51 protein-coding genes and 1 tRNA gene (2 of these 52 running past the window's edge) are annotated in these 55,302 nt (G+C 72.2%); 33 read left to right on the forward strand and 19 right to left on the reverse strand.

The annotated features are described in order from the left end of the window. On the reverse strand, positions 1 to 149 hold the 5' portion of the coding sequence (locus PKE85_RS09345; RefSeq protein ID WP_428981338.1) for an N-formylglutamate amidohydrolase. 745 nt of this gene lie to the left of the window's left edge; only the first 149 of its 894 coding nucleotides appear in the window; the start codon lies at positions 147 to 149; its stop codon lies off the left edge, out of view. A 127-nt stretch (positions 150 to 276) separates the two neighbouring features. Between PKE85_RS09345 and cpdR the strand changes: the two genes are divergently transcribed. The 3 genes from cpdR (at position 277) to PKE85_RS09360 (ending at position 1,062) form a co-directional block, all read left to right on the forward strand. After that, positions 277 to 687, forward strand: a complete 411-nt coding sequence (gene cpdR / locus PKE85_RS09350; protein ID WP_271204467.1) for a cell cycle two-component system response regulator CpdR — start codon at positions 277 to 279, stop codon at positions 685 to 687. Next, positions 684 to 872, forward strand: coding sequence for a hypothetical protein (locus PKE85_RS09355; protein ID WP_271204468.1), 189 nt, complete (start codon positions 684 to 686; stop codon positions 870 to 872). The genes cpdR and PKE85_RS09355 overlap by 4 nt, the downstream gene beginning before the upstream one ends. 115 nt (positions 873 to 987) lie before the next feature. Continuing rightward, positions 988 to 1,062 (forward strand) — tRNA-Val (locus tag PKE85_RS09360). A gap of 84 nt (positions 1,063 to 1,146) precedes the next feature. Here PKE85_RS09360 and PKE85_RS09365 read toward each other — a convergent pair. From PKE85_RS09365 to PKE85_RS09385, 5 genes are all read right to left on the reverse strand, one after another. Beyond that, positions 1,147 to 1,758 carry a PilZ domain-containing protein gene (locus tag PKE85_RS09365; protein ID WP_271204469.1) on the reverse strand — a complete coding sequence of 204 codons (612 nt, stop codon included), beginning with the start codon at positions 1,756 to 1,758 and terminating at the stop codon, positions 1,147 to 1,149. A gap of 304 nt (positions 1,759 to 2,062) precedes the next feature. After that, a complete protein-coding gene (locus PKE85_RS09370) occupies positions 2,063 to 3,364 on the reverse strand; it encodes an alpha-hydroxy acid oxidase (RefSeq protein WP_271204470.1) in 1,302 nt (433 codons plus the stop codon). Positions 3,365 to 3,654: 290 nt separating this feature from the next. Then, positions 3,655 to 4,182 (reverse strand): DUF1523 family protein, encoded by a 528-nt coding sequence (locus PKE85_RS09375; protein WP_271204471.1) that lies wholly within the window; start codon positions 4,180 to 4,182, stop codon positions 3,655 to 3,657. Between the two features lie 75 nt (positions 4,183 to 4,257). After that, positions 4,258 to 4,713, reverse strand: coding sequence for a GtrA family protein (locus tag PKE85_RS09380; RefSeq protein WP_271204472.1), 456 nt, complete (start codon positions 4,711 to 4,713; stop codon positions 4,258 to 4,260). Between the two features lie 7 nt (positions 4,714 to 4,720). Further along, positions 4,721 to 6,214 carry a UbiA family prenyltransferase gene (locus PKE85_RS09385; RefSeq protein WP_271204473.1) on the reverse strand — a complete coding sequence of 498 codons (1,494 nt, stop codon included), beginning with the start codon at positions 6,212 to 6,214 and terminating at the stop codon, positions 4,721 to 4,723. A gap of 190 nt (positions 6,215 to 6,404) precedes the next feature. Between PKE85_RS09385 and mprF the strand changes: the two genes are divergently transcribed. From mprF to PKE85_RS09415, 6 genes are all read left to right on the forward strand, one after another. Continuing rightward, positions 6,405 to 9,137 (forward strand): bifunctional lysylphosphatidylglycerol flippase/synthetase MprF, encoded by a 2,733-nt coding sequence (gene mprF / locus PKE85_RS09390; protein ID WP_271204474.1) that lies wholly within the window; start codon positions 6,405 to 6,407, stop codon positions 9,135 to 9,137. Then, complete coding sequence (locus PKE85_RS09395; protein WP_271204475.1) at positions 9,134 to 10,513, forward strand: AcvB/VirJ family lysyl-phosphatidylglycerol hydrolase; 1,380 nt, start codon at positions 9,134 to 9,136, stop codon at positions 10,511 to 10,513. Before mprF ends, PKE85_RS09395 begins: the two co-directional genes overlap by 4 nt. Before the next feature lie 158 nt (positions 10,514 to 10,671). Beyond that, positions 10,672 to 11,757 carry an alpha/beta hydrolase gene (locus PKE85_RS09400; RefSeq protein WP_271204476.1) on the forward strand — a complete coding sequence of 362 codons (1,086 nt, stop codon included), beginning with the start codon at positions 10,672 to 10,674 and terminating at the stop codon, positions 11,755 to 11,757. A 116-nt stretch (positions 11,758 to 11,873) separates the two neighbouring features. Further along, complete coding sequence (locus tag PKE85_RS09405) at positions 11,874 to 12,644, forward strand: chorismate mutase (protein WP_271204477.1); 771 nt, start codon at positions 11,874 to 11,876, stop codon at positions 12,642 to 12,644. Between the two features lie 86 nt (positions 12,645 to 12,730). After that, positions 12,731 to 13,849 carry a pyridoxal phosphate-dependent aminotransferase gene (locus PKE85_RS09410; protein ID WP_271204478.1) on the forward strand — a complete coding sequence of 373 codons (1,119 nt, stop codon included), beginning with the start codon at positions 12,731 to 12,733 and terminating at the stop codon, positions 13,847 to 13,849. After that, positions 13,842 to 14,783: a prephenate/arogenate dehydrogenase family protein gene (locus tag PKE85_RS09415; protein WP_271204479.1), complete on the forward strand. Its 942-nt coding sequence runs from the start codon at positions 13,842 to 13,844 to the stop codon at positions 14,781 to 14,783. Before PKE85_RS09410 ends, PKE85_RS09415 begins: the two co-directional genes overlap by 8 nt. 7 nt (positions 14,784 to 14,790) lie before the next feature. Here PKE85_RS09415 and PKE85_RS09420 read toward each other — a convergent pair whose 3' ends face one another. Together PKE85_RS09420 and trhO are read right to left on the reverse strand one after the other, a co-directional pair. Beyond that, positions 14,791 to 15,006, reverse strand: coding sequence for a SlyX family protein (locus PKE85_RS09420; protein WP_271204480.1), 216 nt, complete (start codon positions 15,004 to 15,006; stop codon positions 14,791 to 14,793). Next, positions 14,999 to 15,748, reverse strand: a complete 750-nt coding sequence (gene trhO, locus PKE85_RS09425; protein WP_271204481.1) for an oxygen-dependent tRNA uridine(34) hydroxylase TrhO — start codon at positions 15,746 to 15,748, stop codon at positions 14,999 to 15,001. Before trhO ends, PKE85_RS09420 begins: the two co-directional genes overlap by 8 nt. A gap of 235 nt (positions 15,749 to 15,983) precedes the next feature. Here trhO and PKE85_RS09430 point away from each other — a divergent pair, with 235 nt between their 5' ends. From PKE85_RS09430 to PKE85_RS09440, 3 genes are read left to right on the forward strand one after another with little or no spacing between them, the layout of a single operon-like run. After that, positions 15,984 to 18,062, forward strand: a complete 2,079-nt coding sequence (locus PKE85_RS09430; RefSeq protein ID WP_271204482.1) for a tetratricopeptide repeat protein — start codon at positions 15,984 to 15,986, stop codon at positions 18,060 to 18,062. Positions 18,063 to 18,066: 4 nt separating this feature from the next. Further along, a complete protein-coding gene (locus PKE85_RS09435; RefSeq protein WP_271204483.1) occupies positions 18,067 to 18,927 on the forward strand; it encodes a 4-(cytidine 5'-diphospho)-2-C-methyl-D-erythritol kinase in 861 nt (286 codons plus the stop codon). 8 nt (positions 18,928 to 18,935) lie between these two features. Beyond that, on the forward strand, positions 18,936 to 19,256 hold the full coding sequence (locus PKE85_RS09440; protein ID WP_271204484.1) for a YnfA family protein: 321 nt from the start codon (positions 18,936 to 18,938) through the stop codon (positions 19,254 to 19,256). 7 nt (positions 19,257 to 19,263) lie between these two features. Here PKE85_RS09440 and PKE85_RS09445 read toward each other — a convergent pair whose 3' ends face one another. Then, positions 19,264 to 20,286, reverse strand: coding sequence for a polyprenyl synthetase family protein (locus PKE85_RS09445; RefSeq protein ID WP_271204485.1), 1,023 nt, complete (start codon positions 20,284 to 20,286; stop codon positions 19,264 to 19,266). A 376-nt stretch (positions 20,287 to 20,662) separates the two neighbouring features. Here PKE85_RS09445 and PKE85_RS09450 point away from each other — a divergent pair, with 376 nt between their 5' ends. Both PKE85_RS09450 and PKE85_RS09455 read left to right on the forward strand, forming a co-directional pair. Beyond that, on the forward strand, positions 20,663 to 20,893 hold the full coding sequence (locus PKE85_RS09450; RefSeq protein ID WP_271204486.1) for a putative signal transducing protein: 231 nt from the start codon (positions 20,663 to 20,665) through the stop codon (positions 20,891 to 20,893). Then, positions 20,890 to 21,660 (forward strand): tRNA1(Val) (adenine(37)-N6)-methyltransferase, encoded by a 771-nt coding sequence (locus PKE85_RS09455; protein ID WP_271204487.1) that lies wholly within the window; start codon positions 20,890 to 20,892, stop codon positions 21,658 to 21,660. The genes PKE85_RS09450 and PKE85_RS09455 overlap by 4 nt, the downstream gene beginning before the upstream one ends. Before the next feature lie 20 nt (positions 21,661 to 21,680). Here the strand turns inward: PKE85_RS09455 and PKE85_RS09460 are convergent, their stop codons facing one another. Further along, positions 21,681 to 22,016, reverse strand: coding sequence for a hypothetical protein (locus tag PKE85_RS09460; RefSeq protein ID WP_271204488.1), 336 nt, complete (start codon positions 22,014 to 22,016; stop codon positions 21,681 to 21,683). A gap of 201 nt (positions 22,017 to 22,217) precedes the next feature. Between PKE85_RS09460 and PKE85_RS09465 the strand changes: the two genes are divergently transcribed. From PKE85_RS09465 to PKE85_RS09475, 3 genes are all read left to right on the forward strand, one after another. Next, complete coding sequence (locus PKE85_RS09465) at positions 22,218 to 23,084, forward strand: S49 family peptidase (protein WP_271204489.1); 867 nt, start codon at positions 22,218 to 22,220, stop codon at positions 23,082 to 23,084. Positions 23,085 to 23,188: 104 nt separating this feature from the next. Beyond that, the gene (locus PKE85_RS09470; RefSeq protein ID WP_271204490.1) at positions 23,189 to 23,422 is read left to right on the forward strand and encodes a hypothetical protein; all 234 of its coding nucleotides are present in this window, start codon (positions 23,189 to 23,191) and stop codon (positions 23,420 to 23,422) included. Between the two features lie 100 nt (positions 23,423 to 23,522). Beyond that, entirely contained in the window at positions 23,523 to 24,446 is a 924-nt protein-coding gene (locus tag PKE85_RS09475; protein WP_271204491.1) for a glycine--tRNA ligase subunit alpha, read from the forward strand. Between the two features lie 84 nt (positions 24,447 to 24,530). On the opposite strand, the gene PKE85_RS09480 is transcribed toward PKE85_RS09475, so the two are convergent. The 3 genes from PKE85_RS09480 to PKE85_RS09490 form a co-directional block, all read right to left on the reverse strand. Next, complete coding sequence (locus PKE85_RS09480) at positions 24,531 to 26,087, reverse strand: hypothetical protein (RefSeq protein WP_271204492.1); 1,557 nt, start codon at positions 26,085 to 26,087, stop codon at positions 24,531 to 24,533. A 14-nt stretch (positions 26,088 to 26,101) separates the two neighbouring features. Continuing rightward, complete coding sequence (gene flgK, locus PKE85_RS09485) at positions 26,102 to 27,922, reverse strand: flagellar hook-associated protein FlgK (RefSeq protein WP_271204493.1); 1,821 nt, start codon at positions 27,920 to 27,922, stop codon at positions 26,102 to 26,104. Between the two features lie 101 nt (positions 27,923 to 28,023). Next, the gene (locus tag PKE85_RS09490) at positions 28,024 to 29,406 is read right to left on the reverse strand and encodes a flagellar hook protein FlgE (protein ID WP_271204494.1); all 1,383 of its coding nucleotides are present in this window, start codon (positions 29,404 to 29,406) and stop codon (positions 28,024 to 28,026) included. A gap of 234 nt (positions 29,407 to 29,640) precedes the next feature. On the opposite strand from PKE85_RS09490, the gene pip reads away from it, so the two are divergent. Together pip and PKE85_RS09500 are read left to right on the forward strand one after the other, a co-directional pair. Beyond that, the gene (gene pip / locus PKE85_RS09495; RefSeq protein ID WP_271204495.1) at positions 29,641 to 30,621 is read left to right on the forward strand and encodes a prolyl aminopeptidase; all 981 of its coding nucleotides are present in this window, start codon (positions 29,641 to 29,643) and stop codon (positions 30,619 to 30,621) included. 75 nt (positions 30,622 to 30,696) lie between these two features. Beyond that, a complete protein-coding gene (locus tag PKE85_RS09500) occupies positions 30,697 to 31,875 on the forward strand; it encodes a PQQ-dependent sugar dehydrogenase (protein WP_271204496.1) in 1,179 nt (392 codons plus the stop codon). Positions 31,876 to 32,072: 197 nt separating this feature from the next. On the opposite strand, the gene galE is transcribed toward PKE85_RS09500, so the two are convergent. Continuing rightward, positions 32,073 to 33,095, reverse strand: a complete 1,023-nt coding sequence (galE, locus tag PKE85_RS09505; protein ID WP_271204497.1) for a UDP-glucose 4-epimerase GalE — start codon at positions 33,093 to 33,095, stop codon at positions 32,073 to 32,075. Positions 33,096 to 33,285: 190 nt separating this feature from the next. On the opposite strand from galE, the gene PKE85_RS09510 reads away from it, so the two are divergent. The 6 genes from PKE85_RS09510 (at position 33,286) to PKE85_RS09535 (ending at position 41,497) form a co-directional block, all read left to right on the forward strand. Then, entirely contained in the window at positions 33,286 to 35,346 is a 2,061-nt protein-coding gene (locus PKE85_RS09510; RefSeq protein WP_271204498.1) for a putative bifunctional diguanylate cyclase/phosphodiesterase, read from the forward strand. Between the two features lie 92 nt (positions 35,347 to 35,438). Further along, complete coding sequence (gene argB, locus PKE85_RS09515) at positions 35,439 to 36,335, forward strand: acetylglutamate kinase (protein ID WP_271204499.1); 897 nt, start codon at positions 35,439 to 35,441, stop codon at positions 36,333 to 36,335. Continuing rightward, a complete protein-coding gene (locus PKE85_RS09520; RefSeq protein WP_271204500.1) occupies positions 36,332 to 36,667 on the forward strand; it encodes a hypothetical protein in 336 nt (111 codons plus the stop codon). Before argB ends, PKE85_RS09520 begins: the two co-directional genes overlap by 4 nt. Positions 36,668 to 36,778: 111 nt before the next feature. Further along, positions 36,779 to 37,531, forward strand: coding sequence for a pyrimidine 5'-nucleotidase (locus tag PKE85_RS09525; protein ID WP_271204535.1), 753 nt, complete (start codon positions 36,779 to 36,781; stop codon positions 37,529 to 37,531). Between the two features lie 109 nt (positions 37,532 to 37,640). After that, positions 37,641 to 41,030, forward strand: coding sequence for a hypothetical protein (locus tag PKE85_RS09530; protein WP_271204501.1), 3,390 nt, complete (start codon positions 37,641 to 37,643; stop codon positions 41,028 to 41,030). Positions 41,031 to 41,101: 71 nt separating this feature from the next. Beyond that, positions 41,102 to 41,497, forward strand: a complete 396-nt coding sequence (locus PKE85_RS09535) for a VOC family protein (protein WP_271204502.1) — start codon at positions 41,102 to 41,104, stop codon at positions 41,495 to 41,497. A 22-nt stretch (positions 41,498 to 41,519) separates the two neighbouring features. Here the strand turns inward: PKE85_RS09535 and PKE85_RS09540 are convergent, their stop codons facing one another. Then, on the reverse strand, positions 41,520 to 44,123 hold the full coding sequence (locus tag PKE85_RS09540; RefSeq protein ID WP_271204503.1) for a sensor histidine kinase: 2,604 nt from the start codon (positions 44,121 to 44,123) through the stop codon (positions 41,520 to 41,522). 250 nt (positions 44,124 to 44,373) lie between these two features. On the opposite strand from PKE85_RS09540, the gene PKE85_RS09545 reads away from it, so the two are divergent. The 4 genes from PKE85_RS09545 to argE all read left to right on the forward strand — a co-directional run bounded on the left by PKE85_RS09545 (position 44,374) and on the right by argE (position 47,175). Continuing rightward, positions 44,374 to 44,721, forward strand: a complete 348-nt coding sequence (locus tag PKE85_RS09545; protein WP_271204504.1) for a phasin family protein — start codon at positions 44,374 to 44,376, stop codon at positions 44,719 to 44,721. A gap of 205 nt (positions 44,722 to 44,926) precedes the next feature. Then, on the forward strand, positions 44,927 to 45,406 hold the full coding sequence (locus PKE85_RS09550; RefSeq protein ID WP_271204505.1) for a phasin: 480 nt from the start codon (positions 44,927 to 44,929) through the stop codon (positions 45,404 to 45,406). 148 nt (positions 45,407 to 45,554) lie between these two features. After that, the gene (gene apaG / locus PKE85_RS09555) at positions 45,555 to 45,992 is read left to right on the forward strand and encodes a Co2+/Mg2+ efflux protein ApaG (RefSeq protein WP_271204506.1); all 438 of its coding nucleotides are present in this window, start codon (positions 45,555 to 45,557) and stop codon (positions 45,990 to 45,992) included. A gap of 10 nt (positions 45,993 to 46,002) precedes the next feature. Next, complete coding sequence (gene argE / locus PKE85_RS09560) at positions 46,003 to 47,175, forward strand: acetylornithine deacetylase (protein ID WP_271204507.1); 1,173 nt, start codon at positions 46,003 to 46,005, stop codon at positions 47,173 to 47,175. 19 nt (positions 47,176 to 47,194) lie between these two features. Here the strand turns inward: argE and PKE85_RS09565 are convergent, their stop codons facing one another. Further along, a complete protein-coding gene (locus tag PKE85_RS09565; protein ID WP_271204508.1) occupies positions 47,195 to 47,365 on the reverse strand; it encodes a hypothetical protein in 171 nt (56 codons plus the stop codon). Positions 47,366 to 47,802: 437 nt separating this feature from the next. Between PKE85_RS09565 and PKE85_RS09570 the strand changes: the two genes are divergently transcribed. Continuing rightward, on the forward strand, positions 47,803 to 48,966 hold the full coding sequence (locus PKE85_RS09570) for a GGDEF domain-containing protein (protein ID WP_271204509.1): 1,164 nt from the start codon (positions 47,803 to 47,805) through the stop codon (positions 48,964 to 48,966). Positions 48,967 to 48,970: 4 nt separating this feature from the next. Here PKE85_RS09570 and PKE85_RS09575 read toward each other — a convergent pair whose 3' ends face one another. The 3 genes from PKE85_RS09575 to PKE85_RS09585 all read right to left on the reverse strand — a co-directional run bounded on the left by PKE85_RS09575 (position 48,971) and on the right by PKE85_RS09585 (position 52,528). Then, positions 48,971 to 49,324, reverse strand: a complete 354-nt coding sequence (locus PKE85_RS09575) for an MliC family protein (RefSeq protein WP_271204510.1) — start codon at positions 49,322 to 49,324, stop codon at positions 48,971 to 48,973. Positions 49,325 to 49,353: 29 nt separating this feature from the next. Then, the gene (locus tag PKE85_RS09580; RefSeq protein ID WP_271204511.1) at positions 49,354 to 49,959 is read right to left on the reverse strand and encodes a CAP domain-containing protein; all 606 of its coding nucleotides are present in this window, start codon (positions 49,957 to 49,959) and stop codon (positions 49,354 to 49,356) included. A 64-nt stretch (positions 49,960 to 50,023) separates the two neighbouring features. Next, on the reverse strand, positions 50,024 to 52,528 hold the full coding sequence (locus PKE85_RS09585) for a DUF3772 domain-containing protein (protein ID WP_271204512.1): 2,505 nt from the start codon (positions 52,526 to 52,528) through the stop codon (positions 50,024 to 50,026). Between the two features lie 288 nt (positions 52,529 to 52,816). Here PKE85_RS09585 and PKE85_RS09590 point away from each other — a divergent pair, with 288 nt between their 5' ends. The 3 genes from PKE85_RS09590 to PKE85_RS09600 form a co-directional block, all read left to right on the forward strand. Then, positions 52,817 to 54,706 (forward strand): sensor histidine kinase, encoded by a 1,890-nt coding sequence (locus PKE85_RS09590; protein ID WP_271204513.1) that lies wholly within the window; start codon positions 52,817 to 52,819, stop codon positions 54,704 to 54,706. After that, positions 54,703 to 55,074, forward strand: a complete 372-nt coding sequence (locus tag PKE85_RS09595; RefSeq protein WP_271204514.1) for a response regulator — start codon at positions 54,703 to 54,705, stop codon at positions 55,072 to 55,074. The genes PKE85_RS09590 and PKE85_RS09595 overlap by 4 nt, the downstream gene beginning before the upstream one ends. Before the next feature lie 84 nt (positions 55,075 to 55,158). Beyond that, positions 55,159 to 55,302 carry the start of an acyl-CoA dehydrogenase C-terminal domain-containing protein gene (locus PKE85_RS09600; protein ID WP_271204515.1) on the forward strand. 1,650 nt of this gene lie beyond the right edge of the window, so 144 of the gene's 1,794 nt are visible here — the first part of the coding sequence; it begins with the start codon at positions 55,159 to 55,161; its stop codon lies beyond the right edge, outside the window.

Raw genomic sequence — 55,302 nt, forward strand, 5'->3', positions numbered from 1 at the left:
CGCGAATCGAGCCGGGAGGCGGCGAGGAAGCTCGGCGGATAGACCGCGCCCGAATGCGGCGAGTTGAACACCGTCGGCGACGTCGGGCGCTCCGGCGACGCGATGTCGTAGGCGGGGTCGGGCGCGTCGGGGAGGGCGGACGGCGTCACGGAACGGAGCGGCCTCGAAAGCGGCGGGGGGAGAGGGCTCGGGGCGTCATGTTGCCGATCCGTGACGCCGCTGTCCATGGCGGGGCGCGCGCGAAACGGTCTGTTTACCAGAGCCCGCGCTTATGGGATGACTCGTGACGATCGTCCGATACGCAGGATTTCTTCTCCCGTGCAACCGAACTCCAAGATCCTTCTGGCGGAAGACGACGACGACATGCGCCGTTTCCTGGTCAAGGCGCTCGAGAACGCCGGTCATGCGGTGGTCTCGTTCGACAATGGTCTCTCCGCCTATCACCGGCTGCGCGAAGAGCCGTTCGAGCTGCTGCTGACCGACATCGTGATGCCCGAGATGGACGGCATCGAGCTCGCGCGGCGCGCGACCCAGCTCGACCCCGACATCAAGGTGATGTTCATCACCGGCTTCGCGGCGGTGGCGCTCAACCCGGACTCGCAGACGCCCAAGGACGCCAAGATCCTCTCGAAGCCGTTCCACCTGCGCGAGCTGGTGAGCGAGGTCGACAAGCTGCTGGCGGCGTGACGCCGCCGCGCGGCCTGCTGCCGCCGCTGATGCTGGCGGCGGCGCTGGGGCTCGGCCTGTCCGGCGTTCTGGACCGCCCGGGCTTCGAGGGCGTCGGGCAGGGGCTGGTGATCGGGGCGCTGGTCTGCGCGCCGATCTGGGTGTTCGGCCAGTTGCGCAAGCGACGCGACGACCGCCGCGATTGAACGCGAGCGACGACTTGCCAGCCAGAGGGCGATCCGATATAGCCCCCGTCACTCCGGGCCGCCCCGCAGCGGTTCGCGAACTGGTTTCCGGCTCCGCCGATTCGTCGGCGGGTCAGGGCGTGTAGCTCAGCGGGAGAGCACTACGTTGACATCGTAGGGGTCACAGGTTCGATCCCTGTCACGCCCACCATTTGAATGAGGCGGTTCCGGCATGGCCGGGGCCGCCTCATTGCTTTTGAAATCCAGATATGATCCGCGCCGCGCGGCCCGGTGGTCACAGCTCGACGTGCTCGCTGAAGGCCGCCGAGGGAATCGGCTCGTGGAACTGCACGCCGACGCCCTTGTCGAAGGCGCGCACCACGGTGGCGGGGCGCCGGCCCGCCCGCACCACGGCGCCGACGAAAGGGATGTGCGCGGGTTTCATGAGGATCGCGGCGCCGGACACCGACAGGTCCAGAATCAGGCCCGGAAACACCAGCTCCTCGCCGAGCCGCATCTCCACCTTGCGGTTGATGGGCACGATGCGCGGCGCCGCCCGTTGCGCCGCGGCCAGCGCCACGCGGTTGGAGTGCCATTCCAGACAGGCGGCGAGGCGGGCCTTGCGGTCTTCGCGCACATCGAGCCGCAGCGCGAAGCCGTGGGGGATGAGCCGGTCGACCCAGCCGCGCAGGATGCCGATGTTGTTGAGGTAGCAGATCACCCGCGCTTCGACGTTCACGGGATGGGGCGCGATGATGATGGCCGAATCGAGCGAGACGCGCAGCGCCTCGCAGGCGAACTCCTGTCCGTTCATCAGCATGCAGCGGCCGGCGATGACGTCGTCGCCTGTTCCGGCCACGGACGACGGCGCGGCGTTCAGCGGATGGTTCAGGTCGAGCGGCTGCATGCGGGCGCCTGGGGAGAGCGTGGCCAACGGGCGACGCCGCCGGGCCGGTGGGGACGGAAGGGGCGTCTTCGCCGCCGGACCAGGGCGCCGGTGGGGCCGTCGCGCGCTGATGTCCGGGGCTTCAGGTCCAGTGTCTGCGAGGTAATTGAAGACCGCATTAAAAACTTCGGATGACGAGAGCGGTCCCCCTGACGCTCTAGACGTCGCCGCAGGCCGCGGGACAGCGATCTTACGATGAAGGGCGCGCGGCGGATCGCCGCGCGCCCTTCATTTAAAGACGAAAGACGGGCGCCCAAGGCGCCCGTCAGGCGCGGACCATCACCGAGTCCTTGGTGATCTCGGCGATCCTGGTCGCGCCCACCTGCTTCATGATGGTCTCGAACTCGCGCTGGAGGATGGCGAGCACGGCGGCGACGCCCGGCTCGCCGAAGGCGGCGAGGCCCCAGCAGTAGGGCCGCCCGATGCAGATTGCGGTCGCGCCAAGGGCCAGCGCCTTCAGCACGTCGGTGCCGCGGCGGATGCCGCCGTCGATCAGCACCGGGATCTTGCCGTCCACGGCCGCAACCACCTCCGGCAGGGCGCGGATGGTGGGCTCGAGGCTCTCCTCGGCGCGGCCGCCGTGGTTGGAGACGATGATGGCGTCCACGCCGTGCTTCAGCGCGATCTCGGCGTCCTCGCGGGTCACGATGCCCTTGAGCACCAGCTTGCCCTTCACGATCTTGCGCAGCCGGTCCACGAACTCCCAGGTCATGCCGGTGCCGTAGAGGTTCGTGACCTTGGAGACGTCGAGATCGTCGAACATCGGCTTGCGGGAGACCTCGTTGGCGAAGCCGCCGGCGTGGCAGCCCTTGCAGTCGCGGGTGTCGTCGCGGCGGAAGCGGAACAGGGTCTCGGTGTTGCGGCCGCCCTGGCGGTCGACGGTGAGCACGATGGCGGGGGCGCCCGCGGCCTCGGCGCGCTTCACCAGCGCTTCCGTGACCGACCAGTCGTCGGTCGGGTAGAGCATGTACCAGCACGGGCCGCCGCGCTCCGCGATCACGTCCTCGATCGAGGTTGAGCCCACCGTGGAGAGGATGAAGTTGTTGCCCTTCACCTTGGCGGCGCGGGCCACGGCGGCTTCGGCCTCGGCGTGGAAGGCGCCCTGGCTGGAGACCGGCGCCAGCATGATCGGCGTGCTGAAGGTCTCGCCGAACAGGGTGACGCTGGTGTCGATCTTGCGCACGTCGATCAGGCGGCGGACGCGGATCGCGATGTCGTCATAGGCCTCGTGGTTGAGGCGCAGCGTCTCGTCGCCGTCGACGCCGCTCGCCAGATAGCCGTAATGGGCCGGCGGCAGCGCCTTCTTGGCTGCGGGCTCGAAGTCGAACACGTTCAGCGCCTGCTCCGGCGCGGTGATGACGCCGTCCACGGCCTTCTGCTGGGGCGCGCGCAGCACGTCGTAGCTCTGGGCCAGGGCCCCGCTCGAGGCGCCGGCGGAGAGCGCGCCCACCAGCGCGCTGACGGCGCTCGGCGTGAGGACGGGGCTCGCTGCGAGAAAGCGGATGAAATTGCGGCGGTCGGTCAGCGCGGCGTCGGACGGCGTCCGGGCGTCGGGTGCGGTCGTCAAGTTCGCCTCCATGTCGGTTCCCTGCGGCCCTCGCTTCTCCGCGGGCTGCGGAAAAGCGCGGTTCACCCGGAACGCGGCCCGAGAACCAGGGACAGGCAAGCGACCGGACGCATCGGTCTTATACGACTAAAGTCTAGTATGAAAGGTTGGGCTTTGAAAAATTCCAATCTTTCCGGACCGACCGTAAGCCGGATTTTTTGAGCTGTCATGACATGCGATCGCGGTCGCTCCGCGTCGTTCGACGGCGGAGCGGCCGGTTCATCAACTCGCGGCGAGGAAAGCGGTGGGCGTCAGCCCCGGCGGGCGCGGCGGATGACCAGCAGCGCGACCACGCCCCAGAAGGTGAAGAAGATGATGTTGAACCAGGGCACGATGGTCGCGTCCGGCTCGGCGCGCCGGATGTTGATGGCGTTGGGGAACATGGAGAACATGTTGATGCGCCAGCCGTAATAGGTGACGACCGCCGTGCCGCGGTCGTTGGCGATGGCGGCGGCGATGGCCTGCTCGTCGGCGCTGTCGAACTTGAAGTAGAACGGGAAGCCCCAGCCGGTGTCCTCGTTGCGGTAGACGCGGGGACGGTCGGTCTTGACCGTGGGGTCTTTGCTCACGCGCTCGGCGTAGATGTAGTAGACGTCCCGCCCGACCTGGGGCCGGTCGCCGCCCTGCAGCGGCTTGCCGGACATGTCCACGCGCCGGTTCTCGACGCCCACGATCCGCACCACGTCGTGCCGCGGCAGATAGAAGTGCAGGAAGGCCGCGCCCGGCAGCACCGCGCACAGGGCGATGACGGCGACGATCAGGCGGGTGCGGTCGAACATCGGGCGGGAACTCCAGCGGGTGCGCGTGGATTATCTGGGACCGCGGCCCGGGATTGCAATCGCCGGGCGAAGGGCTCAGACGCCGCGGAAGGTCAGCAGGCGGTGGCCCACATAGCTGGTGGCGGCGCCGATGCCGATGGCGGCGGCGTGGGAGATCGGCTCCACCCACAGCGTCCAGCCCATGGCCGGCGCCACGACCCGCACGAACAGGATGGTGAGCAGCCACACCTCCACCGCGCCGACGGCGTTCACCACCAGGAACTTCCAGAGCTGGGAGCGGGCGTCGCCGGTCTTCGCCTCGAACACGAACAGGCGGTAGAGGAAGAAGCCCACCACCATGCCGACGCCGTAGGCCACCAGCACCGAGGCCTCGAACGGCATCACCATGTTGAGCGGGAACCGCGCCGCCCAGTTGACGAAGGCGGCGAAGCCTCCGGCGAGCAGGAAGCGGCCGATGCGCCGCATCTCGGCGGGGGTCATGCGGGCGCGCAAAGCGGGCGGCAGCGCGGCGACGAGGGCGGAGGCGGGCATGGCGGCCTCACCAGAACCGGCCGACCGGCGCGACCGCCGCCACGAAGGCGAGCGCCATGATCCCGCCCAGAGCGATCGAGGCCCGGTCCCGCACCGCGAAGGCTACGGGATCGTCGTGAAGCTCGTCGCGGCCCGACAGCACCCACACCCGGCCGAGCCACAGGAACAGCACGCAGGGGAAGACCCACAGCGCCTGCGGCGTCCGGTACATGTCGGCCGGGAACGCCTCGTTGAAGATGTAGAGCACCATGACCAGCACCGCGGACATGCCGGTGGCGGTGCCCATGCAGATCAGGAACGGCACGTCGGCGGCGACGTAGCCGCGTCCGCCCGCCTTGGTGGCGCCGGATTGCGCCACCCGCGCCATCTCGGTGTGGCGCTTGGCGAAGGACAGCGACGAGAAGATGAACATCGAGAACACCAGCAGCCAGGGCGAGCCCACGACACCCGCCAGCGCCACGCCGATGACGAGCCGCAGCGTGAACAGCGCGGCGAGGGTGAACACGTCGAGCACAGCCACGCGCTTCAGGCGGAACGAGTAGGCGAGCGTCACCACCAGATAGGCGGCGAGCGCCGCGAACACGCCCCAGGAGATCAGCGCGCCGCCGATCAGCGCCACGGCGATCCCGAGCGGCGCGGCGATCAGGCCGGCGGCGATGGGCAGCCGGCCGCTGGCGAAGGCGCGCTCGCGCTTCGACCAGTGGCGGCGGTCGTCGTTCAGGTCCCAGAGGTCGTTGAGCACGTAGGTGGAGGAGGCGAGGATCCCGAGCAGCAGGAAGCCCAGCGCCACCACGCCCCAGGTGTGGGGGTGGAGCGCCTCGCCGCCGAGGATCATGGGCACGAACACCAGCGCGTTCTTGGCCCACTGGTGGACGCGGGCCGCCTTCAGCACGGTCTTCAGGCCCGCCTTGGGCCGGGGGATGACGGCGAGCGGCGTGCGGATCGCCTCCGCCGCCTTCAGGGTGGACGCGGAGGCGCCCACCACCACGCTCTCGGTGGCCGCCCGCCACACGGGCAGATCGGCGGAGGAGTCGCCCGCATAGGCGAAGCCGCCGGGGAAGCGCGCCGTCAGCGCCGCGGCCTTGGTCTCGCCCTTGAGGTTGGAGACGCCGTCGCTCGCGATCAGCCCGTCCACGAAGCTGAAGCGGCGGACGAGCGCGGCCGCGGCCATGGCGTCCGAGGCGGTGGCGATGTGGACCTCGCGGCCTTTGGCGCGCTCCGCCTCGATGAAGCCGACCAGATCCTCGTTGATGGGCAGCGCCTCGGCGTCGAGCTCCACCCGCTCGGCCAGCCTGCGCTTCAGCGCCGCGCGCCCGCCCAGGAGCCAGACCAGCAGCAGCACGATGCGGAACGGGTTGCCCCGCAGGAAGGCGAGCGCCTGTTCGGCGAGCAGGTCGCCGCGCAGCAGGGTGCCGTCCACGTCCACGGCGAGGGGGGAGAGCGGCTTCTCGGGCATGGGGCGGGAGGCTCCTGTCACGAGACTGATGGGTGCGGTCGCCATGGTGTCTCCCGTCCGCCGTGCGGCCCCGCGGGGCCGTGCGCGTGGCGCGAAAGCGGCGCACGCGACGTTCGTCCACGGTCGTAATCGCGCGCCGGTTAAAATACGCCCTATGTCCGCCGTGATTTTCCGTGCCATGTCTGCGCGCGCCCGGCGCACCAGTTGGATTTCGTTCGCGAAGGCATTGGCTGACATGTCCCGACCCACCGAGACGGACCTCGAGCCCGCAGCTCAGACGCCCCCGCCGCCCGAAGGCGGCGATGGCGGCGGCGCGCCGGCCGCCCTCGGGCTCGCGACCAATGAGCCGCCGGCCCAGAGCTTCCCGCGGCTGAGGGCCTTCGCCGCGCGGGCGCCCTGGCGCACCATAGGCGCGCTGGCCTCGCTCGGCCTGTTCGTGGTCGTGCTGGTGGTGCTCCACAAGCTGGTGGAGGAGGTGAAGCTCGACGACGTCAAGCTCGCCATCGCCTCCACGCCCTGGAGCACGCTCGGGATCGCGCTCGCCGCCACCGCCGCGAGCTATGTGGCGCTGACCGGCTACGACTGGTTCGGCATCCGCCACATCAAGCGCAGGGACGTGGGCTATCCCATCGCCGCGCTCGCCTCCTTCACCGGCTACGCGCTGAGCTACACCATCGGGTTCCAGCTTCTTGTCGCGGGCGCGGTGCGCTACCGCATCTACGCCGGCGCCGGCCTCGGCGCGGCGGAAGTGGCGGCGATCACCGCGATCTCGGCGCTCACGCTGTGGCTCGGCATCTTCTTCACGCTGGCGCTCGGGCTCGTGACCGAGGCGCCGGACGTGTCCCGGCTCGACGGCCTGCCGGTCTCGGTCAACATGGCGCTCGGCCTCGCGATCCTCGCGGCGCTCGCGGCCTATCTCCTGTGGATTTCGCGCAAGGAGCGCGCCGTCACGGTGGAGGGCTACCGGCTGGCGCTGCCGGGGGTGAAGTCCACCGGCGCGCAGATCGTCATCGGCCTCGTGGACCTGCTCGGCGCCTCCTTCGCGCTGTGGGTGCTGCTGCCCCCGAGCGCCATCATCGCCTTCCCCACCTTCGCCGCCCTGTTCGTGGTGGCGATGACGCTCGGCATGCTGAGCCACGCGCCCGGGGGCGCCGGCGTGATCGAGGCCACCGTGCTGCTGGCGCTGCCGAACCTGCCCACCGACGCGGTGCTGGCGAGCCTGCTGCTGTGGCGGGTGATCTATTATCTGATCCCCTTCACGCTGGCGCTCGGCCTGCTCGGCGCCTCCGAGCTCGCGCGCCGGAAGGGCTACTTCCACCGCGCCGGCGTGATGCTGGCGGCGGTGATGCGCCCGGTGGCCCCGATCGTGCTCGGCTCGGCGGTGTTCCTCGGCGGCATCGTGCTGCTGGTGTCCGGCGCGCTGCCGGCGGAGACCGACCGGCTGCACATCCTGCGCTCCTTCGTGCCGCTGCCTTTCGTGGAGGCGTCCCACCTGCTGGCGAGCGTGGTCGGCGTGGTGCTGCTGGTGGTGGCGCGCGGCCTGTTTCGCCGGCTCGACAGCGCCTACCGGCTGGCGCAGCTTCTGCTCGCGGCCGGCCTCGCCTTCTCGCTGATCAAGGGCGGCGACGTGGAGGAGGCGGTGGTGCTGGGCGTCGTGCTGGCGCTGCTCACCGTCAACCGCCGCGCCTTCTACCGCCGCGCCTCGGTGTGGGACCAGGATCTGGCGCCGGCCTGGCTCGCGGCGGTTGCGATCGTGCTGGGCGGCTCGATCTGGCTCGGCTTCTTCGCCTACCGCAACGTGGGCTACTCCAACGACCTGTGGTGGGACTTCGCCTATCGCGGCGACGCGCCCCGCTTCCTGCGGGCGAGCCTCGCCGCGGGCGTGGCGGCGCTCGCCATCGGCCTGCACGCGCTGCTGCAGCGGCCGTCTCGGCCGAAGGCGCAGGTGCCGGAAACCTCGGACCGCTTCGCCGCCATCGTCGCCGCCTCGCCCCGCGCCGACGCCAATCTGGCCTTCCTCGGCGACAAGCGCTTCCTGTTCTGCGACGCCGGCGACGCCTTCATCATGTACCAGGTGCAGGGCCGGAGCTGGGTCGCCATGGGCGATCCCGTCGGCCGCGCCGACCGCACCTCGGAGCTGCTGTGGGCGTTCCGGGAGATGGCCGACCAGCACGGCGGCTGGCCGGTGTTCTATCAGGCGAGCGCGGCCAAGCTCCCCACCTATCTCGACCTCGGCCTGTCGCTGCTGAAGCTCGGCGAGGAGGCGCGCGTGGACCTCGCCCGCTTCACGCTGGAGGGCAAGGCCGGCTACGAATGGCGCTATGTGGACCGCAAGGCGACCAAGGAGGGCATCGAGGTCGAGATCGTGCCCCGCGATCAGGCGGCGGCGCTGCTGCCGGAGCTGAAGCGGGTGTCCGACGCCTGGCTCGCCTCCAAGAAGGCGGGCGAGAAGGGGTTCTCGCTCGGCTTCTGGTCCGAACCCTATCTGCGCCATTTCGACATGGCCGTGGTGCGCCACGGCGGCCGCGTCGTGGCCTTCGCCAACATGTGGTACGGCGCGAACAAGGACGAGGCCACCGTCGACCTGATGCGCTACGCCCCCGAAGCGCCCAAGGGCGTGATGGACGCTCTGTTCGTGCGCCTGATGATCCGCGCCAAGGCGGACGGCTACCGCTGGTTCAACCTCGGCATGGCGCCGCTGTCGGGTCTGGTGGACCATCCGCTCGGCCCCACCTGGAACCGGGTCGGCGCCTTCCTGTTCCGCTACGGCGACAACTTCTACAATTTCGAGGGCCTGCGCACCTACAAGGAGAAGTTCGATCCCGTCTGGGAGCCGCGCTATCTCGCCTGCCCCGGCGGCTGGGTGCTGCCGCAGATCCTGCTGGACGTGACCGCGCTGATCGGCGGCGCGCCCAAGCGGGTCGAGGCGGCGCGCCAGTCCAGGCCCGCGACGGAGACCGCCGCATGAGCCTTCGCGCCGCCGTTCTCGCGCTCGCGCTTCTGGGCGCCGCAGCCCCCGCCTCCGCCGACGACCTGCGTCGCGTGGTCTCCCGCAACGAGACGCTGGATCAGGTTCCCGTGGCGGCGCCGGCCGGCGAGCCCAAGGCCATCGTGGCGCTGATCTCCGACCTCGACGGCTGGACGCCGGCCCGAGCGGCCGAGGCGGACGCGCTCGCGGCCCAGGGCGCCATGGTGCTGGGCGTGGACCTGCCGCGCTATCTGCAGGGCCTCGCCAGGGAGACCGAGGAGTGCCTGTTCCTGCCCGGCGACATCGAGGACTGGTCGCGCCTCGCCGGCAAGGAGCTGGGGCTGAAGACCTACCGCTTCCCGGTGCTGCTCGGCGTCGGCAAGGGCGCGGACTTCGCCTATGCGGCGCTGGCTCAGGCGCCGGCCAACATGTTTTCCGGCGCGGTGTCCGTAGGCTTCACGGGGCGCGTGCCCCTGCCGAAGCCGCTCTGCGACGGTCCGGCGACCGAGACCCGCGACGGCGCCGACCTGGTGCTCGGGGCCGACACGCCCGGCGGCCTCAAGGGCGAGTGGCGCGTGCTCACCAAAGGCCCGGCGCCCCAGGCGGTGAAGGATTTCGTGGAGCCCCTGCCGAGCGGCGACGTGGTGGAGCAGCCGGCGGACGCCGACATGGCGGCCGCGGCGCGGGACGCCGCCATGGACGTGGGCGGCGGCGACCCGGACGCCGTGGACGCCCTGCCGCTGGTGCTCTACCCGCCCACCGGCCCCAACCCCAGGGGACTCGCGGTGGTCTACGCCGGCGACGGCGGCTGGCGCGATCTGGACAAGACGCTGGCCGAGGACCTGCAGCAGCGCGGCTTCGGCGTCGTGGGCGTCGACACCCTGCGCTACTTCTGGAACGAGAAGTCGCCGCGGGAGATGGGCGAGGACCTCGAGGCCGTCATCGGCCGCTACGCGCCCCAGTGGAAGGCGAAGAACGTCCTGCTCGCCGGCTACTCGTTCGGGGCCGACGTGCTGCCCTTCGCCTGGGGGCGGCTGTCCAAGCAGGTGCGCGACGACGTGCGGCTGATCGCGCTGCTCGGCCTGTCCAAGACCGCGGATTTCGAGCTCAGCGTCTCCGGCTGGCTTGGGGTCGGCTCGGGCGAGCATGACGTGCTGAAGCCCGCCGCCGGCCTGCCCATGGAGCGGGTGCTCTGCGTCTACGGCAAGGAGGAGCTGGAGGAGAAGGACAACGACGTGGCCTGCGCCACCGATGTCTTCCCGCCTTCCGCCCGGCTGGAGGAGCCCGGCGGCCATCACTTCGACGAGAACTATGCGGCGCTGGCGGCGAAACTCGACGCGGCTTTCGCCGAGAGGCTGAAGAACCGGCCCAACTGATCTTGCGGCGCGGCGCCTTTTTCTGCTGCGCCGCAATGACGGCGCCCTCTATCGCGACCGAAGAACTACGGTACACTACGTATCGTATGGGCGGCGCGACCACGGACACCGCGACAGAACGGCGGCGCCGCCTCGACATCCAAGCGAGGAGACGCGCCATGCCCTATTCGGACAGCATCGACGACGTAAGCCCTCCCTCCCTCGGCCAGCGGGTGAACCGCTTCCTCGGCGCCGCGCCGCGCGATCCGCTCGCCCGCGCCGACCGGGACATGGCCGAGGTGATCGAAGAACTCCGACGCCTCGCCCCCGAGCCGGTCGAAGACCTCACCCCGGCGGAGGCCCGCCGCCAGCCGACGCTCGCCGACGCGCTCCGATCGCTCGCGGCGAGGCTCGGCGTCCCGGCCGTGGCGGACGGCGTCGCCGCCCATGACGTGACCTATCCCGCCGCCTCCGGGCGCCGGCCCGCGCGGCTCTACCGCCCGCGGGACGCCGGCGGCGCGCTGCCGGTGACGCTGTACTTCCACGGCGGCGGCTTCGTGCTGTCGGGCCTCGACGACGGCGACGCCGGCGCCCGCGCCATGGCGGCCAAGACCGGCGGCCTGGTGGTTTCGGTGGATTACGCCCGCGCGCCGGCGCGCCCCTTCCCCGCCGCCCATGACGACGCGGCGGCGGCCTACCGCTGGCTGCTGGACGAGGCGGACCGGCTCGGCGGCGATCCGGACCGGATCGCGGTGATGGGTGAGGGCGCGGGAGCCAATCTGGCGCTCCACGTCTGCGTCGCCGCCCGCGACCTCGGCCTGCCGCCGCCGCTGCGCCAGGCGCTGGTGACGCCGCTCGCAGGCGCGGACATGGAGACCGCGTCCTACGTCATCAACGCCGAGGCCCGTCCGCTGGACCGGGCCGCCATGGGCTGGATGCTCGCCCATGCCCTGCCGGACGACGCGGCCCGGCGCGACCCCCGCATCGACCTGATCGGCGCGGCGGATCTGGCCGGTCTGCCGCCCGCCACCGTCGTCACCGCGGAGATCGACCCGCTGCGCTCGGAAGGCCTGGCGCTGGCGGAGAAGCTGCGCCAAAGCGGCGTCGCGGTGAACGCCATGGACTTCGAGGGCGTCACCCACGGCTTCTTCGGCCTCGGCGAACGGGTGCGCAACGCGCGCATCGCCGAGGACGCCGTGGCGCGGGACCTCATGTGCGCCTTCGTTCCCGACGAGCATTTCGCCCGCATCGGCCACGCGCTCTGACGGGCGAAGGTCCGCCTTCATGAAACGGCGGCCCGGCGTGGCCGCCGTTTGTTTTGGCGCCCCGGCTCGTCTATGACAGTGCGCCCAAGCCCTCGATCCTTGCCAAGACGAGCCCGATGAACGACGCCGCCACCGATCCGCTGACCGAGATCCGCCACGAGATCGACCGGATCGACGAGGCGATGCACCGTCTGCTGATGGAGCGCGGCGCGGTGATCGACCGGCTGGTCGCCATCAAGCGCACCTCGGAGACCGGCTCCGCCTTCCGGCCCGCGCGCGAGGCCGACATGATGCGCCGGCTCGCCGCCCGCCACGAGGGCCGGCTGCCGCTCGCCACCGCCGAGCATCTCTGGCGCACCATCATCGCCACCTTCACCCATGTGCAGGCGCCGTTCGCGCTGCATGTGGAGCAGGGCTCCGACGCCCTCGCCATGCATGATCTCGCCCGCTTCCATGTGGGCTTCGACGTGCCGCTCGTGGGCCACACCACGCCCGCGCGCGTGGTGGAGGCGGTGGCGCGCTCCTCCGGCGACCTGGGGCTGGCGCGCATCGACGCGGACGCCGCGAGCGCCTGGTGGGACGGTCTCGGCGCGGACGGTCCGCGCATCATGGCGCGGCTGCCGTTCCTTCCGGCGGAGGGCCACCCCGCGCCGACGCCCGCGCTGGTGATCGCGCGCCCCGCCGGCGGCGCGGCCTCCTGCGAGGCGACGGTGTGGGCCATCGGCGACGAGGACGGCCCGGACGCAGCGCTGCCCGCGGAGGCGGAGACGCTGTCCGCCGTGCGTCGCGGCGGCAAGGCGGTCGCCCGGCTGGTGGCCGCGCCCGGCGTCGAGCCGCCGACGCCCTACGCCCGTCCGGTCGGCGGCTACGCCTGTCCGGCGGGCTGATCCCGCGTCGCTTCGTTTCATGATCTCCGGCGCGCCCGGCCCTTAAGGCCCTGTCCCGCGCGCCCAACGCCCGGAACGTATCCGTCATGACGTCCGCGTCTTCCGCCCTTCGCCCCACGCCCCGCGCCGGCGCGCTCGAGATCGAGGCCTACGTCCCCGGCAAGAGCAAGGCGCCCGCGGGCGTGAAGCTGCACAAGCTGTCGTCCAACGAGACGCCGCTCGGCCCCAGCCCCAGCGCGATCGAGGCCTATCGCGCCGCCGCCGGCCATCTGGAGGTCTACCCGGACGGCTCGGCCACGGTCCTGCGCGAGGCCATCGCCCGCGCCCACGGGCTCGACCCCGCCCGCATCGTCTGCGGCGCGGGCTCGGACGAGCTGCTGTCGCTGCTGGCTTACGCCTATCTGGAGCCGGGCGACGAGGGCCTGTTCTGCGAGCACGGCTTCCTCGTCTACCGCATCGCCATCCTGGCGGCCGGCGGGGTTCCGGTGGCGGCGCCCGAGACGAACCTCACCACCGACGTGGACGCGCTGCTCGCCCGCGTCACGCCGAAGACGCGCATCGTTTATCTCGCCAACCCCAACAACCCCACCGGCACCTATCTGCCGTTCGACGAGGTGAAGCGGCTGCACGCCGGCCTGCCCGGAAACGCGCTGCTGGTGCTGGACGCGGCCTACGCCGAATATGTGCGCGCCAACGACTACGCCGCCGGGATCGAGCTGGTCTCCGGCGCCGGGAACGTGGTGATGACCCGCACCTTCTCGAAGGTCTTCGGGCTCGCGAGCCTGCGCATCGGCTGGCTCTACGGGCCGGAAGCGGTGGTGGACGTGCTGAACCGGGTGCGCGGGCCGTTCAACCTGTCGGGCCCGGCCATCGCCGCCGGCGCCGCGGCGGTGGCCGACCGCGGCCACATCGACAGGGCCGTGGAGCACAACGCCCGCTGGCTGCCGGAGATCGCGTCCGCCGTCCGCGCGCTCGGGCTCGAGGTCACGCCCAGCGTCGCCAACTTCGTGCTGATCCATTTCCCCGCGACGCCCGGACGCACCGCGGCCGAGGCGGACGCCTTCCTCACCGCCCGCGGGATCATCCTGCGCGCCGTCGGCGCCTACGGCCTGCCGAACGCGCTGCGCATGACGGTGGGCTCCGACGAGGCCAACGCGGCGACGCTTGAGGCGCTGAAGGCCTTCATGGAGCGCAGCGATGGCTGACGCGCCGCTCTACGGCCGGGTCGCCATCATCGGCCTCGGGCTGATCGGTTCGTCCATCGCGCGCGCCGCGCGCCGCGCAGGGGGGGCGGGAACGCTGGTCGCCTACGACCAGAGCGCCTTCGTGCGGGCGCGGGTGGCCGAGCTCGGGCTCGCCGACGTGGTGGCGGATTCCGCTGCGGAGGCGGCGGAGGGCGCCGACCTCGTCATCGTCTGCACCCCGGTCGGCGTCTCGGGCGCGGTCGCGGCGGAGATCGGGCCCCGGCTGAAGGTGGGGGCCGTGCTGTCGGACGTGGGTTCGGTGAAGGGCGCGGTGGTGCGGGACATGGCGCCCCACGTTCCGGCGCACGCCGTCTTCATCCCGGCCCATCCCATCGCCGGCACCGAGGATTCCGGCCCGGACGCCGGCTTCGCCGAGCTGTTCCAGGGCCGCTGGACCATCCTCACCCCGCTGTCCCGCGCCGACGACGCCGAGGTGGAGCGGCTGAAGGCGTTCTGGACCGCCATGGGCGCCAATGTGGACGCCATGAGCGTGGAGCACCACGATCTGGTGTTCGCGATCGTGAGCCATGTGCCGCACCTGATCGCCTACAACATCGTCGGCACCGCCGCCGATCTGGAGGAGGTGACCCAGCAGGAGGTCATCAAGTATTCGGCTTCCGGCTTCCGCGACTTCACCCGCATCGCGGCGTCCGACCCGACCATGTGGCGGGACATCTTCCTCAACAACAGGGACGCGGTGCTGGAGATCCTCGGCCGCTTCACCGAGGACCTGCAGGCGCTGCAGCGGGCCATCCGCTGGGGCGAGGGCGACGCGCTGTTCAACCTGTTCACCCGCACCCGCGCCATCCGCCGCTCCATCGTGGAGCAGGGTCAGGACACCGCGGCCCCCGACTTCGGCCGCCGCCCGCCGGCGAAGACCGACGCGCCCCAGTAGGCAGGGGTCAATAATGCGGCGGCGGGCGGTCCACCGGCTGCGCGCCCGAGGCCGCCTCGTCGAGCCGCTCCGACAGCATCGCCACCTCGCGCTGGAGCCGGTCGATCACCTTCCACTGCGCGGTGATGGTCTCGTTCAGCGTCTCCACCGCCTCGTCCTGATAGGCGAGGCGGGTCTCCAGCGTCTCGATCCGGCGGATCAGGTCGCCCTCGGCGTCAGACATCCACATCCTCCCGCGGCCGTTCCTCGAGCCCAGGGCCGAGGGCGAGGCGCTTGTCGAACACGAAGCAGTCGCCGCGCCACAGGCTCTCGTCCGGCGCGACCGTCTCCAGATACTTCAGCACGCCGCCGTCGAGCTGGCGCACGTCAGCGAAGCCTTGAGCGAGCAGATGCGCGCCGGCCTTCTCGCAGCGGATGCCGCCGGTGCAGAACATGGCGACGGTGCGATGCTTCGCCTCCGACAGCCGTTCGGCGACGAAACGGGGGAAGTCGCTGAAGCGCGCGGTCTCCGGGTCGATGGCGCCGGGAAAGCTTCCCATGGCGACCTCGAACCGGTTGCGCACGTCCACCAGCACCACGTCGTCGCGGGCGATCAGCGCGTTCCAGTCCTCGGGCGACACCCGCGCGCCCGTGGCCCGCGCCGGCGCGGCTTCGGGGTCGCCCAGCGTCACGATCTCGCGCTTCAGCTTCACCTTCAGGCGGCCGAACGGCCGTTCCGCGGCGGTGGAGCGCTTGACCTCCGCGCCTGCGAAGCGGTCCCCGAGCAGGTCGTCGCCGGCCAGTTCGGCGAGCAGCGCGTCGATGGCGTCGTCCGGGCCGGCCAGCGTGCCGTTGACGCCCTCGGGCGCCACCAGCAGCGTGCCGCAGAGGCCGAGCCGTTCGCATAAGGCGAGCAGCCTCGGCCGCAGCGCCTCGGCGTCGGGCAGGTCCGCGAACTTGTACAGGGCGACCACGGCGTGACTCATGCGCGGGAGTTAAACCCTCGGGCGGGGGGCGCCAAGCGCGGCGAAGCGCCGGACGCCCGCCCGGCCTGTGGTTTCGAGCGATTCAAAGCCGCTGGGTTCCGAGGGGGTTGGCGCGGGCCTCGCGCCGCCGCGGCGCGCCCCGGGCTTGTGAGGGGGGCTGGTCCGGTTCATGGTGCGGGTCGCGCGTCGGCGGCCTCGAGGGCTGCGTCGCGCCGATTCTCGGAGGTTAAGGCTCGTGAAGGCACTGGATCGTCGCTGCGCCGCAGTTCTGGTCGCGGCGGCCGCGCTCTGGGCGCCGCAGGCGTCGGCGCGGCCGGACATGGAGCTCGACGCGGTCGCGGCGCGCACCTCGCTCGCCGGCAACTATCTTGCGGGCCGTGTGGCGGGGGCGCAGCGCGACGCCGAGGCCGCCGCCACCTTCTTCCGCGCCGCGCTGCGCGCCGACCCGCGCAATCCCGAGCTGCTGGAGCGGGCCTTCCTTCTGTCGGTGGCCGAGGGCGACCAGCGCGAGGCGATGCGCCTCGCCGAGCGGGTGGTCGCGGCGGACAGCTCCAACCGCATGGCCCAGCTGGCGCTCGCCACCAAGGCGCTGAAGGCAGGCTCCTACGCCCGGGCGCGCGGGCATCTGGCGCGCAGCGCCCGCGGTCCGCTGGCCGATCTGACCATTTCGCTGCTCACCGCCTGGTCCTGGCTCGGGGCCGACCAGCCGGCGCGGGCGCTGGAGACCATAGACCGGCTGCAGGGCGCGGATTTCTTCGGCACGTTCCGCGACTATCACGGCGCGCTGATCGCCGACCTCGCCGGCCGTCGCGCCGAGGCCTCGAAGCGCTATCAGGCGGCGATCGCCAGCGACGGCGCCGCCTTGCGCGTGTCGCAGGCGGCCGCCAGCTACTTCACCCGCATCGGCGACCGCGACAACGCGCTGAAGGCGCTGGCGGATCTGGAGAAGTCGGCTCCGCGCCACCCGCTGGCCCGCGCCGCGCGCGAGGCGATCGAGGGCGGCCGCGAGCCGGAGCGCCCGATCGCAAGCGTGGCGTACGGCGTGGCGGAGACGCTGTACGGCATCGGCGGCGCGCTGGGGCGGCAGGGCGGCGAGGATCTGTCGATCGTCTATCTGCAGCTCGCGCTGTTCGTGGCGCCCGATCACCCTATGGCGCTGGTGACGCTGGCCGATCTCTACGACCAGCTCAACCAGCACGCCCAGGCGGTGACGGTCTATGAGCGGGTGCCGGCCGCCTCGCCGCTGAAGCGGAACGCCGAGATCCAGCGGGCGATCGACCTCGACCGCCTCGACCGCACCGACGAGGCCAAGGCCGAACTCACCAAGCTGATCGAGGCCTCGCCCGACGATCAGGAGGCGATCGTGGCGCTCGGCAACATCGAGCGCGGACGCGAGCAGTTCGTGGAGGCCGCCGAGACCTACACCCGCGCCATCGCGCTGATCGGCAAGCGTCAGCCGGAGCCGGCGCCGGCGCCGGCCGCCGTGGTTCCGGCCGCCGCGGCGCCGAAGTCCGCGCCTTACGTGGTCCAGAAGGGCGACACCTTCTGGACGCTCGCCCGCGACCGGCTGGGCGACGGCGACCGCTGGGCCGAACTGGCGGCGCTGAACCGCACCCCGGAGGCCGAGCAGGCCAATGGCCGCAAGCTCGCGCGGAACAACGCGCTCTCTCTCGGCCAGACCATCCAGCTTCCGGTCGCGGCGCCGGCTCCCGCCGAGCCGAAGGCGGCCGAACCCGCGCCCGCAGAACCGAAGCCCGCCGAGGCGGCGGCGGAGCCCGCGAAGCCGACCCGCGCCGACTGGTCGCTGTTCTACGTGCGGGGCATCGCCTACGAGCGTTCGAAGCAGTGGCCGAAATCCGAGGCGGACCTGAAGCAGGCGCTGGCGCTCTATCCCGACCAGCCGCTGGTGCTGAACTATCTCGGCTACTCCTGGATCGATCAGGGGATCAATCTGGACGAGGGCATGACGATGATCCGGCGCGCGGTCGAGCTGCGGCCCGACGACGGCTACATCGTGGACAGCCTCGGGTGGGCGCATTTCAAGCTCGGCAAATACGACGACGCCGTGCGCGAGCTGGAGCGCGCCGTGGAGCTGCGCCCGCAGGATCCGGTGATGAACGACCATCTGGGCGACGCCTACTGGAAGGTGGGGCGCAGGCTCGAGGCCGGGTTCCAGTGGAGCCACGCCCGCGACCTGAAGCCGGAGCCGGACGACCTGAAGAAGATCGAGGCCAAGCTGAAGAACGGCCTTCCCGACGCGCCGGCCACCAACGCGGCCGACGGCGAGGCGGAGAAGAAGCCCAACGGCGGCTGATCGCGTGGCGCCGCACCTGCTGCGCGAGCGCGCGCCGGCCAAGGTCAATCTCACGCTGCACGTTCTCGGGCGGCGCGACGACGGCTATCACGAGCTGGACAGTCTGGTGGCCTTCGCCGGCTGCGCCGCGGACCTGCTGACGCTGGAGCCGGGGCCGTCGCCGGCGCTCGCCGTCTCCGGCCCGTTCGCGCAGGCCGCGGGCCCCGAGGACGGCAATCTGGTGCTGAAGGCCGCCCGCGCGCTGGCCGCCCGGGTGGAGGGGCTCAGGACCGGCCGGTTCGCGCTCACCAAGCGCGTGCCGGTGGCGGCGGGCCTCGGCGGCGGCTCGGCGGACGCCGCCGCCGCGCTCCGGCTGCTGGCGCGGGCGAACGGCCTCGCGGCCGACGATCCCCGGCTGATGGAGGCGGCGACGGAGGCGGGCTCCGACGTGCCGGTGTGCCTGGCCTCCCGCGCCGCCCGCATGGCGGGGCGGGGCGAGCGGCTTTCGCCCGTGACGCTGCCGCCGCAGCCTGCGGTGCTGCTCAATCCGATGCGGCCGGTGGCGACCGCCGACGTGTTCCGGGCGCTCGGCCTCGCCGCCGGGGGGCGCATGGCCGCGCCCGCCCCGGCCGCCTTCGCGGACCCGACCGAGGAGATCGCGCGCGGCCGCAACGATCTGGAGGCGGCGGCGGTGCGGATCGCGCCCGAGATCGGCGCCGGGCTGATGCTGGTCGCGTCCCAGACCGGATGCCGGGGCGTGCGCATGTCGGGCTCCGGCGCCACCGTCTTCGGCCTGTTCGAGACCCCGCAGGCCGCGCGCCGCGCCGCGCGCGCCCTGTCCGCGGCGGCCCCCGGCTGGTGGGTGCGCTCAACCCTGCTGCGCTGAGGACGCCCATGAACGCCCTGGTCTTCGTCGCCGCGGCCCTGTTCGAGATCGCCGGCTGCTTCGCCTTCTGGGCGGTGTTCCGGCTGCAGGCCTCGCCGCTGTGGCTGGGCGCGGGGCTCGTGTCGCTGGTCGCCTTCGCCTGGCTGCTGACGCTCGCCGAGGTCGACGCCGCCGGCCGCGCTTACGCGGTCTATGGCGGCATCTATGTGGCGGCGTCGATCGGCTGGCTTTGGGCGGTGGAGGGCGTGCGCCCCGACCGCTGGGACCTGACCGGATCGACCATCGTTCTGCTGGGGGCCGCGGTGGTGCTGTTCGGCCCGCGGGGGTGATCCCGCCTCAGTGGGCGCGGGCGGTCACGAAATCGACCACCTCGGTCAGGGCGTGGACCACCGGGCGGTTTGGGAACGGCGCGAGCGCGCCGCGCGCCGCGGCGCCATAGCGGCGGGCCTGCTCCAGCGTGGCCTCGATCGCGCCGTGGCGGCGCAGCAGCCGGATGGCCTGCTCCAGATCGCCGTCGTCGATCCGGCCGTCCTCCAGCGCGCGGCGCCAGAAGGCGCGCTCGTCCTCGGCGCCCTCGCGATAGGCGATCACCACCGGCAGCGTGATCTTGCCCTCGCGGAAGTCGTCGCCGACCTTCTTGCCGAGATCGGCTTCGAGCCCGCCATAGTCCAGCGCGTCGTCCACCAGCTGGAAGGCGACGCCGAGATTCATGCCGTAGTCGCGCGCCGCCGCCTGCTCGGCCGCCGGACGCGCCGCGATCACCGGCCCGACCTCGCAGGCGGCGGCGAACAGGGCGGCGGTCTTGCCGCGCACCACGGCGAGGTAGTCGTCCTCGGAGGTGGCCATGTTCTTGGCGACGGCGAGCTGCATCACCTCGCCCTCGGCGATCACCGCGGCGGCGTCGGCGAGGATGCGCAGCGCCTCCAGCGAGCCGACCTCGACCATCATCTTGAAGGCCTGGCCCAGCAGGAAGTCGCCCACCAGCACGCTGGCGCCGTTGCCCCACAGCATGCGGGCGGCGAGCTTGCCGCGGCGCATCTCCGAGCCGTCGACCACGTCGTCGTGCAGCAGGGTGGCGGTGTGCATGAACTCGACGGAAGCGGCGAGCTTCACGTCGCCCTCGCCGGAATAGCCGCACAGCGCCGCGGTCGCGAGCGTCAGCATGGGCCGCAGCCGCTTGCCGCCGGAGGCGATCAGATGGGTCGCGATCTCCGGAACCATCGCCACGTCGGAGCCGACCCGGGACAGGATGACGGCGTTGACGCGCTCCATGCCCGGCGCGACGAGCTCGATCAACGGATCGATGCCGGAAGCGGAGACCGCCGCCTTGCGCTCGTCCAACGGCGCTGCCACACCCAAACCCTGCCGCTCCTCGACGGTCAAAAACGTGGGCGGACCCTAGCCATCGCGGCACGGAGGGGCAAGCGCGAAAGCGGCGTCGCGGTCATCCGACGCCGAGCGCGGCTTTCGCGGCCATGAGTTGCTGCGAAGCGAAGGCCAGCAGGAACAGGGCGGCGAAGAGGCACACGAGTTCGGTACGCATCGGACAGGCCCGTCAGATCGGTGTGATCGGGAACGGTTCTGTCGTGCCCGCCGGCGTCGGCGAAAGTGGGGCGCCTTCGGGGCGGTTCCGGCCCTATTGGTAAAGCCGCGCACGCCATGCGCCCGGCGTTGCCGGAGGGCCACAGCCGCCCCATGCTCAAACGCCTGAGGCGACGCCGAGACAGGAGCCGAAATGCAGGAACTCGTCCGAAGCAACGACCGCGTGCTGCTGTCCTTCGTCCGCGCCGTGCTCAGCGAGGAGGGCGTCGAGCATCTGGTGCTCGACGGCGCCATGAGCGTGCTGGAGGGCTCGCTCGGCATCCTGGCGGCGCGGGTCATGGTGCAGGACGAGGACGAGGCCCGCGCCCGGCGCGTGCTGGCGGAGCGGGGCGTGGGGCACGAACTGCGCCCCGAGCGGCCGTGACCGGGATCGGCTCCGCGCCGGCCGACGGCCTGACCGAGGACGGCTTTTTCGGCGGCCGTCTTCGCCTGCTGCAGCCGCGCCGGGGCCACCGGGTCGGCACCGACGCGGCCCTGCTCACCGCCGCCGCCCGGGGGCTGCTGAAGGACGGCGACCGGATCGCCGAGTTCGGCGCCGGCGTCGGCGCGGTGGGGCTGTCGCTGGCGCTCAGCGGCGCGGAGAGCGCCACGCTGGTGGAGATCGACCCCGCGACCGCGGAGCTCGCCCGCGACAACGCCCGGCGCAACGGCGTGGCCGCGGCCGTGCTGACCGCGGACGTGGCCGACGTGGGCCGTCCGGGCCTCGGGGAGGAGATGCGGGACGCGTTCGATCTGGTGGTCGCGAACCCGCCCTTCGACGCGGTCGGACGCTTCCGCGCCTCGCCCCAGGCGGACAGGGCGCGGGCGCATGCGGCCGGAGAGGGGCTGGCGGAAATCTGGGTCCGCGCCGCGGCGCGGCTGCTCAGGCCCGGCGGCCATGCGGTGATGATCCACCGGCCGGAGGCGATCGGCGAGCTTGTGGCGGCGTTCGGGGGCCGCTTCGGCGACCTGAGACTGAAGCCGGTGCAGGCCCGCGCCGACGGCCCCGCCATCCGCCTTCTGGTCTCGGCCCGCAAAGGGCGGCGCGGCGCGCTGACGCTGTCGCCGCCCTTCGTCCTGCACGGCCCGGACGGGGCCGTGACCCTGGAGGCGCACGCCGTGCAGCGCGGCCAGGCCACGCTGCCGTTGTGAGGGCCGGCCGGCTTCGGCGGTTAGCGGTAGTAGCGGCGCGGGCCGCAGACCTCCCGGGTGCGGGTGACGTAGCGGTAGCCGTTCCACGAGCGCACGGTGGTCAAGCGGCAGCGCGGCCGCGCGGCGCGGTAGCCGTAGTAGGGCGCCGGCGCGTAGTAGCGGCGGGGGCCGTAATAGCGGCGCGGCCCATAGTGCCGGTAGCCGCGGTGATAGACCGGCTGGTAGTAGCCGCCGCCGTAATAGGCCGGGCCGCCGAAGCCGACGCCGATCACCACGTCGCCGGCGGAGGCGGCGGTGGGCGCCGCCGCGGCGGCGCCCAGGGCGAGAACGGCGGCGAGAACGAACCTGCGAACCATGATGTCCTCCCAAAGGGCGTGACGCCCGTCCGGACTCCGCGTCTCCCGCCCGCGCCGTGCGGGCGTCAGGGACCGGCGTCCTCATGGGATCGAGAGTGGCCGCCACGCGCTGAACGCGGTCTGAGACCCGCATTCATCACGCGTTCATGGCCTTGAGGCCGGGCGGTTGTGCGGGGCGGGCCTGCGTCCTATCTCCGGATCATGTCCACGCCGCTCCACGCCCTCCGCCGCGCGCTTGCGCCCGTCCTTCCCGAGCGCCTGCGCGGCGACCGTCCGGTGGTGCCGGTGGTCCGGCTGCAGGGCGCGATCGGCGTCGGCGGCCCCTTGCGCCCCGCTCTGACGCTCGCCGGCTGCGCGCCGCAGCTTGAGCGCGCCTTCGGAACGCCCGGCGCCCGCGAGGTGGCGATCATCGTCAATTCGCCCGGCGGCTCGCCGGTGCAGGCCCATCTGATCCACCGCCGCATCCGCCAACTGGCGGCGGAGAAGGAGCTTGGCGTCACCGTGTTCGTGGAGGACGCCGCGGCGTCCGGCGGCTACATGATCGCCTGCGCCGGCGACGAGATCGTCGCCGACCCGTCCTCCATCGTCGGCTCCATCGGCGTGGTGTCCGCGGGCTTCGGCTTCGACCGGGCGATCGAGCGGCTCGGCGTCGACCGCCGGCTGCATGCCTCGGGCGCCAACAAGGCGATCCTCGATCCGTTCTCGCCGGAGAAGCCCGAGGACGTGGAGCGGCTGAAGGACATCCAGCGCGAGGTGCACGAGCATTTCATCGCGCTGGTGAAGGAGCGCCGGGGCGCGGCGCTGGACGACGCCGACGGCGAGCTGTTCTCCGGCGCGTTCTGGACCGCCTCCACCGGGCTCGGCCTCGGCCTGGTGGACCGCATCGGCGATCTGCGCGCCACGCTCAAGGAGCGCTGGGGCGAGAAGGTGGACATCCGGCTGATCGCCTCCCGCCAGCCGCTGCTGCGCCGCCTGTCGGGCCGGGGCGACGGCGTGGGCGCGGAGCTGGCCGGCGAGGCGCTGGCGGCGCTCGAATCCCGCGCGCTGTGGTCCCGCCTCGGGCTCTGAGCGGATCGCGGCCGTTTCCGCTTGGCCGCGCGCCCCGCGCGCGCCATGATCCTGCGGCGGCGTTCCTCATCCGCCCCATGGCCCCAAGGAGTCCTGAGCCCCCGATGCCGCCTTTTCTGGTGATCGCCGCGGCCGCCGCCGGCGCGGTCTACGGCGCCAAGGCGCTGCGGCGCGAATGGCGCCGGGTCAACCGCGCGCTCGACGAGAGCGAGCGCCTGCGCGAGGCCGACGAGCGCGACCTGCGCCCGACGCTGCGGCGCGACCCCGCCACCGGCGAATACCGGGTGGGCGCATCGGATCCGCAGTCCCTGGCCGACTCCGCGTCCCGTCCGTCCTGACGGCGGCCCGCGGTCAGGACGCGGCGCTTGCCTCGTCCGGCCGCGTCGCCTAGCGTCCGCCGCGCTTCATCCCCCGCGCCGCCGGACCTCGCCTGAGCCCATGACCGCCGATCCGCTTTCGCCCGCCCGCTCGTTCCAGGGGCTCATCCTCACGCTGCAGCGCTTCTGGGCGGAGCAGGGCTGCGTGGTGCTGCAGCCCTACGACATGGAGGTGGGCGCTGGCACGTTCCACCCGGCGACCACGCTGCGCTCGCTCGGGCCGAAGCCGTGGAAGGCGGCTTACGTGCAGCCCTCCCGCCGGCCGAAGGACGGGCGCTACGGCGAGAACCCCAACCGGTTCCAGCACTACTACCAGTTCCAGGTCATCCTGAAGCCGAGCCCGGACAACCTGCAGGAGCTCTATCTCGACAGCCTCAAGGCCATCGGGCTCGACCCGGCGCTGCACGACGTGCGCTTCGTGGAGGACGACTGGGAGAGCCCGACGCTGGGCGCCTGGGGCCTCGGCTGGGAGTGCTGGTGCGACGGCATGGAGGTGTCGCAGTTCACCTATTTCCAGCAGGTGGCGGGCGTGGACTGCAACCCGGTCTCGGGCGAGCTGACCTACGGCCTCGAGCGCCTCGCCATGTACATCCAGGGCGTGGACCGGGGCTTCGACCTGAACTTCAACGGCCGCGAGGGCGACGAGAAGATCACCTATGGCGACGTGTTCCGGCAGGCGGAGCAGGAGTACTCCCGCTTCAACTTCGAGCACGCCGACGTCGGCCTGCTGAAGCGCCATTTCGAGGACGCCGAGGCCGAGTGCCGCGCGCTGCTGGCGGCCGGCGAGGCGGGCGAGCGCCACCTGATGGCCATGCCGGCCTACGATCAGGCCATCAAGGCCAGCCACGCCTTCAACCTGCTCGACGCCCGCGGCGTGATCTCGGTCACCGAGCGCCAGAGCTACATCCTGCGGGTGCGCGAACTCGCCAAGGCCTGCGGCGCCGCCTGGCTGAAGACCGAGGCCGGCGGGGCGCAGGCGGCGTAAGGTCCGCCGCGAGGCTGCTTCGACGTCATGCCCGAGGCGCGCTCGGGCATGACGGGAGTGTGGCGTGAGCGGCGTAAGGGCCGCTTACAGGAAGTTCACCAGGCTGAGCTGCCGGAGCGTGGCGGTGACCTGGTAGCTCGCCTGCAGCGAGGTCTGCAGCGACAGGATCTTCAGCGTCACCTCTTCCTTCGACACGTCCTCCACGCCGGAGATGGCGCTCTCCGCCAGCGCCTTGGTGGCGTCGTGGCGGTCGTCGGCGGCCTTGATCGAGGTGTTCGCCGTGGCGAGGTCGACGGCGATGGTCTTGATCGCCGAGGTGGTCTCCGCCGCGCCCATGGCGTTGGCCGTGCGGGAGGCGAGCGCCGCGTAGCGCGCCTTGGCGTCGCCGTCCGAGGGCGTGAAGCTCATGGCCGAGAACACCGCCAGATTGCGGATGACCGCCGTGGTTCCGGCCTCGTTGGCGCGCGCGCCGTAGGCGACGGTCACGCCGTCGTCCACCGCCGCGGTCGCGGTCCTGCGCGGATCGTCGCCGGCGTCCTCGCCCTGATACCAGGACACCGTGAGGTCCGCCGTGCCGGCGGCGTCCAGCGACGAGGCGTTCTGCAGCGCCGCCGCGCGCTCGGCGTCCGAGGCGTAGGCGCCGTCGAATCCCGCGACCCGCGCCGGCTCGGCGCCGGCCGCCGTGGAGAAGAAGGCCTCGCCGGCCTCGACCGCGGACGCCGCGGTGAGCGCGGTGGAGCCCAGCGTCTTCAGCGAAGCGTCGAAGGCGGCCTGCATGTTGGCGGCGGTCTCGTCCGGCGTCGCGCCGATGCGGAACTCGCCGGCCTGCAGCGCCTCGTCGGATGCGACGGCGCGGGCGGTCAGGGTCAGGTTTTCCTTCGTGCCGTCCGGCAGGGTCAGGCCGAGGGCGACGGTCTCGCCGTCCTGCGGGGTTCCGGCCGCGCCCAGCGTGACGGTCGCGGGATCGCCGGTCGGGCCCTGCGCCACGCCGCCGGTGAGGGTGGACGACACCGAGGCCAGCTTGAAGCCGAACGGGCCGGACGCCTCCTGCGCCACGGTGAAGGTTCCGCCCGAAACGTCGGAGACGTCGAGCCGGCCGCGGCCGTCGGCGCCGAGGTCGGCGAGCCTGCGCTCGGCGATCACGGTCTTCAGCCCGGCCTTGTCGCCGTCGTCGTTCAGCATGGCGTCCGCGGTCAGCACCGGCTTCACGTCGGTGGAGCGGCCGGAGAACAGGTAGCGTCCGCCCACCTCCACATTGAGCTGGGCGATGGCCTCCTGCAGGTCGGCGGCCGCCTGGGACTGGTCCACCGTCAGCCCGGCCGTGGTCAGGTCGAAGCTGTTGGAGTCGATGGTCTTGTACTGGGCGCCGAGGTTCTCGAGCCCGGTGAGCGTGGTCGCCATCAGGTTCACCCGCACGCCGACGGTGGCGCCGGTGGCCTGATAGCTCTCGGCGCTGGCGAGACGCGCGCGCATGGACAGCGAGACGGCGCCGCCGGCGCCGAGCCCGGCGTAGGTGGTCGCCGTCTTGCCCGTGCTGAGCTGCTGGGTCAGGTCGTCGAGCTGGGTGCGCAGGTCCGCTTGGGTGCGGGCGAGGCTCGGGCGGCCGACGCCGACGGAGGAATAGGGGCCGATGCTGGTCATGGCGCGCGCCGTCCTCAGAGGATGTTCAGCAGCTGCTGAAGCATGTCGTTGACCGTCGTCATCACGCGCGCGTTGGCGCTGTAGGCGGTCTGGTACTGGATGAGCTTGGTCATCTCCTCGTCCACGTCGACGCCCGACGCGGAGGAGAAGCGATCCTCCAGCGAGGACACCACCAGCGCCTGGCCGTCGGCCACGCGGCTGGCGGAGGCGCTGGCGGAGGCCTGCGTGGCGATGATCCCCTGCGCGAACTCCGACAACGTGCCGGTGAAGGGCGAGGAGGAGCCGCGCAGGCCGGCGTCGCCGGAGAAGGTCCGGTCGCCGGACAGGGCGTCGCGCAGGAAGTTGACGCGGGTCTGGTCGCCGGCGGCGGCGTCCGCCGTGGTCTCCACCAGCGCCGACGGATCGGCGATCAGGTCGGGGTTGACCGCGATGCGGCCCGCGAAGCCGGCGCGCTGGGCGCCGCCGTCGAGGCTCTCGGAATAGATGTCGCCGCCGGCGCCGTCCACGAACAGCGGCAGCGCCGCAGTCCCGTCCTTCAGGCCGGCGGCGGTGACGCGGGAGCTTCCGCCCGACACCGTCACGCCGGCCGCGCCGGAGGTGAAGGCGAAGCCGTCGTCGGTCGCGGCCACGTCGATCGCGGCGCCCGCCGCCTGCAGCGCGGCCTCGATGTCGGCCGCGGCGGTGGGCGAGGCGAAGTCGACGCCGATCAGCCCGCCGGAGAGCGGCAGCCGGGACGGGTCGGTGACGTTGACGATGGTCGCCGTGCGCTGGGCGCCGCCGCTGGCGTAGGCGAGCGTCATCCGGTCGCCGGGCTGCGCCCCTTGCGTGGCGAGCGCCACGCCGCCGTCGATGGTTTCGCCGGCGGTGGCGGTGGAGCCGAAGGCGAGCGCGAGCTGGGAGGCGAGCTCGTCGAGCTGGGTCTGCGCCTCGGGCAGCGTCTCGTCGCGCAGCTCCGCATAGGCCTTCATCTCGCCGGAGCGCAGGCCGCCGTTCGCCAGCAGGTCGGAGGAATAGCCCGAGGGCGAGGTGAGGGTGACGGTCCCGAGCGTGGAGCGCGAGGCCTCGGGGGCGTAGGCCGCGCCCGCCGTCATGGGCGCGCCGCCGCCGGTGAAGGCGAGCGTGGAGGCGCCGTTGTCGTAGAGCGTCAGCCCGCCCTGGGTCTTGATGCGGAGGTCGCCGCCGGCGAGGCTCTCCACCTTGATGTCCATCAGCCCCGCGAGGGTGTTGACGGCCATGTCGCGCTGGTCTTCCAGATCCGCGGTGGAGGCGCCCCGGCCCTGCGCCTGCACGATGGCGCGGGTGGTGGCCTCGATCGTGGACAGCGCCTCGTTGGCGGCGTCGACGCCGTCCTTCAGCCCCTGTTCGGCGTAGCCCCGCAGGGCCTGCACGTCCTCGGTGGCGGCGTTGAGCTGCTGCGCCAGAAGCCCGGCCTGCTGCAGCACGCCGGCGCGCGCGCTCGGATCGTCGGGCGAGGCGGCGAGCGCGTCGATCGAGGTGGAGAGGTCGGACACCAGCGCGTCCAGCGCGCCTTCGCCGCCCGGCGTGCCGAACAGGCTCTGGAGCTGGTCGAGGAAGGTCGCCCGGGTGGAGGCGTAGGCCGAGCCCGCGGTCTCGGTCCTGAGCTGCTTCTGCAGCTGCAGGTCGATCTCGCGCTTCACCTCGGTGGTGCGCACGCCGGTGGTCGCGCCGCCCGCCACCGACGCCACGGCGCTGGTGGACTTGCGCACGTAGCCCGGCGTCGAGGCGTTGGCCACGTTGCCGGCGACGACGTCAAGGCCCGCCTGGTTGGCCTTGAGGCCGGACAGCGCCGAGCCGAGGGCGGTGGTGAGGCTCATGTTTCCAATCCTGATGACCGGACGACCACTTGGACTTAAACCCCGTTAAGAAACGGCGCCGCGGATGGTTAAAACACCGGCGGCGCCGCGCTTTCGCGGCGTCAGCGGATCATCGCCAGCGCTTCCTGCAGCATGCTGTCGGAGGTGGTGACCACGCGGGTGTTGGCCGAATAGGCCTGCTGGGTGACGATGAGCTTGGTGAACTCGTCGGCGATGTCCACGTTCGACTGCTCCAGCGCCGAGCCCACGATGGCTGAGCCGTCGCCGATGGTGGGGTCGCCGGATGCGACGGTCGCGGCGAAGGCGCCGCCGTCGAGCTTCTGCAGCTGGTTCTCGGCGGCGAAAGTCGCGACCGGGATGTCGTAGAGCGCGCGGGTGCGGCCGTTGCTGTAGCTCGCGACCACCTGACCGCCGTCCGTGATCTCGACGCCGAGATAGTCGCCGGCCGCAGCGCCGTCCTGCGACACCCGCGAGGTGTCCACGAGGCCGGTGGCGTCCGCGAACTGGGTCAGGCCCGCGGTCCCGGTGGAGAGCGCGACGTCGCCGAGGGAGGTTCCGTCGATGGTGAGGCCGGAGAGGGTGGCGGCGCCGTTCGAGGGCGTGGTCAGCCGGCCATCGGTGAAGGCGAAGGCCTGGGTCCCGGCGCCGGTCGCGTCCGCGTCCACCTGGGTCCAGGCGGTCTCGTCGCCGGTGGCGGCCGTGTTCGACTGGTAGAACAGCGCCCAGGCGTCGCCCGTGCCGGCGGTCGCATCGGCGTTGGTCAGCTTGCCCCAGCGGAACTGCACGTCATAGGACGCGCCCGAGGCGTCGTAGACCGTCACGCTGTCGCCCGCGACGGAGCTGTTCAGGAAGGCGTCGCTCTCGTTCGCGCTGATGGTGGAGCCGAGCGTGGGGTCGAGCAGCCACGAGCTTTCGTCGCCCGCGACGTAGTTGGCGGTCTTGGGCTCGCTCGGCAGGTTGGCGTTGTAGGTGATCGACCCCGTGGCCGCGGCCGGGAACGGCGCGCCGTCGATCTGGATCATCTCGGTGGAGGAGCCGGTGCGGTTTCCGGTGGCGGGGTCGAGCGCGTAGCCCTTGAGATAGTAGCCCGGGCCGTTGACCATGTAGCCGTTCTTGTCGAGATCGAAGTCGCCGCGGCGGGTGTAGAGGTCGCCGCCGCCGAAGGTGGGCGAGCCGTTCACCGAGCCGGTCGCGTCCTGCACGATCAGGTAGCCCGAGCCGTTGATGGCGAGCGAGGTGGACGACGACGAGGCGGTGGGCGAGGCGCCCACGTCGTTGGTCTGGCGCGCATAGGCCATGACCGAACCGGCGGTCTGGGTCTTCACCGGGCGCTCGCCGCCGAGCACCAGGTCCTGGAACGAGGTGTCCGTCCGCTTGTAGGCGGTGGTGCTGGAGTTGGCGATGTTGCCCGAGATGTTCTCGAGCGCGAAGGACTGCGCCTTCAGCCCGCTCACGGCGGTGTTCAAAGCCCCAAAAATGCCCATCGTCGTCTCCCGACCCGCTCCGTCCGCCCCGCCGCCCTCGCGACGCGCTGCGCTCCTGCTCCAGCAAGCCCGGGGCCAAGTTCGATCACGAGCGAAATCAAGGGTTTGGACGTTGCGTCGCCGGCTTTTCCCAGCGCCGGGCCTGCCGGGCGGCACATTCTGCCGGGCGTTGACGGCGGGCCCCGGCGCAGACAACGTGCCGCGCGGCGAAGCGGGACGGTTCGGGAGAGCGCGATGGCGGAGACGGCGACGGACGGGCGGCGCGGGCTCCACCCGCCGATCGAGCCCTACGCTCACGGCCTGCTCGACGTGGGCGATGGCCACAAGATCTACTGGGAGCGCTGCGGGACGCCGGGCGGGCTTCCGGCCGTGTTCCTCCACGGCGGGCCCGGCGGCGGCTGCGGCCCGGCTCATCGCCGGCTGTTCGACCCGTCCGTCTACGACGTGCTGCTGTTCGACCAGCGCGGCTGCGGCCGCTCCACGCCCCATGCGGAGCTGGAGGCCAACACCACCTGGGATCTGGTGGCGGACATCGAGCGGCTCCGGCGGCTCGCGGGCGTGGAGGCATGGCTGGTGTTCGGCGGCTCCTGGGGCTCGACGCTGGCGCTGGCCTACGCCGAGACGCACCCCGAGCGGGTGTCGGCGCTGGTGCTCCGGGGGGTGTTCACGCTGCGCAAGTTCGAACTCGACTGGTACTACCAGTCGGGCGCCTCGCTGCTGTTCCCGGACAAGTGGGAGAAGTTCCTCGCGCCGATCCCCGAGGCGGAGCGCGGCGACCTGATGGCCGCCTATCGCCGCCGCCTCACCGGCCCCGATCCGGCGGAGCGGCTCAAGGCCGCCAGGGCCTGGAGCCTGTGGGAGGGCGAGACCATCACGCTGAGGCCCGACCCCGCCATCGCCGGGCAGCACGGCGGCGACGACTACGCTCTCGCTTTCGCCCGAATCGAGAACCACTACTTCGTCCACGGCGGCTGGCTGGAAGAGGGACAGCTGATCCGCGACGCCGGACGCCTCGCCGCCATTCCCGGCGTGATCGTGCAGGGGCGCTACGACGTGGCGACGCCGGCCGTGACCGCCTGGGACCTGCATCGCGCCTGGCCGCAGGCGGCGTTCCACATGGTGGACGACGCCGGCCACGCCTTTTCGGAGCCGGGAATCCTGGACCGGCTGGTGCGCGCCACGGACGGCTTCGCCCGCACGCTCCAGACCCGCTGACGGCCACGTGAATTGAAGCGTCGCGCTTCGCGCCTACCTCAAGGCCCAACCCCGAACCGCCCCCGGAGGCCGCCGATGCGCCGCATTCTCTTTCCCGTGCTCGCCGCTGTCCTGCTCGCCGGCGCCGCGGCGTCGCCGCTGCTGGCGCAGTCCAAGGCGCCGGCGGCCGTGACGGTGAAATCCGAAAAACAGGCCTTCACCGTGGAGACGGTGGCGGAAGGGCTGGAGCGCCCCTGGGGCCTCGCCTTCCTGCCGGACGGCCGCATGCTGGTGACGGAGAAGGCCGGCAAGCTCCGCCTCGTCTCGCCGGACGGCAAGGTGGCGCCCCCGGTCGGCGGTCTGCCGAAGGTGGACGCGCGCGGTCAGGGCGGCCTGCTGGACGTGGCGGTCGCGCCGGATTTCGCCAAGTCGCGGCTCGTCTACTTCACCTTCTCGGAAGCGGGCGAGAACGGCGTCAACGGCACGGCGCTCGGCCGCGGGCGCCTCGCGGACAACGCCGCCCGGCTGGAGGACGTGAGCGTGATCTGGCGCCAGGCGCCGAAATACGCCTCCACGCTGCATTTCGGCTCGCGCATCGTGTTCGGCCCCGAGAACACGCTGTTCGTGGGCGTGGGCGAACGCTCCAACCCCGAGTTCCGCGTCAAGGCGCAGGCGCTGGACGAGACGCTGGGCAAGGTGGTGCGGCTCGACATGGACGGAAAGCCGGCTAAGGGAAACCCGTTCGAGGGCCGCGACGACGCCCGGCCGGAGATCTGGTCCTACGGCCACCGCAACATTCAGGGCGCGGCGCTCAACCCCGCGGACGGGACGCTGTGGGTGGTGGAGCACGGCCCCCGCGGCGGCGACGAGCTGAACCGCGTGGGGCCGGGCAAGAACTACGGCTGGCCCGTCGTCACCTATGGCGTGGAGTATTCCGGCGGTCCGGTGGGCGAGGGCCAGCAGTCCAAGCCGGGCATGGAGCAGCCGGTCCACCACTGGGTCCCGTCGATCGGAACCTCGGGCCTCGCGTTCTACGCCGGCGACGCGCTGCCGGGCTGGAAGGGCAGCGCGTTCGTGGGCGGGCTCGCCATCCCCTCGCTGACGCGGCTGGAGCTGGCCGACGGCAAGGTGGCGAAGGAGGAGCGGCTGCTGGAAGACCTCGGCGAGCGCATCCGCGACGTGCGGCAGGGGCCGGACGGCCTGATCTACCTGCTCACCGACAACCCGGAAGGCCGCGTGCTGCGGCTGAAGCCGGCGGCGAACGGCCGGTCCTGACGGTCGAAAAGGCCGCGATCCCGAAAGCAAATCCGAGCCGTCATGCCCGAGCTTGGTCTCGGGCATCCACGACTTGGTGCGTCGAGCCATCGTTAAAGGGGGAAGTCATGGATACCCGGCTTCGCCGGGCATGACGGTTGGCGGGTTGGGTCGCTTTGGCGGATTTCAGGCGGCCTGCGAAGGCGCCCGCTCCGCCTTCACCCCGCCGCGCGGCGCCTGATCCAGATGTGCTTGCGCTCGTCCGCGCCCCAGTAGCGGCGCTCCCATTCCAGCGCGTGGGAGACGATCAGGTCCAGGTCGTCGAGCTTCGGCGTCCAGTCCAGCGTGGCGCGGATCCGGCGCGCGTCGGCGATGGAGATGAAGGGGTCGCCCTCCCGCCGCGGCTTCTCCCGCACGGGGAAGTCGTGGCCCGCCGCCCGGCGCACGGCGTCCGCGACCTCCCGCACCGAGAAGCCCCGGCCGTAGCCGCAGTTCAGCGTCGCGCTGTCGCCGCCCGCCTCCAGATGTTCGAGCGCGGCCACATGGGCGTCGGCGAGGTCGGAGACGTGGATGTAGTCGCGCACGCCGGTGCCGTCCGGGGTGGGCAGGTCGGTGCCGAGAATGTCGAGCCCGTCCGTCATGCCGAGGGCGGCGCGGGTCGCGAGCGTGATCAGGTTGGAGGCGCCGGCGGCGCGCTGGCCGGTGCGCATCTGGGGGTCGGCGCCGGCCACGTTGAAGTAGCGCAGCGCCACGTAGCGCAGCCGGTGGGCGGCCGCGGCGTCGCTCAGGATGCGCTCCGACATCAGCTTGGAGGCCCCGTAGGGCGAGGCCGGGACCAGCGGCGCGTCCTCGGGCGTCGGCGTCGGCGGCAGCAGGCCGTAGACGGCGGCGGTGGAGGAGAAGATGAAATAGGGCGCGCCGGCCGCGATCGCGGCCCGTAGCAGCTGCGCCGTCTTCAGGGTGTTGGCCGTGTAGGTTCCGAGCGGATCGCGGATCGAGTCCGGCACCACGATCTTCGCCGCGAAATGGGCGATGGCCCGGATGTCGTGCTCGGCGATCAGCCGCATCACCAGCGCCTCGTCGGCCACGTCGCCCACGATCAGCGGCGCGCCCTCCGGCACCGCGTCGCGCGAGCCGGTGGAGAGATCGTCGAGCACGACCGCCTTGCGTCCGCGCGCCAGCAGCGCGAGCGTCATATGGGAGCCGATGTAGCCGGCGCCGCCGGTGATGAGCACGGTCATGGCTTCGACGCTTTCGCCCAGGTGAAGTCTAGCGCCGAGACTAGACCGGCGCGCCTTTCCGTTTGGTTGCGCGGATGGCGGTCGTCCCGATTTTGGACAGACGCGCGTTTCCGTAACGCTTCATTGACCATCCCCGCGCACTCTCCGGCGGTCGGCGTAAAGCTTAAAGCGTATCGGAGACGCGCGGTCCATGTCCCTCCCCAATGGCGCGTCCGGCGCGGGCTGGCGGCGCGCGCTGCCGGTCCGGTTCACGGGGCTGGTGGCCCTGCTGCTGGCGGCGCTCGCCGGCGGCGTCCTCGCCGCCACCTCGCTCGAAATCCGCTCCGCCGCCGAAGAGCGCGCCCTGCGGGCCGCCTCCCGCGCCGCGCTCGAGGGCGCCGGGGCCATCGCCCGGGGCGCGGACCCCGCCGCCGCCGTCATCGACATCCGGGCCGCCGGCGCGGCCTTCGCCTACGCGCTCGACGGCGACGGCGCCCTTCTCGCCGGAGGCGAGCCGCCCCGTCAGACGGAAGCGGCCGGTCTGGTCTGGGCCTCGCAGGCGCTCGACCGGCCGGGAGGCGGCGCGCTCCGGGTCGCCATGTCGCTGGGCGAGGCCTCCGCGGAGGTCGGCCGGGTCCTGTCCGCCGGGCTGGTGGCGGCGCTGATCGTGTTCGCTCTGGCGCTGCCGCTGGCCGCGACGCTCGCGGCCCGGGCCGTCGCCCCGCTGCGTGCGCTGTCCAGCGCCGTGCGGCGGGCCTCGGCGAACGATCCGGGCCTGAGGCGCGCCGCCGCCCGCCGCGACCACGTCGGCGCGCTGGCCCGCGCCCATCTCGACCTGTCCCGCCGGCTCGCCAGCTCCGACGCCGCCGTGCGCCGCCTGACCCATGACGACGCGCTCACCGGGCTCCCCAATCTGGAGGCGCTGCGCCGCCGGCTCGCGGAGCGGCTTCAGATGGGCGAGAGCGCGGTCCTGCTGCGGATCGAGATCAATGGCCTCGGCCGGGTCGCGATCGGGCTGGGCGAGGCGGCGAGCGATCAGGCGCTGGTCGCGGCGGCCGAGCGGCTGCGCGACGCCACGATCCGTTCCGGCGCCGAAGGCGGCGCCCTCACGCTCGCCCGCACCGGCGAGGCGGAGTTTTCTCTTCTCGCCGAGCGCGCGACGCGGGAAGCCGGCGACGCGCTGGCGCGGCGCGCGCTTGCGGCCTTCGACGCGCCCGTCTGCGTGGAGGAGCAGGCGGTCGCGCTGTCGCTCTGCATCGGGGTCGCGGCGGCGCCGCTCCACGGCGACGAGGCCGGCGCGCTGATGCGCAGCGCCTCCGCCGCGCTCGCCAGCGCCCGCGCCGCGGGGCCGCTGTCGGTGCGCTGGGCGGGCGCCGCGCTGAACGACGACGCCTACGGCCGCCTACGCATGGAGCAGGAGCTGCGCCACGCCATCGCCGCGGGCGAGCTGGAGCTGCATTACCAGCCGCAGATCGAACTGGCCTCGGGCAAGCCGCTCGGCGCCGAGGCGCTGGCGCGCTGGCGTCATCCCACCCGCGGCATGATCCCGCCGGACAGGTTCATTCCGGTGGCGGAGGAGTGCGGCCTGGTGGAGGCGCTCGGCCGTTTCGTGCTGGAGACGGCCGCCCGGCAGGCGGCGGCCTGGGCCGGCCTCGGCTTCCGCCTGCGGATCGCGGTCAACGTGTCGGCGATCCAGCTCCGCAACCCGGCCTTCGCGGAGACCGCGCTCGCCATCCTGCGCGAGGCGGACTGCGATCCGTCCCTGATCGAGCTCGAGATCACCGAAAGCGCCGCCATGGCCGACGCCGACCACGCCGCGCGCCAGCTGGCGCCGCTGCGCGCTCAAGGGGTGCGCATCGCCATCGACGATTTCGGCACCGGCTACTCCAACCTCGCCTCGCTGACGCAGCTGCCCTTCGACGTGATCAAGATCGACCGCGGCTTCGTGCGCGACGCGCTGGAGCATCCCAACGCCCGGATGGTGGTGGCGGCGGTGCTGGGGCTCGCGGGCAATCTCGGCGTGGAGACGGTGGCGGAGGGCGTCGAGACCGAGGAGCAGCGCGCCTTCGTCGCCGCCCATGGCTGCACCTACGGCCAGGGCTACCTGTTCTCCCGGCCCGTTCCGGCGGAAAGCCTGCTGGCCTGGCGGCGCAACCAGCTGGTGGCGGAGCTGCGCCGCATGGCGGGCGCGGCCGGCGGCCGCACGGCGTCCGAGGCGGCGCTGGAGGCCATGGAGGCCGGCGGCGGGCGGGAGCGCGCCTGGCCGGCGTGACGGCCCTGTCGCGCTTCGTCATTGAGCCGTCACATCGAAGCGACTAGAACCGCGCCCGCCGGGTCTTCGCCCGGCCACCCGGGAGCTTCGCCATGACGACCACCCCCGCAAACCCGCACGACACCGCCCGCATCCTGGTGGAGGCGCTGCCCTACATGCAGCGCTACGACGCCGCGACCGTGGTGGTGAAATACGGCGGCCACGCCATGGGGAACGCCGACGCCGCCCGCTGGTTCGCCCAGGACGTGGCGATCCTGAAGGAGGTCGGCATCAATCCGGTGGTGGTCCACGGCGGCGGGCCGCAGATCGGCGCCATGCTCAACCGCCTCGGCATCAAGAGCGAGTTCAAGGCCGGCCTGCGCGTCACCGACGCCGCCACCGTCGAGGTGGTGGAGATGATCCTCGCCGGCCTGATCAACAAGCAGATCGTCGCCTCCATCAACGCCGAGGGCGGCCGGGCCATCGGCCTGTGCGGCAAGGACGGCGGCATGGTGAGCGCGCGCAAGCTCACCCGCACCACGCTCGACCCCGAGACGCTGCAGGAGCAGGTGCTCGACCTCGGCTTCGTGGGCGAGCCGGACAAGGTGGACCGCACCGTGCTCGACTGGGTGATCGCCTCCGACCTCATCCCGGTGGTGGCGCCGGTCGCGGCCGACGCGGAGGGCGTCGCCACCTACAACGTCAACGCCGACACCTTCGCGGGCGCCATCGCCGGCGCGGTGGACGCCAAGCGCCTGCTGCTGCTGACCGACGTGCCGGGCGTGCTCGACAAGCAGGGCAAGCTGATCGAGCAGCTCTCGGTGGAGGAGGCGCGCGGCCTCATCGCCGACGGCACCATCTCCGGCGGCATGATCCCCAAGGTGGAGACCTGCATCTACGCGGTCGAGAAGGGCGTCGAGGGCGTGGTCATCCTCGACGGCAAGACGCCGCACGCGGTGCTGATCGAGCTTCTGACCGAGGGCGGCGCCGGCACGCTCATCACCCGGTGAGCAACGTCGTCCAGTTCCGCCGGCCCGAGAAGAAGCCGGACCCCAACTCGCCGGCGTCCGGCCGGCGCGGCGTCGGCGAGTTTCTCGTCGCCGTGCTGGCGACGGGCCTCATCCTCTATCTGCTGCCGTCGCTCTGGTCGGGGTTTCCGCTGCATTTCCTCGCGGTGATCAACCTGCTGGTGGCGGCGGTCTATGTCATGCAGGGGCCGCGGCTGCTGGCGCTCGGCTGGATCGCGCTGTCGCTGGTCCTGCTGGCGCTCGCCCAGGCGCCGTCGCCGGTGTCCTACGCCCTGTTCCGGGGGCTCGACGCGCTGAAGACGCTTCAGCCCTGAAAACGCCGTGAAGACGCGCGATCAGAAGACGTTCATGATCTTCGCGTCACTCTCAGGGGCCAGGCCTCCGCAGTCGCGGGGCGGGCTCACGCAAGGGCGTCCATGAACGACATGCTCCCTCCCGCCGCCGTGTCCCGGCTGGCGGACCACGCCGAGCAGGCGATCGACAAGGGCTTCGACCACGTCGACACCTGGATCTTCGATCTCGACAACACGCTCTATCCGCCGTCGTCGCGGCTGTTCGACCAGATCGACGACAAGATCACCGCCTATGTGGCGAACCAGTTCGGCATCGACGGCATCTCCGCCCGCGCGCTGCAGAAGTACTACTACCGGGTCCACGGCACGACGCTGAAGGGCCTGATGTCCGAGGAGGGGCTCGACCCCGACCACTTCCTCGCCTTCGTCCACGACATCGACCATTCGGTGCTGGTGCCGGCGCCCGATCTCGCCGCCGCCATCGCCCGCCTGCCGGGCCGGCGCTTCGTGCTGACCAACGGCTCGCGCCATCATGCGGAGCGGGTGGCGACCCGGCTCGGCGTCGCCGACCTGTTCGAGGACATCTATGACATCGCGGCGTCGAACTATGTGCCGAAGCCGTCGCAGGAGGCCTATGACGCCTTCCTGAAGCGCCACGGCGTGCAGGCGCCCAAGGCCGCCATGTTCGAGGACCTCGCCAAGAACCTGATCGCGCCGCACCGGCTCGGCATGCGCACGGTGCTGGTGTCGCCGGCCGAGGGCGCGGGCGACGCGCTGGACCGCACCACCGGGCCGGACGACCTTGTGGCCGGTCCCCATGTGGACCACGTCACCACCGACCTGCCGGGCTTCCTGTCCGCGCTCGCGATCGTGGCGCGCGACTGACGCCGGGCCCCGGCGTTTGCGGAGGGTTTCTCAGGTTTCGGTAACCTTCCGCGAACCGCTTGCCCGTTAAGGCTTGATCGGACGGCCATGCGGCCGGGACGGATCAGCGATGCGGGGACCACGCGGCGTGGCTTTCGGCGGACGTAAGGCGGCGTGCGCTCTGGCGGTCGCGCTCGCGCTTGGCGCGGGCGACGCCTGGGCCGCGACCGCGACCACCACGGCGACCCTCGAGAAGGAGGGCTACGCCCGGATGGCGCTGGCCTTCGACGCCCTGCCGAAGCACGACGTCACCCTCGCCAACGGCGTCCTCACCCTCAGCTTCTCCGAACCGGTGAAGATCGACACCGGCCCGATCGTGCGCGGGCTGGGCGATCTCGTCGGCATGGTGCGGCGCGACCCGGACGGCACGGCGGTCAAGATCGCGCTCACCCGCGCGGCCCGGCTGAACGTGACGGAGGCCGGCGAGGCGCTCTATGTGGACCTGCTGCCCGCCAACTGGGTCGGCATGCCGCCCGGCCTGCCGAAGGGCGTGATCGCCGCGCTCAGCCAGGCCGCCCGCGAGGCGAAGGCCGCCAAGGCCGAGATGGAGCGCCGTCGCCGGGCCGACCTGCCGCCGGTGACCGTCTTCGCCGCGACCCTGCCGACGCTCCACCGGCTGACCTTCGGCGTCGAGCCCGGCGCGACCGTGGAGATGACCCGCGAGGGCGACCGGGTGAAGCTGACCTTCGGCGAGCCCTATCCGTTCGACGTGGCCGCCGCCCGCGCCAGCCTGCCGTCCGACTTCGTGGGGTTGGAGGCCGCCGTCGGCCCGCGCGCGCTGGTCGTCACGCTGCCGGCGCCCGAGGACAAGGACGCCCGCGGCTTCCGCGAAGACGACGACTACGTTCTGGACATCGACCGCGGGAAGCCGGCGGACGGCGAGGCCGCGTCCCCGGCGCCGCGGCGTCTCCTGCCGGCGCTGGCGACGCCGCCTGCTCCGGCGCCGAAGGCGGAGCAGGGCGCGCCCACGCCCGCCGCCTCCAATGCCCCTCCGGCGGAGGCCGTTCCGCCGGCGCCGGCGCACGCTGGGTCCGCCGATCATGGCCTGCCGGGAACGGCCAGCGCCGCCGTCGCCGGCCAGACGGTCCGGCTGACCTTCCCCTTCGCCAAGGCGCCTGCGGCGGCGGTGTTTCTGCGCGGGCGCACGCTCTGGGCGCTGTTCGACGATCCCGCGCCCATGGCGCTCGACCTGCTGGCGAAGGATTCCGGCGGCCTGATCGCCGCCGCCGACCAGGCGCCGCTGGACGGCGGCCGGCTGGTGCGGCTGACGCTGCGGGAGCCGCGGCTCGTCACCGCGGCGATCGACGGCGCCGCCTGGGTGGTGGCGCTGGGCGACGACCTGCTGGCGCCCACCGAGCCGATCCGCTTCGCCTCCGCCTTCGGCCGCTCCGGCCGCGGCCTCGTCACCGCCCGCGTGGACGGCCTTGGCGTGGCGCGGCGCATCAAGGATCCGGCGGCGGGTGACGACCTGGTGGTGGTGACCGCGTCGCGGGCGCCGCGCGGGGCGCTCCGGCCCCAGTCCTTCGTGGAGTTCACCCTGCTGCCGACGGCGCAGGGCGCGGTGGTGGCGCCGATCGCCGACGACATCCGCGTCAGCGTCGAGATGGACGAGCTTCGCGTCGAACGCGACGGCGGCCTCGCCCTGTCGCGGGACAGCGGCGCGCCGCTGTCCGCCTCCGCCGCGCCCATCGCCGGCCTGACCCTCGGCGCGGTGGCGGCGGAGGCCGCGGCCGGCGCCTATTATCCGAGGGAGCGCGAACTGCTGCACGCCGCGGCCATGGGCCCGGAGGACGAGCGTCCCGCGGCGCGCGTCGAACTCGCCCGGTTCTACCTGCTGCGCGCCATGCCCGCGGAGGCCAAGGCCGTGCTCGACATGGCGGCGGACGAGAACGCCGTCGCCGCCCGCAGCCCCGACGTCGCGCTGCTGCGGGGCGCGGCCGCCGTGGAGCTCGGACGTCCCGACATCGCGCGGCCGCTGCTCGGCCTTCCCGCGCTCGCCCAGAGCGCCGAGGCGTCGCTGTGGCGCGCCGCCATGGAGCGCCTCGACGGGCGCGACGAGGCGGCCGGCGCGGCCCTCGCCCAGGGGCAGCCGGCGCTCGGCGGTCTGCCGCCGGAGCTGCGCGCCCGCTTCGTGCAGCTCGCCGTGGAGCTTGCGCTCGACGCCGGCGATGCGGCCGGCGCGGCCGCGAACTACGACCAGCTCGAAACCCTGCCGCCGGTGCGCAGCCCGGCCGCGCGCGAGGTGGTGCGCGGGCGCGTGCTCGCGAGCCTCGGCGACGTCAACGGCGCGCTCGCGGCCTACGCCGCGGCCGGCCATTCCGCCGACCCGCAGGCGGTGGCCGAGGCCGAGCTGCGCTCGGTCGCGCTGGCCGCGGCCGAGCACCGCATCGGCGGCGACGACGCCATCCGCCGCCTCGAAAGCCTCGTCACCGGCTGGCGCGGCGACTGGATCGAGGCCGAGGGGCTCGAAAAGCTCGCCGGATTCTACGCCGACGCCGAACGCTGGCGCGACGCCTTCGCCACGCTGCGCACGGCGGTGGAGGCGTTTCCGGACGGGGCCAGGATCCGCGACCTGCAGGATCGCATGCAGGGCCGGTTCACGGCGCTGTTCCTCGGCGGCGCCATCGACCGCATGCCGAAGCTCGAGGCGCTGTCGCTGTTCTACGACTTTCAGGACCTGACGCCCCCCGGCCGGCGCGGCGACGAGGTGGTGCGCCGGCTCGCCGACAAGCTGGTGGACGTGGAGCTGCTCGACCAGGCCGCGGCGCTGCTCGAATACCAGATCGACAACCGCCTGAAGGGCGCGGCGCGGGCGCAGGTGGGCGCGCGGGCCGCGCTGGTGGAGCTGATGAACAACAAGCCCGGCGAGGCGGCGCGCCTGCTGCAGAAGACCCGTCAGGCGGACCTGCCGCGCTCGCTCGCCAGCGCCCGTCTGGTGCTGGAGGCGCGCGCGCTGGCGCAGAGCGGGCGGGTCGATCTCGGCGTGGAGATCGCCGAGGGGGTGGAGGGCCCGGAGGGCGCGCGGCTGAAGGCCGACATCCTCTGGAGCGCCCGGCGCTGGGGCGAGGCGGGCGAGGCGCTGGAGGCGGCGCTGGGCGGCGCGTGGCGCGATCCCGCTCCCCTCGACGCCGCCGCCCGCGCCGACGTGCTCAGGGCCGCGATCGCCTTGTCGCTCGCCGACGACGCCATGGGGCTCGATCGCATCCGGCAGAAGTTCGCGGCCAAGATGGCCGACAGCCCCGACGCGCGCTCGTTCGAGGTGGTGACCGCGCCGGTGGAGGCCAAGGGCGACGCGTTCCGGGAAATCGCGCGCTCCATCGCCGCCACCGCCGCCATCGAGGGCTTCCTCAAGGAGTACCGCCGCCGCGGCGACGAGGACGCGCGACAGCCGGCGGCGCAGCAGGGCGCGAAGCCGCTCGAGCGTTCCGCCGACGGGGCGGCGCCGGCGCGGGCGGGCTGACCCGAACGGCCTTTCCCGCCTAAGGTCGCCTCGGCTAGGGTCGCGGCCGTCCCGATCCCCGGAGCATTCTCATGGCCAAGACGATCCACTCCATGATCCGCGTGCGCGACGAAGCGCGCTCGCTCGCCTTCTACGCGGAGGCCTTCGGCCTCGCGGTCGCCGATCGCTACCCGTTCGACGGCTTCACGCTGATCTATCTCAGCAACCCCGAATCGGAGTTCGAGCTGGAACTCACCGTGAACGACGGCCGGGACGCGGCCTACGACCTCGGCGACGGCTACGGCCATCTGGCGGTGTCGGTGGAGGACGTGGCGGCCGAGCACGCCCGCTTCGAGGCCGCCGGGCTGAAACCGGGCGCGCTGAAGACCATGGAGCGGGAGGGCGAGCCCTTCGCCCGCTTCTTCTTCGTCGCCGACCCGGACGGCTACAAGATCGAGGTCCTGCAGCGGGGCGGCCGGTTCCTCTGAAGCCCGTTCGGCCTCCGCGCCGTCAGCCGGCGGCGCGGGCGAGGGCGGGGAAGGAAATCTCCACCAGCGTGCCTTCGCCGACCGCGCTGCGGATGTCGAAGCGCGCCTGGTTGGCCTCAGCCAGCGCCTTGGTCAGCGGCAGGCCGAGCCCGGCCCCGTCGTGGCCGCTGACGGGCAGGCGGCGGAACGGCTCCAGCGCCTGCGCGATGTCCTTGCGCGACATGCCCTGGCCGGTGTCCCGCACCCGGATCACCGGCTCGCCGTGGTCGTTGATGGCGGTGGCCACGATCACCTGCCCGCCGCCGGGCGTGAACTTCACCGCGTTGGAGGCGAGGTTGAGCACGATCTGGCGCACCGAGCGCTGGTCGGCGCGAACCCGCGGCAGGCCGCGGGCGAGCGAGGTGCGCACGATGATGCGCTCGCGGTTGGCCTGCGGCTGCAGCAGCGCCACCGACTGGGCCACGGCCTCGTTCAGATCGACGTCGGTCAGCTCCAGTTCGATCTTGCCGGACTCGATCTTGGACAGGTCGAGCAGGTCGTTCACGAGGCTGATCAGGTGCTGCCCGGACAGGTGGATGTCGCGCAGGTAGTCCTTGTAGCGCTCGTTGCCCACGCTCCCCAGCCGCTCCTCCATCATCACCTCGGCGAAGCCGATGATGGCGTTGAGGGGCGTGCGGATCTCGTGGCTGACCTTGGCGAGAAAGTCGGACTTGTGCGCCGAGGCGCGCTCCGCCTGCCGCTTGGCGGCGCGCAGATCCTCCTCCACCTGCTTCCAGGGGCTGACGTCGCGCAGCACCGCGCAGAAGCGGGTCTCCTCCGCCCCGCCCAGAGGCCCGAGCGTCATGTGCAGCGGGATCGCGCCGCCGCGCCGGACCAGGCCCACCACCTCCCGGCCCCGCGGGGCCGAGGCGCTTCCGGCGGCGCTTTTCATCTCGTCGAGGTAATCGAACGCCGCGCGCCGGCTCTCGGGCGCCAGCACCAGCGACAGCGGGCCGCCCACCACCTCGGTCGCGGCGTAGCCCAGCAGTTCGGTCGCCCGGCGGTTGATGGCGAGGATGCGGCCCGTGGCGTCGAGCGTCAGCACGCCGTCGGACACCGCGTCGAGCACCGCGTCGAGGTCGCGTCCCGCGGCGCCCAGGGGGGAGGCGGCCTCGTCGGTGCGGCGCAGGGCGATCAGCGTCGCGGCCCCGCCGAACCACGTCAGCGCCGACAGCCGGGCGTCCACGTGGATCGCGCGGCCGTCGCGGGCGACGAGGCGGACCGCGGACGTCTCCCCGGCGACCGGCGGCTCCGCGAACAGCGCCGCGGCCCCGCGCGCCGCGAGGTCCTCGAACCGGTCGCAGCCGAAGAGGTCGAGCGCCGCGCGGTTGGCGTAGGCGAGCGCCTCGCCCTGCAGCACCAGCGCGCCCGCCGGCAACCGGTCCAGCAGCCGCAGCAGGTCCTCCGCCGCGGGCTCGGCCGCCGGCGCCGCGAGACCGGCGTCCTCGGCGATGTCGTCCCAAATCGCGCGGGCGTCCGACTGGCCGCCGAAGCTGCGCAGCCGCCGGGCGATCTCGTCGAAGGCGTTTTCCTCGGCGTGGGACAGGCCGCCCGCGCCGCCGTCGGCGGCGACGCCCTCCCGCAGCGGCACCACGTTGCCGGCGGCGAAGGCCGGGCGGGCGGGGGCGTCGTCGCCGGCCGTCTCCAGGGCCGGCTCCGGCGCGGGTCCGGCGGCGATCTCAGGCTCCGGCTCGGGCGTCGCCGGCTCCGTGCGCGGGGATTCTTCGGATCGGGGTTCGTTCCCGGTGGGGAGCGGGGCGGGCGCCGCAGGCGTGTCCGAATCCTGTTCCGGTCCGGCCGCCGTCTCGACGGCTGAGGGCGCGGTCTCCGGCGGCGGTGACGCCAGCCCGAGGCCGCGGAAACCGACGAAGGTGCGGCCCCGGTCGAACACGGGCAGGGCGGACAGGGTCAGCGGGACGCGCCCGCCCTCCGCCAGCGGCCAGGACACCGTGAGCCCGCTCCAGCCAGCGGCGCCGTCGAGAGCGCGCGCGACCGCGCCGTCCGGATCAAGGCCGAGATCGGCGGCGACGTCGGTCCAGGGCCGGCCAGCCGCCGTCAGGGCGCTGTCGCCCACCGCCTGCGCAAGGTCGGGTGAGAGGAAGGCGATCCGGCGGTCCTGGTCGATCTCGAACACGAAACGCAGGTCGGCGAGGCGGCGGGCGATGTCCTCCGGCGTTTCGGTGGGCGCAGGTTCCGGAGCCGCGGCCTCGGGGGCGGCCGCCGCGGCTGGGCGCTGCGCCTCCGGGGGAACCGCCTCCAGCATGGCCCGGGCGCCGCCGGAGGCCGGGGCGAGCAGGGTGGCGGCCGCGCCGTCGCCAAGGGCGATGCGCCGGCTCACGAACATCTGCGGCTGAAAGCGGCCCGTGGGGCCTGCGCGCAGCCGGAGCAGGCCGTTCGCGCCGGCGGTCGCCAGCGTCCGGACGCCCGCGGCGTCGAGCCGCCCATCGCCGAACGCGGTTCGGCCGGCGGCGTTGGCCCACAGCGTCTCGCCGGCCGCGCTCACCAGCAATACGGGTTCCGCCGCGTCGGCGAGGGCGTCGAACCGGGGGTCGCCGGAGATCGCGGTCGGGGCTTGGCTCAGATCCATTCGTCGCCTCGGGGCGCGGCCGGTGGTGAGCCGCGCCTGCGTTAACAAACACTTAAATACAGAGGCCGCCGAATCGCGTCCACACGGTCGACGCGGCCATCCCAAAGGTTTGCGCGCCAAGGTTAACCGGGGCGCGTCCAATGGACGTTTGCGCGCTTTCGCGGGCGCTGTTACCCAGAACGCAGGCCGTCTCGTCGCGACGTGGGGTCGCGGCGGTCCGGCCGCGATCCGTCTTGAGGAGTGACAGGCGATGGCCACCGGCGGTTACGAGATTCCCAACGAAATGAGGGACTTCGCCGAGAAGAGCGTCGAGCAGGCTCGAAAGGCGTTCGACAGCTTCATGGATGCTGCGCACAAGGCGGCCTCCACCGTCGAGACCCAGACGGAGACCGCGCAGAAGAACGCGCGCGGGGCCGCGAGCGCCGCGGTGTCCTTCGCGGAGGCGAACGTCGCGGCGAGCTTCGAGCTGGCCGAGAAGCTGCTCAAGGCCAAGTCCCTCGAAGAGGTGGTCGCCATCCAGACCGAATTCGCCAAGGCCCAGGCGTCCACGCTCAGCCGGCAGGTGGACGAACTGACCCGGGGCGGGTCGCGCGGCTGACGCAAATTCCCGTTAGCACATGTCATCGGGGTTGATGATGTTGCGGCGCAGCACTATGTTGCGCTGCACACAAAACCCGCGGTGATGGGCGTCGTCTTCCAAAGGCGCGCCCGGCCACCGCGGGCGGGCCGGGCGCCTCACGGCGGAGCGCGGGTCCGTACCGTCCAAGCGTTTTCCGCCGGCTGTTCCATCCAGAGGAAGACCTATGGCCACGAGCCCGAAGACCGCCGCCGCCAAGACCGAAGAGACGTTCGAGACCGTCGCCGCCACCGCGGAGAGCGTCGCGGCCGAGGTGAGCGCCCCGGCGCGCGAGATCGCCGAGAAGGGCGTCGCCCAGGCGAAGGAGAACTACGGTCGCTTCAAGGCGGCCGCGGAAGAGACCACCGACGCGCTCGAGGACGCCTACGCCACCTTCGCGCAGGGGTACAAGGAGTTCGGCCGCAAGTCGGTCGAGGCCACCCGCGCCAACGTCAACGCCCATTTCGACTTCCTGACCGCGCTGATCGGCGCCAAGTCGGTGGCGCAGGCGATCGAGCTGCAGACCTCCTACGCCCGCAAGCAGTTCGAGACCCTCGGCGCCCAGAGCAAGGAGCTTTCCGCGCTGGCCCAGAAGGCCGCGACCGAGAGCGCCAAGCCGCTGCAGGAGATCGCGACCCGCGGCGTCAAGTTCGCTCCGGCGCGCTGACGCCTTCCGGCGGACGCCTTGTCCGCTGCATGCTTATGCTCGAAGCCCGGACGGTCTCCGTCCGGGCTTTTTCGTGGCCGCCTCGCGCGCGCCGCGACCGTTTCAGCCGTTGACGCCGCCCCGCGGCGGGCGCTTAAGCTCCGCCATCATGACCGAAACCGCCGCCTCCGCCTCCCATCCCACCGAAGAGCATCGCTGGACCGCGGTCACCCGCGCCATCCGCGTCACCGTGCAGCCCCGGTTCCTGCCGGGCGAATCGGCGCCGGAGGAGGACCGCTACGTCTTCGCCTACACGGTGGAGATCGTGAACGAGGGCGCGGAGACGGTGAGCCTTCTGGCGCGGCACTGGCGCATCATCGACGGCCGCGGCCGCACCGAGGAGGTGCGCGGGCCGGGCGTGGTGGGCGAGCAGCCCACGCTCGCGCCGGGGCAGTCCTACACCTACACCAGCGGCGCGCCGCTGCCGACGCCGTCGGGCATCATGGTGGGCAGCTTCCAGATGCAGACCGAATCCGGCCAGCCGTTCGACGCCGCCATCCCGGCCTTCGCGCTGGAAAGTCCCCACACCGTCCGCACCCTGCACTGAGCGCTCTCCCATGACGGCCGCCGCCTTCCCGGACGCGCGCGAAATCCTTGCGCGGCTCGTCGCCTTCGACACCGTCAGCTCCAGATCCAATCTGGCGCTGATCGCCTACGTGGAGGAGCTGCTGGCGTCGCTCGGGATCGCGAGCGTGCGCACGCCCGACCCGACCGGCGTCAAGGCGGCGCTGTTCGCCACCATCGGGCCGGCGGACCGTCCCGGCGTCGCCCTGTCGGGTCACACCGACGTGGTGCCGGTGGAGGGCCAGCCCTGGACCTCGGACCCGTTCGTGCTGACGGCGCGGAACGGCCGGCTTTACGGTCGCGGCGCCTGCGACATGAAGGGGTTCCTCGCCGGCGTTCTGGCCGCCGCGCCGCGCTTCGCCGCGGCCGAACTCGCGACGCCGATCCATCTCGTGTTCTCCTATGACGAGGAGGTGGGCTGCGTCGGCGTGGAGCCCACCATCCGCCGCTTCGGCGTCGATCTGCCGAAGCCGCTGCTGTGCCTGGTGGGCGAGCCCACCGAGATGACGGTGGTGGACGCGCACAAGAGCGTGGTGTCCTACGAGACGCTGGTGACCGGCCGCTCCGCCCACGCCAGCATGCCGCAGCTCGGCGGCAACGCCATTCTCGCCATGGGCAAGCTCCTCGGCGAGCTGGAGCGTCTGCGCGAGAGCTTCGCCATCGCGGGCGATCCGTCCGGTCGCTTCACGCCGCCGGAGACCACCATCACCGTCGGCATGGTCGAGGGCGGCGTGGCGGCCAACATCGTGCCGGAGCGCTGCCGGCTGGTCTGGGGATTCCGCGGATTGCCCGGCTTTGACGACGCGCTGCCCGCGGCGCGGCTCGCGGCCTTCGCTGAGGAGCGCGTGCTGCCGGCGTTGCGGCTCGGCGCGCCGGACGCGGCGGTGACGACCCGACTGCGCACCAGCGTGCCGGGGCTGCGGCCGGAGCCCGGCTCCCGGGCCGAGACGCTCGCCTTCGGGCTTGCGGGCCAGAACCGCGCCTTCGCCGTGTCCTACGGCACGGAGGCGGGGCATTTCCAGGCGGCGGGCGTGCCGACCGTGGTGTGCGGCCCAGGCTCGATCATTCAGGCCCATACCGCCGATGAATACCTTGAAGACGCCCAGCTCGACGCGTTGGACGCATTTCTCGATCGCCTGCTGGATCGCTGCGTCGCCGGCCTCTGAGCGCGACGGCGGGTTCTTCTCAGTTGCGGAGGTCGCGGCCCAGCCGCGTCTCGGCGTCTTCCGCCTGACGCAGGTCGTTCAGAAGCTGGTCCAGCGCGGACGGCAGCTCGGCCTGCGCGCCGTCGGACGTCAGCCGCTGACGCAGCCTGCCGCCGATTTCCCGCTGAATGTGGATGTCCAACACGGTCATAGTCCTGTCGCGCATGATGCGCCCGCCATGGTTTACTCGGTTACGCGTCGGTGAACCGACGATGTATTGTTTTACCCTTCAGCTTTACAATTCCTGAACCGCGCCTTCGTTCCAGAACGAAAGCGCCGATCTTTGCTGACGGGGCGGGAGGGCGGCGCGCGCTGTTCCTTGCGGGTTCAGCGCTTCGTTCAACGTCGTGGATGGGGCCGGGTTCCTGTCCTCACGCGCACGTGAGGCATGCGTGGGGCGCGGGCGCCGCGGGGCGCGCGGAGCAGGGGCCGGTTGCCTAAGATGCTTTCCGAAAGCATAAGCGTCGGCGCGGCGCTGATTTTTCGAGCCGGTCGGCTTTGTCGAGCCCGCAGCGCCTCTTTCTTAGGCGGAATTTAACTGCGCGTCGTGCTGGTGATGGAATGCTCAGTCAGGGACGCAGGTTCAGCATGCCGCGCTGGCGGGCGACGCGATGGCTCGCGGACGCCGGCCCGAACGTGCCCGACGACATCCGCGCCGCTATGGTGCAGAGCCTGTTCGCGACTTTGCCGATCTTCTTCGGCGGCGTGCTCAACAGCATAGCGGTGGCGGCGGTCGTGGCCGTCCGCGTTCCCAACGCCGATGTGCTGCTCTGGCTTGCGCTGGAGGTCCTCCTCGGCGCCGTCCGTCTCGCTGTGCTCGCGCTTTCGTTCCGGCGCGCCAGACAGGGCCGTCCGACGCCGACCGATCTCTATCTCCTCCTCGGCGTGTGCTGGGCGGCGAGCGTGGGCTACGGCGCGACCGTCAGCGTGCTGAGCGGCGACTGGGTGGCGGCGACGCTCGCCTGCATGTCGGCCGCGGGCATGGTGGGCGGCATCTGCTTCCGCAACTTCGCCGCGCCGCGCCTGTGCGCGGTGATGATGATCCTGAGCCTCGGCCCCATCCCGCTCGCCGCCCCGTTCGTGAGCGAGACGGCGCTGCTCATCACCCTGCTCCAGATCCCGTTCTACGTCATCAGCATGTGCATCGCCGCCTTCAAGCTGAAGGGGCTGCTGGTGGCGACCATGAAGGCGGAGCGCGAGCACGAGCATCAGGCGCGCCACGACATCCTGACCGGGCTGTCCAACCGGGCCGGGCTGATGCGCGCCATCGACGGCGCCCCCGGCGCCTTCCGGGAGCCCCTGGCGCTGCTCTATCTCGACCTCGACGGCTTCAAGGCGGTCAACGACTCCCATGGCCACTCCCGCGGCGACCGCCTGCTCACCATCGCCGCCGAACGGCTGAAGGGGCTTCTGCGCATCGGCGACGTGGCGGCGCGCATCGGCGGCGACGAGTTCGTGGTGATCGCCCGCGGCGTCGAGAAGGCCCACGCCACCGCGCTGGCGGAGCGGCTGATCCGGGAGATCAGCGCGCCCTACGATCTGGGCGACGGCGTGCGGGCCCAGGTGGGCGTCAGCGTCGGCGTGGCGCTGGTGCCGGACCACGGCGACGTCATTCCCGCTTTGCTCGATACGGCGGACTCCGCTCTCTATCAGGCCAAGCTCGCCGGCAAGTCGCGCTGCGTCGTGGCGCCGCCCCGGAGCTTCGCCCCGGGGCCGGACGACGCCGGCTTCGCCTCGTCCGCTCCCGCGTAAGGGCTCAACGGCGGGTGGCGAGGCAGGAGGCGGCCGGGCGGCCCTGTTCGCTCCAGCTCGCCACGTCGCCCTTGCCGCGCAGGTCGTAGCGGTCCGAGGCGTACCAGATCCCCGACGCCGCCGGCCGCTGGACGAGCGTGGCGGTTTCGCCGTCGGCCATGACCACATGGGCGGTCTCGTCCCCGAACGTCACCTGCAGGAACGAGCCGTCGTCGCAGGCGTAGCGGGTCTCCTCCGGCGCGGGGGAGGGCGCGCGGGACGCCGGGCGCGCCGGAGCTTCGGGGTTCGCGGCGCAGCCCGCCAGCAGCAGCGTCGCCGCGAGGCCGGACAGGGCGAGGGGGCGACGCATGGGGCGCATGGGCGGCTCCTGAGACGGGGCGCGGCGGATCAGCGGGCGAGCAGGCCGGCGGGCAGGCGCACGCTTCCGCGCAGGTCCGGCGCCGCCATGGCGAGCGGCGGCGTCTCCGGCCGCGGATCGGCCGGATTGGCCATCACCAGCGCCCAGAACACCTCGTAGCGGGAGTGGGGCGCGCGCGCCGCGGCGATGCCCATGCGCGCCATGCCCGGCGCGAGCATGTTCCTGAGATGCGGCGGCGACGAGCGCCAGCCGGTGAAGGCGTCGGCCAGGGTGTCATGCCCGGCGCCGATGTTCTCCACCATGCCGCCGTTGCGGTAGCCGGAGCGGGCGATGCGCTCCTTCAGCGAGCCCGCCACCGAATGGCTGAGCCTGTCGGCGCGGGCCATGGCCTGCGCCTGCTGCTCCGCCATGCGGTTCAGCTCCGGATCGAGCCGCACCGGGCCAAGGCCGTTCCCGCGCCGGAACTCCGAGATCATGTCGGCGGCCGCCTGCCGGTCCAGCGTCGCGCCGGCGCGGCTCTGGCTCTGGTAGATGCTTGGCGTCGAGGGCGCGGGCGGGACCACGGGCGTGGACGAACAGCCGGCGAGGACGGCTGCGAGCGCGAGCGCCGAGGCGATCAGGACGGGACGGATCATGCGGGCGCGCTTCCGGTTCGGGGGCGGAACTGTGAGGGAGAAAACGGTTAAGGCTTCGTTGCGCTCACGGTTGCGGCTCCGGCCGCGGGGCGGACGACAGCGGCGCGTCGGACGCCTCGTGCGGCCGCGCCGCTGCGGGCTCGGCCGGGCGCAGCGTGAACCGCGCCAGCGCCTCGCCGATGCGATCCACGGCGTCGGGCAGGCTTGGCGCCGCGGCGCCGCCGATGGCGACGCCCTGGTCCTTGAACGCCTTCACCAGCGCGAAGTTGAGATCGCTCTTCACCGTCGCGGCCTGGCGGGGGCTCGGCACGCTCGCGAACAGCGTGAAGCCGTTGTCCGCCTTGCCGAGGCTGTTGAAGAACACCTGCGGCTCGGGGAAGCCCAGCACGGAGCCGTGGGCCTTGGCGGTCTCCAGCAGGATGCGGCGCACCGTCGTCGGGTCCACGTCGGCCGCCGCCGTGATCTCGATCTGGACGCGCCCCACCGGCGCGCCGTGGGTGACGTTCTTGACGCTCTTGGTGATGAAGTCCGAGTTCGGCACGATCAGGGTGGAGCGGTCGAACAGCTCGATCTCGGTGGAGCGCACCGAGATGCGGCGCACGTTGCCCTGATCGGCGCCGATCACGATCCAGTCGCCCGCCTTGATGGGGCGCTCCGCCAGCAGGATCACCCCCGACACGAAGTTCGAGATGATGGACTGCAGGCCGAAGCCGATGCCGACCGACAGCGCGCCGGCGACGATGGCGAGCCGGTCGAGGCTGAAGCCGAGGTAGGAGACGGCGATCACGATCACCAGCAGGCCGCCCACATAGCCGACGGCGGTGTTGATGGAGGCCTTCAGGCCGGTGTCGAGCCGGGTCTTGGGCAGCAGGTCGCGGTCGAGCCAGCGCTGCACCACGCGGGTGAGCGCGAAGCCCAGGAACACCAACGCGAGAGCCCCGAAGACGCCGGACAGCGAGATGCTGATGTCGCCGATCTGCACGCCGGTGAAGGCCACCCGCACCCAGCCGAACACGTCCGTGGTCTCAAGGCCCCACGGCGCCGCGAGGATGAGGAGCGCGAAGCCGAGCAGCGTCACGCGCGCCACGCCCGACAGCACCACGCCGACCTGTTCGAGCGAGGAGGCGCGGACGCCGATCGCCTCGCTCGCGGCCCGGCCGAGCCCGGTCTGGGCCGAAAGCCCGGTCGTCAGAAGATCGTCCACGAAGGTGAGCAGCAGGAACAGCAGCGTCAGGACCGTGGCGATCCAGATCACCTGATTGGCGAGGAACTGCGCCAGCGCCACATAGCCGGTCGCGGCCGACAGCAGCACCACGATGATGGCGGCCCAGGCCAGCAGCCGCAGCAGCGACAGCAGCGGGCTGCCGAAGCGCTCGGGCGTCTTGCCCTCCGCCGCCGCGGCGTCCTCGATGCGCTCGGCGGCGCGCAGGCGGCGCAGGGCGAGCGCGAAGGTGCCGGCGTTCAGCACGGCGAACACGCCGGTCGTGACGATGGAGACGGCGAGGCTCGCCACGATCAGGTCGTTGAAGCGGTCCACCAGACGTCCGAGCACGAACACCAGCGCGCACCACAGCGGCTGGTTCTTGATCACGGCGACGGCGGCGTCGGACAGGTTCACGAGGCGCCACGCCGGGTGGCGCGGATTGAGGAAGGCCCGCATCAGGCCCTGCACCAGGCCGAGGAAGCCCGCCGCGGCGACCAGCGCCTGCAGCAGCGGCTCGGCGCGCATGGGCATCCAGCCCGCGACCTTCAGCCCCTCATACAACACGAACACGGCGAGCGCGGGCGTCAGCGTGGTGCCGAGCACCACCATCATGCCGGTGGCCGAACGGCGCAGGTGGGAGCGGGGCGCCTCGCGCAGGGCGAGGCGGTTGCCGAAGCTGATGATCCAGCGCCGGCCCGGGAACAGCAGCAGCAGGGCGGCGAGCGTCGCGGCGAGCGCCGTGCCGATGGAGGCCGGAGACAGGTTGCGGCTCACCACCGCGCGCCAGTCCGAGAAGATCAGGCCGGTCGCGGCGAAGTCGCGCGTGGCGTTGGCGGTCACCTCCACCCACAGCGTCGGGTCCAGCAGGGAGCGGCTGCGCTCGAACAGGCGCTGCGCCAGCAGCCCGCGACGGCGCTGGGTGATGTCGTCGCCCACCTGCGCCGCCTCCACCTGCAGCAGGCGGCCGCGCTTGATCTGCTCGTCGATCTTCTGCCGCGCGCCGGTCTGGGCCTCGCGCTCCTTGGCGACGTCCGGGCTTTCGGCGGGCTGGCCTTCGGCGGGGGGAGCGCCGATCTGCTCCAGCCGCGCGTCCGCGGCCTTCAGCTGCGGCTGGAGCTGCGCCACGGCGTCGTCCACCGCGGCCGAGAGCGGCTCGATGCGGGCGCGCAGGGCGCCCAGCGTGGCGTCGTCGAGCGAGTCGCGCTTGAGCGTGGCCTCGATCTGGTCCAGCTCGGCGCGGACCTGATCGATCCGCGCGCCGGGCGCCGGCGGAACGTCGGTCTGCGCCGAGGCGGCGCCGAGCGTGGCGCAAACCAGGGCGAGAACCGCGAGCAGGCGAAGCGGCGTGGCGAAGCCCGTCGGCATGCGAATCGACCCCTTGAAGCATGAGCGTGGCCGCCTGCATCCCGGACGAATGCGGCCAAGCGCGGGCGAAATCGCTCCATATCCGCATTTATCAGCGCCGCCGAGCCTTAAGCGTCGCGCGGTCGGGCGGCGAGACCGCCTAAAAAAACACGCGATCGTCTTCAGCGGACCACTGGCATGCGCGCTCCGCTCCGCCATAACCGCGAGGCGGCGTGTGGGGCCATGGCGGCCGACCGTCGAAAGCGTTGAGGGAGGCGACCGGGCGGCGTGTTCAGGGCGGGCGGAGAAATGGCTGCGCGGATCCGCGACCACGACTGGTCGTCGACCCCGTTCGGCCGGATCGACGGCTGGCCTCAGGCGCTGAAGATCGCGCTCGGCCTGTGCCTCAATTCGAGCTACCCCACCGCCATCTACTGGGGCGCGGACCTCCGCCTGCTCTACAACGACGCCTGGGCGCCCATCCCGGCCGACCGCCATCCCTGGTCGCTCGGGCGGCCCGCGGCTGAAGTCTGGCCGGACATCTGGCCGATCGTCGGGCCGCAGTTCGACAATGTGGTCGCCACGGGCCGGGGCTTTTCGGCCTTCGACCAGATGCTGCCCATGGAACGCGGCGGGCGGCGCTCCGAAAGCTATTGGAACTACAGCTTCACGCCGATCCTCGACGAAGGCGCGGGCGTCGTGGGCGTGCTCAATCAGGGCCACGAGACCACGGATCTGGTGCGCACCGCCAGGAGCCGGGAGTTCCTGTTCGAGGCGGCCGACCGCATCCGCGCCGCGACCGCCCCCGGCTCCCGCCCGGCCGACGTGCTGTCGGCGGTGCTGCCTCTGGTCGGGACGTCGCTGGCCGCCACCCGCGCCGGTTATGTGGACGTGCGGGGCGAGCGCGACGCGGCCGAGCTTCGGGGGCTCTGGAGCGGCTGCGGCGACGGGCTGAAGCCCGGCCCGATCTCGCTGCGCGCTCTCGGCTGGCGCGACGCCGACAGCGACGGGACCTTCGTCGCCGACGACCTGCCGGACGTGGAGCCGTTCAACCGCGGCGTGGCGAGCCGCCTCGTCGCGCCGGTGTCCCGCGGCGGCAAGGTCATGGCGGCGGTGTTCGTCGATCGCGCTGCGCCGTCCGAATGGACGGTCTACGACCGTCAGGCGGCGCGGGAGGTGGCGGATCGCCTTTGGCTTGGCCATGAGCAGGCGGGCGCGATGTGGCGCCTGCGCGAAAGCGAGGCCCGGCTGTCCGCGATTTTTGGCCAATCCGCCGTCGGAATGTCGGAGATGGCGCTGGACGGACGCTTCCTCCGTGTCAACGCCGCGATGGCGCGGCTGCTCGGCCGCGCGCCTGAAAGCCTGCGCCACGTCACCATGGCCGAGGTGTCGCATCCGGATGACCGCGACGACGTGGCGCGCCGCTTCGGGCGCGCCGTGGAGACGGGCGAAGCCTTCGATATCGAGAAGCGCTGCCTGCGCCCGGACGGGACGGCCCCCTGGGCCGTCAGCAACGTCACCGTGCTGGTGGGCGAGGACGGCGATCCGAGCGGCTTTTTCGGCGTGACCGCGGACGTGTCCGAGCGCCGTGAGGCGGAGCGGATGCGCAGCCTGCTGCTCGCCGAGCTCAACCACCGGGTGAAAAACAATCTGGCGACCGTGCAGGCGCTCGCACGCCAGACCCAGCGCAGCGCGGTCGACCTCGACGATTTCCAGGCCACCTTCAACGCGCGGCTCATGGCGCTGTCGCGCGCCCACGACCTGCTGATGCGGGAAACGTGGTCCAGCGCCCAGCTCGGCGAACTCGCCGCCGTGACGCTGGCCCCGTTCGGGATCGCGGCCGGACGGGTGACGGTCGGCGGCGATCCCGTGCGGCTGTCGCCCACCGCGGCGGTCACCATGACCATGGCGCTGCATGAGCTCGCCTCCAACGCGCAGAAGTACGGCGCGCTGTCCGTGCCGAACGGAGAGGTGGCGCTGGGCTGGGCGATCGGCGACGATGGCCGCCGGCTCGAGATGGCGTGGCGGGAGTCCGGAGGCCCTCAGGTCAACGAGCCCGCCCGGCGCGGATATGGATGCCGGCTGATCGAGCGCGGCATCGTTCAGGAACTGGGAGGCGAGGCGCGCATCGACTTCGCTCCCGACGGGGTGGCTTGCACGCTCCTCGTCCCCCTTTCGCAGAAAGTCTTGGCGCAATGAGCGAGCGTGATTTTTCCGGCCTGAAGATTCTCGTCGTCGAGGACGAGGCCATGATCTCGATGATGATCGAGGACATGCTGCTCGACCACGGCGTGGACGTGGTGGGCCCTGCCGGCGGGGTGGCGCAGGCGATGAAGCTGCTGGACGCCGCGGCGCTGGACGGCGCTTTGCTCGACGTCAATCTCGGCGGCGAGAAGAGCTTTCCCGTGGCCGACGCGCTCGCGGCGAAAGGCGTGCCCATCGTGTTCACCACCGGTTACGGCGAGGCTGGCGTGATCGGCCGCTATCCGGACGCCCGCACCCTGCAGAAGCCTTTCGTCGCCGCCGATCTCATTGAGGCGCTGAGCTATTTCCAGCATCGCGGATGATCGCGTCAAAAAGGCGCGCTGCGCGGTTCACGGGCCAACGTTTTCAGGTATAGTGCATCCGCACACCAAGGCGGAGCAAACGCCATGCCGAGTTACAAGGCGCCGGTCGAGGATACGCTTTTCCTGCTTTACGACGTGCTGGGCTTCGAGCGGCACGCCAATCTGCCCGGCTTCGCCGACGCCACGCGCGACACGGTTGAGGCCATCCTGAACGAGGCGGCGAAGCTC

The organism is Methylopila jiangsuensis (genome assembly GCF_027922305.1).
Lineage (GTDB): Bacteria > Pseudomonadota > Alphaproteobacteria > Rhizobiales > Methylopilaceae > Methylopila > Methylopila jiangsuensis.

Bases quoted from the DNA above. Each gene is read 5' to 3' on its own strand.
- PKE85_RS09365 (WP_271204469.1), bottom strand. From the start codon at position 1,758: ATGCAGCCGCTCGACCTGAACCATCCGCTGAACGCCGCGCCGTCGTCC.
- PKE85_RS09450 (WP_271204486.1), top strand. From the start codon at position 20,663: ATGCAGGAACTCGTCCGAAGCAACGACCGCGTGCTGCTGTCCTTCGTC.
- PKE85_RS09595 (WP_271204514.1), top strand. From the start codon at position 54,703: ATGAGCGAGCGTGATTTTTCCGGCCTGAAGATTCTCGTCGTCGAGGAC.
- PKE85_RS09395 (WP_271204475.1), top strand. From the start codon at position 9,134: ATGAGCCTTCGCGCCGCCGTTCTCGCGCTCGCGCTTCTGGGCGCCGCA.
- PKE85_RS09410 (WP_271204478.1), top strand. From the start codon at position 12,731: ATGACGTCCGCGTCTTCCGCCCTTCGCCCCACGCCCCGCGCCGGCGCG.
- argE (WP_271204507.1), top strand. From the start codon at position 46,003: ATGACGGCCGCCGCCTTCCCGGACGCGCGCGAAATCCTTGCGCGGCTC.
- PKE85_RS09400 (WP_271204476.1), top strand. From the start codon at position 10,672: ATGCCCTATTCGGACAGCATCGACGACGTAAGCCCTCCCTCCCTCGGC.
- PKE85_RS09575 (WP_271204510.1), bottom strand. From the start codon at position 49,324: ATGCGCCCCATGCGTCGCCCCCTCGCCCTGTCCGGCCTCGCGGCGACG.
- PKE85_RS09550 (WP_271204505.1), top strand. From the start codon at position 44,927: ATGGCCACGAGCCCGAAGACCGCCGCCGCCAAGACCGAAGAGACGTTC.
- PKE85_RS09565 (WP_271204508.1), bottom strand. From the start codon at position 47,365: ATGACCGTGTTGGACATCCACATTCAGCGGGAAATCGGCGGCAGGCTG.
- PKE85_RS09440 (WP_271204484.1), top strand. From the start codon at position 18,936: ATGAACGCCCTGGTCTTCGTCGCCGCGGCCCTGTTCGAGATCGCCGGC.
- pip (WP_271204495.1), top strand. From the start codon at position 29,641: ATGGCGGAGACGGCGACGGACGGGCGGCGCGGGCTCCACCCGCCGATC.
- PKE85_RS09585 (WP_271204512.1), bottom strand. From the start codon at position 52,528: ATGCCGACGGGCTTCGCCACGCCGCTTCGCCTGCTCGCGGTTCTCGCC.
- trhO (WP_271204481.1), bottom strand. From the start codon at position 15,748: ATGAGTCACGCCGTGGTCGCCCTGTACAAGTTCGCGGACCTGCCCGAC.
- PKE85_RS09415 (WP_271204479.1), top strand. From the start codon at position 13,842: ATGGCTGACGCGCCGCTCTACGGCCGGGTCGCCATCATCGGCCTCGGG.
- PKE85_RS09540 (WP_271204503.1), bottom strand. From the start codon at position 44,123: ATGGATCTGAGCCAAGCCCCGACCGCGATCTCCGGCGACCCCCGGTTC.
- PKE85_RS09380 (WP_271204472.1), bottom strand. From the start codon at position 4,713: ATGCCCGCCTCCGCCCTCGTCGCCGCGCTGCCGCCCGCTTTGCGCGCC.
- mprF (WP_271204474.1), top strand. From the start codon at position 6,405: ATGTCCCGACCCACCGAGACGGACCTCGAGCCCGCAGCTCAGACGCCC.
- PKE85_RS09500 (WP_271204496.1), top strand. From the start codon at position 30,697: ATGCGCCGCATTCTCTTTCCCGTGCTCGCCGCTGTCCTGCTCGCCGGC.
- PKE85_RS09465 (WP_271204489.1), top strand. From the start codon at position 22,218: ATGTCCACGCCGCTCCACGCCCTCCGCCGCGCGCTTGCGCCCGTCCTT.
- PKE85_RS09475 (WP_271204491.1), top strand. From the start codon at position 23,523: ATGACCGCCGATCCGCTTTCGCCCGCCCGCTCGTTCCAGGGGCTCATC.
- argB (WP_271204499.1), top strand. From the start codon at position 35,439: ATGACGACCACCCCCGCAAACCCGCACGACACCGCCCGCATCCTGGTG.
- PKE85_RS09525 (WP_271204535.1), top strand. From the start codon at position 36,779: ATGCTCCCTCCCGCCGCCGTGTCCCGGCTGGCGGACCACGCCGAGCAG.
- cpdR (WP_271204467.1), top strand. From the start codon at position 277: ATGACTCGTGACGATCGTCCGATACGCAGGATTTCTTCTCCCGTGCAA.
- PKE85_RS09375 (WP_271204471.1), bottom strand. From the start codon at position 4,182: ATGTTCGACCGCACCCGCCTGATCGTCGCCGTCATCGCCCTGTGCGCG.
- PKE85_RS09385 (WP_271204473.1), bottom strand. From the start codon at position 6,214: ATGGCGACCGCACCCATCAGTCTCGTGACAGGAGCCTCCCGCCCCATG.
- apaG (WP_271204506.1), top strand. From the start codon at position 45,555: ATGACCGAAACCGCCGCCTCCGCCTCCCATCCCACCGAAGAGCATCGC.
- PKE85_RS09420 (WP_271204480.1), bottom strand. From the start codon at position 15,006: ATGTCTGACGCCGAGGGCGACCTGATCCGCCGGATCGAGACGCTGGAG.
- PKE85_RS09480 (WP_271204492.1), bottom strand. From the start codon at position 26,087: ATGACCAGCATCGGCCCCTATTCCTCCGTCGGCGTCGGCCGCCCGAGC.
- PKE85_RS09470 (WP_271204490.1), top strand. From the start codon at position 23,189: ATGCCGCCTTTTCTGGTGATCGCCGCGGCCGCCGCCGGCGCGGTCTAC.
- PKE85_RS09460 (WP_271204488.1), bottom strand. From the start codon at position 22,016: ATGGTTCGCAGGTTCGTTCTCGCCGCCGTTCTCGCCCTGGGCGCCGCC.
- galE (WP_271204497.1), bottom strand. From the start codon at position 33,095: ATGACCGTGCTCATCACCGGCGGCGCCGGCTACATCGGCTCCCATATG.
- PKE85_RS09405 (WP_271204477.1), top strand. From the start codon at position 11,874: ATGAACGACGCCGCCACCGATCCGCTGACCGAGATCCGCCACGAGATC.
- PKE85_RS09490 (WP_271204494.1), bottom strand. From the start codon at position 29,406: ATGGGCATTTTTGGGGCTTTGAACACCGCCGTGAGCGGGCTGAAGGCG.
- PKE85_RS09530 (WP_271204501.1), top strand. From the start codon at position 37,641: ATGCGGGGACCACGCGGCGTGGCTTTCGGCGGACGTAAGGCGGCGTGC.
- PKE85_RS09510 (WP_271204498.1), top strand. From the start codon at position 33,286: ATGTCCCTCCCCAATGGCGCGTCCGGCGCGGGCTGGCGGCGCGCGCTG.
- flgK (WP_271204493.1), bottom strand. From the start codon at position 27,922: ATGAGCCTCACCACCGCCCTCGGCTCGGCGCTGTCCGGCCTCAAGGCC.
- PKE85_RS09545 (WP_271204504.1), top strand. From the start codon at position 44,374: ATGGCCACCGGCGGTTACGAGATTCCCAACGAAATGAGGGACTTCGCC.
- PKE85_RS09590 (WP_271204513.1), top strand. From the start codon at position 52,817: ATGGCTGCGCGGATCCGCGACCACGACTGGTCGTCGACCCCGTTCGGC.
- PKE85_RS09580 (WP_271204511.1), bottom strand. From the start codon at position 49,959: ATGATCCGTCCCGTCCTGATCGCCTCGGCGCTCGCGCTCGCAGCCGTC.
- PKE85_RS09535 (WP_271204502.1), top strand. From the start codon at position 41,102: ATGGCCAAGACGATCCACTCCATGATCCGCGTGCGCGACGAAGCGCGC.
- PKE85_RS09570 (WP_271204509.1), top strand. From the start codon at position 47,803: ATGCCGCGCTGGCGGGCGACGCGATGGCTCGCGGACGCCGGCCCGAAC.